This is a genomic window from Streptomyces sp. GS7 (genome assembly GCF_009834125.1).
Taxonomy (GTDB): domain Bacteria; phylum Actinomycetota; class Actinomycetes; order Streptomycetales; family Streptomycetaceae; genus Streptomyces.
Genome location: NZ_CP047146.1, coordinates 8,744,561 through 8,798,271, shown reverse-complemented (window position 1 = coordinate 8,798,271; position 53,711 = coordinate 8,744,561). Strand labels below are relative to the sequence as shown.

Below are 53,711 nucleotides of genomic sequence, written 5' to 3'. Positions count from 1 at the left end.
CAGCAGCCACAGGAGCAGCCGGACCGGCCGCCGCCACACCGGCCCCGGTACCGGAAGCCGCAGTCTTGGCGCTTGCCGTACCGGCCCGTCCGACCGCCGAAGAGGCGGCGCCTTTGCCGCCAGCCGCTGAAACAGAGCCTGCGGATCCGGCGGATTTCCCGCTAACCAACGAGTCCTGGATGTGTGTGCTCATGGCGCGATTGGCGTGCTGAGCCGGGCCGTCAACGGCAGCCGCCGGCCCAGAGGACTGCGCGGCCTTTCGATCGTGGTGCAGCGCCGCCATGTCATCACCGAAGGCCGGCAGCCACTTGTAGAGGGTGGCGCTGGCGAAGACGGCGAGGAACAGGATCAGCGCGCCGACCAGTGTCCTGGAAACCGAGTCGGACAAGTTGCCCGTCGTGTCGCTGAAGATCGCTCCACCCAGGCCGAGCAGGGCGAATAGGACAGGTTTGCTCAAGCCCAAGGCGAAAAGTGCTGCGAACCACTTCTTGCTCTTGCTCCACAAGTCCCGGTCCACGAGAGCGCTGTTGACGATCGGGCCGAGCGCCACAGCGACATAGATGGCGGCGCTGCGGATTAGCAGCTCCACCCACATCAGCAGGACGGAGAGCAGCATGAGCGAGTTGACGGTCAGGAGCTGGCCCACGCCCTGGCTTGGGTTCGCCGCCAGGACCTTGAGCACGGTCTCCAGGAACGGTCGGAAGTTCTTGATGGCATACGGCTCGAAGATGCCCGTGACGTCATCAATCACCTTTAGCAGCAGGGCAATAGCGCCAGGTGTGATGGCGTTGACGACGAACTGGAGCATCAGGAAGCCGATGGCCTCACCGACGGCTTGGGCAAGAGACACCCCGCGCACCGCACGCTTGGCCACTGCAATGAGCCACAGTGCCACCGTCATGATCGAGCTTGCGGCGAAGATGATGGCGTACTGCTGCAAAAAGCCAGGCGACGTCAGGTCGATTTTCGACGTGTTCTGCATCAGCTCAACCAACTTGGTCAGGAACCACAAGTTGGCTTCTGTGAGCTTTTGCAGCAGGAAGCCCAACGGGTCCGAAGCGAAGTCGATCGCCGCTTTCGCCTCGCAGACCATGGGGATGTAGCAGTACCAGGGGCTGGCCACCGCTGACGGCACGAGGATGAATCCGAGGGTGATGTTGACTACCGCGACCGTCTGAAGACGACGGGCCCAGCTACGGCCTGGCCCCGTCCGCTCGACTGAGACGAGGCCCGGTGCGTCCTCACGCAGTCGAAGGCGCATCGCTGACACCCCCAACCTCGGTGAAGCTGCTGGCCGGGGGGGCTTGCTCGGCCGCCGGTGGCGAGGGCACCAGGGGCTCCGACGGCGTGACGGCCGTTGTCTTCCAGGTCTTGCCCGTCCAGGTGAGATCGACCGTCATCCGCAGAAAGGCAATCTGCGGGCGCTGCGTTTCGTCTTTACCGGCGACGCCGCCCACAGACGCGGTCCACAGCTCGATGCTCGCGGCCTGGTCCGAGTACGCCACAGCCCGGGTGGCAAGAACCGCGGTCCTTGTCACCAGCAGACCACCATCCACGGTCTTGCCGTCGTCGCCGAGCGCCCGGTTCTGCGCGACCAGGTGAGCCATCGAGTCAGCGTCGGAGGTGACCGTGCCGAGCACGTTCGGCGCCGCTGTAGCTGCGAGCATCCGGTGCCGCCAGCCGGGGTTCGTGAAGAACCGCGGATCGCCGTACAGCATGGTGGCGTTCGTCGCGGCGGCACGGGCCCCTTGTTTCGTACGCGTGTACGAAACAGGAAAGTCGTCCGTGCCGGTGGCACCGGTGGCGATGGCGTCGGCGGCCTGGCTCGGTATGTAGTCGGCGAAGTCACGAGGACCATTCGTCGCTTGCCGGATATCGATGGGAGCCATCAAGCCCTTGCTGGCCGAACTGTCCGACAACTTCCAGTCGTTGTTCTCCCAGACCAGGTTGACGGTCACGGAGCGGAAGGCTGCCTTCGGCGTCGCATGCCCCGTGGCGCTACCTCGAACAGTGGTTGTCCACAGCCGGATTGTGGCCTTGTGGATATCGAACCCAAGGGTGTGGGCAGAAAGGACTCCGGTCCGGGCGATGGCTTGCTTCGGGTCGAGCTTGGCGTTGTCTCCCTTCAGCTCAGCTTCCGCCCGCCCCGCCACATGATCAGCCTCCTGGACGGCTGTTGGCGCCGCACTGCGCGCGGCCATGACCGCTACGGCCCGGTGCCGGGCCTGCGCGTTGGTCAAAAATGCAGAACTTGAACTGATCGTCGTGTAGTTGGCAGCAGCCGCCTTGGCGCCGGCCTCGGTCCGCGGGTAGCCGACGGGGACACCGTTCGTGACCCGGCCGCGGGTCTCCGGGGCCTTCGGTCTCGCGCTGGCAGTGGCCGAACCAGCCGGGGCGGGCATCGAGTCGTGGCCCGTGATCAGGGTCAGGGCAAGTCCGGCAACCGTGACTGCCGCGACGATCCCGGCGCCGATGCCCCAGAGTCGCGCCCCTGACCGTTGTGTCTCGCGGCTGGTGGTGGAGGAATCTCTCCTCCGGTGGGTTCGGGCAGCCATGGGTCACACACCCATGCCGTAGACGATGGCGAGGATCGTCCCGAGAGAGGCGACAAGGAAGATGCAGGTCAAGCCCCCGACCATCATTCCCTTGCCACGAGAGCTGTCCATTGTGGAGTGGCCCTCGCCGAACCAGCCCTTACTCTTGCCGACGCCGACGAGGAATGCGGCGACCCCGGCCACCAGCACGACAGCCGCGATAACGCCGAGCAGGACCTTCGCCGTGCCGCCCAACTTGCCGAAGGGGCCCCAGTCCGGCTTGACCCCGGACACCGTGTCAATCCCGGCCGCAAGAATGGAGTGCAGCGACGGGTCAGTGGCAGCAGAAATCAGAGTGTGCATGTGAATTACCTTTGGTGCAGAGTGAATTGATGTTTGGGAATCGGGAGGGGTTAGCCAACGTGGCGCATCGCGATGATCTGCGGCGTCCAATAGCTCAAGGGCTTGATCCGCACCTGAGCCCCGGTGTGCGGCGCCTCGATGACCTCGCCATTGCCGATGTACATGCCGACGTGTTCCGGCCCGGAGGAGCCGGGCACGCTAAATAGCAGGTCACCCGGCTGGAGTTGGCTAACCGCGTGGACAGCGGTCCCGGAGTGGACCTGGTCGTACGTGACACGGGGGAGATTCACCCCGGCATGGCTCCAGGCCATCTTGGTCAGCGAAGAGCAGTCGCAGCCGCTCTGCCCCTTGTACGGCGATATGCAGTCGCCACCCCACTGGTACCAGGTCCCCAACGCCGTCCGCGCAGCGGCGATGGCAGTCGCAGCACCCTTGCCCGCGGGCACGTTGGGGTTCACCGCCGATCCCCACTTCGCGGCCAGGTCGCGGATCGCCTTTACGTAGCTGCGGGTCTCCGCGTAGGGCGGAATGCCGCGGTATTTGATCACGGCGCCGCCGCCGGCGTTGTACGCAGCAAGCATGAGGTCCGTGGAATCGCCAGGAACGGACTTCACTTCCCCGGCCAGGGCGCAGTCGTAGGCGGCCTGAGCGGCCACGGCGTCAGCCGGGTTGAAGACGTCTTTGACTCCATCATTGTCGCCATCGACTCCGTACTGAGCCCAGGTCGAGGGCATGAACTGAGCGATCCCCAGCGCCCCCACGGGGCTCTTGGCCCTCGGGTTGAAGTTGGATTCGGTGTACAACTGCGCAGCCAGAATCGAGGCCGTGACCTGCGGGCATTTGCCGGCGTTCTTATTGATGAGAGTCCGGAGCCACCCGGGCACCGGAGCGTCCGGCGCGATGCCGCCGCCGAAGCCTGTCTCTTGGGCCTTGGCGCTATCCGCACCGCCAAAAGTCATCATCAGCACGACGCCACTGATGGCCATGGCTGTAACCAGGCCGAGGACTAGACGTACGTTCTTCATCGGAACCCCGTCAGGCCCACGGCAGCGCAGCGACACGCCAGCCGCTGGCGGTGTGCTCCAGCCGGAGCGCGAGCTGCTCGTTGCTGCTTTGTACGGGCCCGGATGTCGGGGTCGTCGTGACGATGTAGCCGACCCGTACGAGCGCGGTGGAGGAGGTCACGGTGGGAGCGCCGTCCGGCACGACGACAGACGTAATCCGAGCCGACTGCCTGGCCTGTTGTGACCGAAGAGCCGTCCAAAGCACGTCCTGGCCGGGGCGCTTTTGGGCCAGGACGTCCGTCAGCTCACCAGTGGCGAAGCGGGCGGCTCGGGTACCGGCCTCGGCGTACGACAGGTCCTTACCGTCGCGTGCATCGTGCTGTGCGTAAGCCGTGGTGAAGGCCCGAGCCGTGCTCTCAACATCGGCCGGAAGAGCTGTGCTCGGGGCTGCGACGGGGTTCGCCGTGGTCGGCGTGGCCGACTCGCTGATGCCTGCGGAGACCGAGTGAGGGCGGGAACCTGTGGTCGGTGAGTGTTCGCCGGTCGAGCTGGAGCAGCCGGACGACAACACGGCAAGGGAAGCCGAAACACCTATTGTCGCAGATATAGGTATGAAGCGGATGGAGGGAGACATAAGGGAACCACGACCTTGGTGCAGTGAAGATCAGACGAGGGAGTGGGTGTTGCGGCCCAGGGCAGGAAAGGGCCGCAACACCCCTTCGCAGGAGAGCTGGGGGGACTACTCCTGCGGGCTGTTACCGGCGTTGGCCGGGGTCTGCTGGCGACGGCAGGGCGGCGTGCCCCTCAGAATCTGGGATCTGAAAGCCAGGACCATACTTGTCGGCCGCACCCGCAGCAGGGGCTCAGGGCAGGGTGCCCACCACCCCGGCGGCCACTATGGTGGCTGCCAGCCGGGATGGTGTGGTGCGTGAACGCATGAAGTCGTGCTCCCCTGTATTTCCGGGTATACGAAAACCGCACGGCCGTTAGAACGCCAAGGCGTTGGCCGTACGGAAATCGTGGCAGGGGCTCCGGAAAAACTCCCATCTGGATAAGTGGGAATTTTTTTCCGGGAATTGGCTTCCTGAATTCAGTTCTCCAGGTAGACGGGCGTCGCAGGGGAGAGGAACGGGAGGGCGACCGCGAGCCAGGGAACCGCTAGCCCCGACAGCAGGACCGGGGCGCATACGCTGTAGGACACGGTCAGTTCGTGTCGTGCGGGTGCCACCGTGATGCCGGTCAGGAGTGCGTGGTCGAACGGGAGCCAGGTCGATGTCTGGTCCGGCAAGATGCGGAAGCCATCAGACGTCAGCACGACACGCCCATGGCAGTGGTCACGCCAGCATGCTTGGGCCTCAGCCTCAGCCTGCTGTCGACGCCGGGCGTCCAGACGGGGGTTGGGTACCCACCGGCGCCCGAAGCTGGGGTGGTCCTCGTAGTACCCGGCCCTCGGCGGATGGATCACGTCCGCGGCATACCAGCGGGCAACCCCACAGGCCGCGTTCGCGTACGCCGTCTCACCGTCGTCCAGGGCCAGACCGGGAGCGGGCACCGGGTGCAAGGAGCCGCCGGCCTGGAGGTGCTGGTCGAGCAGCGTTGCCGCCTGCTCAGCCTCGTACCGGGCAGCCTCGATCGTCATGTTGTCTCGCCGTCGCCGCACGGCTTTCCCTTCCTTCTGGGCCCAGTACGGTCGCTGCGCTGGGACGTTCCGACGCAGCGACCGCCAGGGAGCCATTCGTCGATCAGATCACCAAAGCGCCCTGCCGGGGCTGGCGGGTACCAGCGTCCGCGCCTGCGCCTCCTCTTCCTCTTGCCTGAGCTGGGCGAGCAGTTCGCCGAGCCGATCGTTGCTGATGGGTTGCCGGGCACGTACCGCGTCCTGGACCGCGGATCGGCTGATGCGTCCCGCGACGCGTGACGCCTCCCGGGCGATCGGCAGAAGTTCCTTCATCCACTCGTCCACGGGCTCCCTGTCCCGAGGGGCATCGCTGCCGTCCGGGACGGACAAGTCTTGGTAAGCCGCGAGGTTGCTCCCGTCTTCCGAGCGCGCCGATTCCCTCCCGCCTGACGGGGTGGAAATCGGGTTGCTGTCCGGCGTGGTTTGAGGCTCGGGACGACCCGGTCCGTTCGGTCCGGACGGAGCACCGTTCCGGACGGTTGACGGTGCGCTTTCCTCTTCGCCATGGCAGGGTGCGGCGGGGGCAGAAGCCTTGCTGGCGGGTGGCTTCTGCTTGTCCGCAGGGGTCTCTTTCGGTCCGTCCGCAGCGGATGGACCAGGTTGCGGAGGCAGTTCGTGGCTCGCCCTGAGCGCGCTCTTCTCACTATCCGTTCGCACCACCTCATGGCGCGCGGTATCACTCCGGACCGGTCCCGGACGGCGCGTGCACTGGTCCGGGACGGACGAGTCGGCCGTCCGCGCCATGATGATCCAGAGGTGCACTGAGCCCGCCAGGGCGAGCGGCGCGAGAGTCGAAAGGACCCCAACGATGCTGTCCGCCAAGTGCAGAGCGGACGGTCCGGAGGGGAGCCTGCGGTTGAGCGTGATCGCGTGCAGAGCGTTCGCCCAAAGGCTCGCTCCGGTCGCGACGAAGAACAGGATCCAGGCGTAGAGCCGGGCCCCGAAAGGGCGGTCCCGCAGGAGAAGAATCGCCCTTACTCCATAGGCGATGAAGCCGTCGACCACGACCGGAAACAGGTAGGAGAGCAGCGGACGAACGTGGATGGCAACGGCGACCTGACGTAGCGCGTCGTAGGAGAGGATGAAGCCGACGCTGGCCAAGATGACCACCGCTCCGTAGTCCCACCCCGTCATCCGTGCCTCGGGGGCGACGGGACGTATCCGCTCGCGTGACATCAGACCTCACCGCCCGTCCGCGGGGCGATGACCTTCCAGGCCGGCGTCTGGGACAGCAACTGGCCCAGCCCCTCCAGCGAGGTCACCTCCTCCACCATCTGAGATGGGCAAGACGCGCACGACACACGCAGCATGAGCCGCTCCACGTCCCCCTCACCGCTGTAGTACAGCTCCATACGCTGACCGCCGACCGTGTCGAGCACCGCGACGGCTTGCAGGTGCCCTTCGAAAGGCAGGAGCCCCAGCACCTCCCATTCGAGCGTCGCAGCCTCAGCGCCGAGCACCACGCGGGCGTACGCAGCCCCCGCAGTCACGGACCTCGGCCCCCAGGACCGCCACCGGCTATCCCGTTCAGCGATCCGCCGTCCCTCGGCGGTGGTGAGCTCATCGGCCGCAGCGAGCATGATCGGGTGGGTCATCGGGGTGGTCCTTCCAATGAGCAGGTGGAGCCGCGTGCATCGCGACGACTGACGGAACCGTTGGCGAGACAAAGAAGCACGTCGGCGTGGCACGGCGTGTTCAAGGGGCAGGTGCACACCAGGTCGAGTCCGCGCAGGACGGTGGCGAACCGGGCGGCGTAGTAGCGTCCGATCGGCCCTCGGAGCATGGCTGCGAAGAGGTTCACAGCCTCCTCTGCCGTCATCTGCTGACCAGGTGAACTCGGGCTCGGATCGCCCGGCGTGAACGGGTTCTCGTACCGGGTCCCGTGGCCCACGTAGACGCAGCGTCGCGGAGCGGAGGCGGCCGTGCGGGCGGAACCGCGAAGGCGGGTCGGGATCACGCCGCCCCCCGCCCTCGCCGACGATCAACACCGACCATCGGTACGAGTGTGCTCACCATCTCCGCCAGCCTGCTGGCGACCCGGTCTCCTACGAAGTCCGTGAGGTCCGGGCCGTTAGCGTCACGGGCCGGCAGATTCGAGGTGATGATGGTCGGGAGACAGTGGTTGTACCTGTGATTGATCAAGCGGTACGTGATCTCCTCAGTCCATTCGCTGACCTTGGTTGTCCCAAGGTCGTCGAGGAGGAGGTACTGAACCTGGGAAAGGCGACGCAACCGATCCTCCATAGCGCCAACCTCCTTGGTCGGCCGCAGATGGCCGTACATGTCCGCGCTGTTCATGGCAACCAGCTCGTAGCGGTCGGGGCCACCAGCGGCGATGCGCCGAAGTGCCCCATACGCCTCGTGCGTCTTGCCCGTTCCGGTCAACCCCGTCAGCAACAGGGCTCCGGCGGAGCCGGGTTCGGCGAGCGTCGTGTCCGCCCATGCCGCAACCTCCGGGATCGTGGTCTGGGCGTCCTGAAAGCGGGGCGGCGTAGCCGCCCTCCAGCGGTTCAGCGCGTAGGAAGCGCGTGCTTCGTGGCGCCAAGCCTGGGCACCTGAGTGGCTGTGATCCTCTTCGTCCAGGGGCGGAGCGAGCCGGATGCCCTTTGAGGCGATGATGCGCTCCAGCGCCTGCATGGTCCGGGCGTGGCCCGCAAGTTCAGGCTTTGCCATGATCAAAAACCGTTCTGGTAGGCGCTCGTGTCCGGACTCCGGAAGGGCTTCCAGCCGTCGCGCCGGAGCGGGACGACGTTGCCTGTCCCATCGACGGGGGCCTGTGAGGGGAGATCCGCCCAGATGCGCAGCAGGTAGCGGGCAGACTTGGGCGGCCGGGAAGGATCCCACCGCCGCGCGATGAACTCGACAAGCTGATCCACGCCCCAGCGGGCCGAGAGAGCTGTTACCCGAGCCCATTCGGCCTCAGTGAGCCGCCAACCGACGAGCATCCCCGCCTTCGTCATGGCCGTGACGACCGCCTTAGCGGAATCCGGCACAGCAACCGACTCAGAACAGGAACTAGGCGAGCTAGCTTGCTTGGAGGTGTTAATACTCCCTACGGGAGTATTAACACCCGCACGCGAGGACGGGACTTCCCCCTTTCTCGGAAGAGACTTCCCGCTTTCACGCTCCGACTTCCCACTTACGGAAGGGGATTCCATGAAATCGCTTCCCGCTTCAGAGCGGGAATCCGTCTCGGTGCAGGGGCCAAGGAGTATGCGGTAGCAGTTGCGGTTGCCCCGGCCCCCACCGGGCGTGTGCGTCAACTCGCGCAGCTTGTAAAGCTCATCAAGGCAGTGTTTTACCGTCCGAGAAGTCAGGCCCGTGAGTTCTGCAATGTCCTCCAGGGACAGAGACGCACTGCCCTGAGTGTCTGCCTCACGCGCCAATGCCAGCATCACGAGACGTGCACCTCTCTTGGATTGAGAGGAGGTCCAAACCGCATCCGTCGCAATCGTGCTCACTGAGCACCACCAGCCACGGCGACGAGCCGCTGAGGGTCCGTTCCAAAAGTTCCATCGTCCTCTGGCACATAACCGCGCTGGTAAGGCTCAGGCGTCAGGTAGAGGCGCCCTGTTGAGACGTGAAAATCGTGAGCGTGTCGCCAGTCCGCAATGCCGGTGAAGTGCTTTTTGATGCGGCGAGTGACCTCACGTTCGACATCCGGTCGCACCCAGACTCGGAGGAATTCGTCGCAATAGAAGTGGGTAACAGCTCGGGCGGGAGGAAAGATGCGGACAAGCGCCGTGGTGGGAACCAAAGCTCCTATCGTGCCGACGAGCATAGGAAAGGGCGCCGCCGGTGGAGTGTCGTAAGTCATGGGGAACTCCGGGATGCGCAAGGAACTCCTTGCGAAAGAATGGTTCTCTGGTGAGAGAGGGGGTTTCGGGAACCGACCTACGCAGCCCGTAGCTTGTTTGTGTCGGTTTGCTGGTGCCGCTGCTTCCAGGCGTGGTGGAGTGCGGATCGATCCGAGGCCAGAAGCCCGCCACGGATTCCGTACCTGGCGTCCTGTCGCAGTGCCTCCACAAGGCATCGTGCTGCCACAGCCAGTGGGCAGTCAGCGCACAGGTTCAAGGGGCGATTCAGCAGCAGTCCGTACGTGTGCCGCACTTCGTCTGGGGAAATCCAGGGCGTATCCGAACCCGGGAAGAACAGGTTGATATCCCGTCCTGCGCATCGGGCGTCCTCGGCCCAGTGTTTACCCGGAGCCTCTCTTGCTGCATCGAGGAGCGGAGCCCAGTTCCCGTGGAGTGCGGATTCTGCGGCCTCTTCTATTTCCGGCGCCATCAGATATGGTCCGATTCCGGATCGAGGAGGGTGTTCGTAGCGGGTCCGACATAGCGCGCGTACACGCAGAACGTATCGTTCACTGTCCTGGATTTAGCCTCAAAATGGCCAGCCGGACGAAAGGCGGAGAGAATGCCCTTTCGTATCTGATAAGCGACCCCGGCGGCGTCTCCCGGCTTATCGCGTTCTTGAATTCGGGCCCACTCATTGGGTCGGGCCTTGAGCTGCTTAACGATTTCCGTGTGCCGGGGGTTCGCGGTTGGCGTGATGCGGGGAGACGGGGGAAGCTCTTCAAAGACGACGTCAGGTGTCATCGGATTGCTCCTGGAGGGTCACAGAGGAGCGCACAGAGGCGCGGCTATTCCTGGGCTTGCTCTACGCGCGGGATCGCGGCCGGGAACGCTGCGAAGGCGTCAGCGTCGCAATCGCCGTGCCGTGCGCGGCATTGGCCGAATTAGCTCTTTCTCCAGGCCGCACGGCGTGCATTGCGGAAATAGCCCTGAGATCATCGTCTGCGAAAACGACGTGCTTCCCCATCTTTCGATGAGGGAGCGAGTTGATGCGCTTTCGCAACCAGAATTCTGGTATCTGAAGCCGGCGCGCGGCCTCCTCATAGCCCACGTGCAAAGTGGTGTCGAGCTTGCGCAGCAGAGTGTCAAGCTCCCCGCCGTTCGTGATCAGCCGAAGAACTACGGCGAGCTTTTCGAGGTCGCCGTAGTTGGCTGTTCCCGCGATAGGTGCCCCTGCGGGGTGTCCCATGAGACAATCACTCCTTGAGCAAGCAGGCTGATGTCCGCTTGCCGATCGGGTGACGACGGAGCGATGCTCCGCCGCCACCGGCCCGGTGCGCGACCGCGAGGTTTCCTATGCCCGCTGCGGTCTGCACTGATTTCCTGGGAGGTTCCTCCCAAGTCCGGCCCGCTGGCACGAAGTTCCCGCTTCAGCCAGCGGGCCGGACTCTTCTCGGCGTCGCCGAGAACACGCCACTCTGACGAGAATCCTCGCCAGCGCAGCAACATCATCGTAGCATCATTTGCGACCCATCATTTCCTTCTCTTGATCTTTGTCGGGAGAGTAACCGAGCGTTTGGCACACTGTGACGGTGAAGAGCGTTGAGGACTTCGACCCCGCCAAGCTCAAAGAGGTCCGGCTCGCCGCCGGGCTGTCAGCGGCCGACGTCGCCAAGGCCATCGGCTCCACTCCCGGCACCGTTGGGCGCTGGGAGAACGGGCGAGGGGCGCCAAGCCCCAGGCTGTTTGCCGCCCTGGCGGACGTCCTCGCAGTCCCGAAGAAGCGCCTCCTCGTCCCGCTCGCGGACGAGGCCGACCTGGCCACCCTCCGGACGCGAGCTGGGCTCCGGCAGGAGGACGTGGCTGATGCGCTGGAGGTCCAATCCTCCGACGTCTCAGAGATGGAGCAGGGCACCGGGGCCCTGCGCGATGAGTGGGGAGTCGTCCTCTCCGCGCTCTACGAGGTGCCCCTCGAACGGCTCGCGCGAGCCCGAGCGGTGACAGAGGTCCGCTGGCGCGAGCGGTTCGAGGGCAAGCGAGGGAAGTAGACCGGAGGGGCTCAGTGCCCCATGCCGACGCCGCCATCGACGGGAAGCACCGCGCCGGTGATGTAGCCGGCCTCATCGGAGGCCAGGAACGCCACAGCCGCTGCGATCTCCTCCGGTCGAGCCATGCGCTTGAGAGGGGCGTGCTGGACCATCGCGTCGATCTGCTCGGGGGTGAGAGCGGCGACCATGTCGGTCTCCGTCGTCCCGGGGGAGACCACGTTGCTCGTGATCCCGCGGCTTCCCAGTTCGCGGGCAAGGGAACGGGCGAAGCCGATGAGTCCGGCCTTGCTCGCTGCGTAGTTCGCCTGGCCGGCCTGACCGAGCATGCTGACGGCGCTGGCGACGAAGATCAGGCGCCCGCGCCGCATGCGCAGCATGCCGCGGCTGGCGCGCTTTGCCACGCGGTAGGCCGCGGTCAGGTTGGTGTCCAGGACCGCGCTGAAGTCCTCCTCGGACATCCGCATCAGCAGCTGGTCACGGGTGATGCCGGCGTTGGACACCAACACCTCGACCGGACCGTGCTTCTCCTCGATCTCCTTGTACGCCTGCTCGACCTGCTCGGCGTCCGTGATGTCGCACTTCACGGCCAAGAACCCCGCCGGCGGCTCGCCCGACCGGTAGGTGATGGCGACCTTGTCACCTGCTTCAGCGAAGACGCGAGCAATGGCCAGGCCGATGCCGCGGTTTCCTCCGGTGACGAGGACGGAACGGGACATAGATGATCAACCTCCGCAGGTCGTGAGCAAACTCATGAACCAGATATGACTCTCAGTTCGACGTTCCACATCATGTGCGCCTACTGTCGTCAGTCGGAGTGATGACAGTCGTAGCGACGAAGGTTGAAGGCTGGAAGAACTCTGGCGGCGCCGCCTGGAGGTCTAGACCTCCAAACATCCACCCCATGGGTCGGATATCGCGTGTGACCTGCCCATACGTGAGGTGGCTGCCCGGCATCGACTGTTAGATCGCGGGAGATCGGGGCTTCGCGGTCAACCGGCAGATGACGGAAATACTGAGGAACGCAGTGCAAGAGTGTGAGCAACGTCCCAATGTCGTTGACGGTGGACCGGACGAACTGGGCAAATTGCTGGTTTTCTGGCGGGAGCGCCTCGATCCCCGCCGCATCGCCGGTGTCGACACGCAACGTCGGCGTCTCAAGCCGGGACTAACCCAAGCCGAGGTGGCTCACCTAACGGGTGTCGGCCTCACCTGGTACAGGGCGTTGGAGAAGGGAACCAGACACGATTTTTCGGATCGGTTCCTCCTGCGTCTGGCGATGACGCTGAGGCTCTCGGAGACCGAGCAGGCCGTCTTGTTCCAGCTGGCGAAAGGGCAGGCTCCGCCGCAGCGTCCGCAGCTGTCCGAGGCCGACAAGGTCGAACCGGATATGCAGCTCATGCTGGACCAGATGGCGCCGTACCCGGCCTACCTGTCCAACCTCTGCTGGGACATCGTCGCCAACAATCCGGCGCTTGACGACTGGTTCCCGTGGCTGCCCTACGAGCGCAACATGATGCGCCTCGCTTTCCTCTACCCCGAGGCTCAGCAGCAGTTGGTGCCCTGGAAGGAGGGCTGGGCCAGGCCCTTCCTCGCTCAGGTGCGCGTCGCCTTGGCGATGTATCCGGACCACGAGGGACTCCACGTCCTCAAGGACGATCTGCTGTCGGGAAACCCAGTGGCACGTGAGCTCTGGGCGGAGAACGAGGCGATCCACCATCCCGACGGCCACGTGCGGGGCATCCGCCTGCCCAACTCGAATCGGGTCATGCCGGTGAAGATCATGGCGCTGGCTCCGATGGGCAACATGACGATGCGTTTCATCACGCTCCTGCCCCAAGAAACGGGTCAGGAGTGAGAGAGCTTCTCGGCGAGCTGAGCCACCGGGCCCAGCAGTTCGAGGGGAGTTGCCGGGGCGGGGAGCCCGCGCTCGCGGTAGACCGCCGCGACCGCGGTTAGGACTCGCTCCGGCAGCCCGAGAGCGCCGTAGGCATCCAGCGACAGCTGAGCTGCTGCTTCCTCCACAGGAAGTCCCGCATCCGCCGCCTCGGATGCCTGTCCGTGAAGGTCGCGCAGGTACTCGCCGAATCGCGCGACCTCTTCGCGGCCCACAACCGGGCCGTGCCCGGGGACGAAGGCGGTGGCCGCAGTTGCCAGGAGAGCATCGCAGGCGTCCGCCCAGCCCAGAAGAGGCCCCGACCACACCACCGGATGATCTCCCTGGAAGAGGAGATCGCCGCAGAACACGACCCCTGCCTCCGGGATGTGCACCGCCACGTCCCCGTCGGTGTGAGCCGGCCCGAGTTCCATGAGGTTGACGGTGATCCGGCCCACCTGAAGTGTGAGTCGATCGCTGAACGTCGTGGTCGGTGGCGACAGCTCGATGCCGGAGAAGTCGAACCCGGCGAAATGCCGTGTCATGTACCGACCAGCGACTCCTTCTGGCGGGTGGTTCTGAAGCCACTGGTAAGTGGCTGGCGAGAGTTCGTGCTCGATCTCGGATGCTGCGCACGCCGAGGTGATCGTCCGCGCTCCGTCTACCAGCTGGTTCCCATGGCAGTGATCACCGTTGAGATGCGTGTTCACGATGGTCGTTACTCGCGCTCCAGGCGCGGCGGCGGAGACCGCAGCCAAGAGGCGTCGGGTCTGAGAGAGGGTGAAGAAGGTATCGACAAGCAGTGCGTCCCCTGCGTCGGCGACCAAGCCAGCGTTGGACCACCCCCAGGACCCATCTGCCTGGATGAAGGCAAATACTCCCGGAGCGAGTTCCTGCGTCCGCAGGTCACCGGGAACCATGCGAGTCTGGCTGCGACCATTCATGGGCCCGATCATCGTTCAGCCAGCGGGGAAAGTGAAACTCACTTGGACTTCGCCGTAAACCGCTTCATGAGCTTTCCAGCGTGCCGCCAGAACTCGGCGACGTCCCGCACTTTCTGAGCTGAACCGCGGTAGCGGTCTCCGTCGCCGGGTGTGTACTGGACGTACCAGGCTGTGTTGCCTGCGACTTCCGGCCGTTCCTTGCCCAGTCCGACACGTAGGCAAGACCAAGCGGGCATCCTCGCGCGTTTGCCCTCTCTACACGTACAGGGAAGGCAAACGCGCGAAGGCTGAGTCAAGCGGCGAGCGATGCAGCCGGGGTCATGCTCCACTCGACAGCCGCGATGATGTCGGCATCCAGCTCGGCGAGAAGATGTCCGTACCGATCTACCGTGGTGGTGATCGACTCATGGCCCAAACGCGCCTGAATTGCAGGCAGCGGAACCTTGCGCGCTATGAGCCATGACGCGTGCGAGTGACGCAAGTCGTGGATGCGGGGGCGCTTGGTCAGACCTGCTTTGGCTGCTGTGTCCAGGGCCGGCTTCCATCGGGCGTGATAGAACCCTCCCGAGTCCCAGGGGCCACCCTCGGGAGCGGTGAATACGTGATCCTGGGGGTCCTTCCCCTTACACCTGCGCTTGAACAGTTCCACCAGGTACGGCGACAGCACTATGGTTCGCCGACTCTTCTTCGTCTTCGGCGGCCCCATCTCCTTGCCGCCGTCAATCCGCTTCCACGCGCGCTGTACGCGCAAGGTGGGACGAGCCCCATGCAGGGTCAAGTCCCTTGGCTGGAGCGCGGTTAGCTCGCTCCACCGCAACCCCGTGCCGGCCAAGGCGTCGATGAGGTCCACGGAGTCACTGTCCATGCAGGAACGGAGGATGACGTACTCCTCACGCTCTAGAAACACCTGCTCGTCCGCAATGCTGCTGTCCTCGGGAAGCCGAGTATGCACGCAGGGGTTCGTGGAACGAAGCGGGGGCTCAGCGGTCACGGTCGCTTGAAGGATGCCGTACAGCAGGCCGTGAAGGTTTCTGATTGTCTTGGCTGCGAAGGGCTTTCGCTTGATCGTGGGTGGGTGATGCGGACCCGGCCTGCCGGCCTCAAGGTCGTTCACCCACTGCTTGATCTCGTCTTGCCCGATACCACCGGGGCCCTGGCGCACTGACAGCCCCGCGAACCAGGGCTCCAGGTGCCGTTCGAGCATCTTCCGGTAGTTGGACCGGGTGCCCGACTGAATGCCGGTCAGGAGGTCGATGTAGCGGCTCGCGTACGCCTCGAACAACTCTGTTGGGGCCACCTCCGGTTCGGGCTCCTCTACGAAGCCAACGCCCTTCACCCAACCGGGCGGAGTTCGCTGTCCGTGACCGTTGACGAGGTCGCAGAATCGTTTCGCTGACGTCTCGTCGTCGAAGGTCTCACCCCGCTCGGGGTCGTCGCGCTTGCCGCCTTCTCGCCAGACGACGGTGTAGCTGAACTCGCCGTTGGCGCGTGCTCGGGTCTTGATTGATGCCATGGCGAAAGAGCGTAGAAGGAGGTCCCGTGTGGACGGCGTGTGGACAAAAGGCCAACGCAAAACCGCCCCCGACCTGTTTTCGCAGGTCAGAGGCGGTTTTCGTGAGCGGTAGCGGAGGGATTTGAACCCTCGGTGACTTGCGCCACACTCGCTTTCGAGGCGAGCTCCTTCGGCCGCTCGGACACGCTACCGAGAGAGAGCTTAGCCCACGGGGGGCCATGTGCCGAAATCGGATTGCGGGGAGCGGGCCGGAGCGGGGTCGGCGGAGCGGGGGTCAGCGGTCGCGGAAGAACGCGGTGAGGAGCGCGGCGCAGTCGGGTTCGAGGACGCCGGTGATGACCTCGGGGCGGTGGTTGAGGCGGCGGTCGCGGACGACGTCCCAGAGGGAGCCGACGGCGCCGGCCTTGGCGTCGCGGGCGCCGTAGACGACGCGGTCGACGCGGGAGAGGACGATCGCGCCGGCGCACATCGTGCACGGTTCGAGGGTGACGACGAGGGTGCAGCCGGTCAGCCGCCACTCTCCGACGGCCTCCGCGGCGGCCCGCAGGGCGAGGACTTCGGCGTGGGCGGTGGGGTCGCCGGTGGCCTCGCGTTCGTTGTGGCCGGTGCCCAGGACCGTGCCGTCGGCGGACAGCACGACGGCGCCCACCGGGACGTCACCGGTCCCGGGGGCGCGGGTGGCCTCCGCGAGCGCCTGGCGCATCGGCGCGATCCAGGGGTCGCGCAGCGGGTCGGGCGTGGCGGAGGGCAGAGGGGCGGATGGGGGGACGGTCATGTCCCCAGTGTCGTGGACGTGGCCGGGGGCCGGGCCCAGGGGCGGAGCGTGGGCCCGGCGGGGGCTTCCCCCAGCGGTGGCTGGGGGAGGGGCTCAGCGCACGGCTTCCAGGAGGTCCGTGCAGCCCAGGGCGTCGGCGATCTCGCCGAGCGCGTCGCCGTCGAGGGCGAGCAGTTCCTTCTCGGAGACGCCGAGGTCGCTCAGCAGCCCGGTGTCGCCGAGTGGGCCGCGCACCGCCGCGACCTCGTCGTCGTCATCAACGTCGTTGTTCGCTTCGGGTTCGCCGTCCTCCGTACCGTCCAGGTCGAGGCTGTCGAGTTCGTCGGCCGCGTCGTCCTCGCGGCCGAGGAGTTCGTCGGTCAGCATCGCACCGTATGAGCTTCTGCTGGCGATGGCGGCGTTGGAGACGAAGACCCGCGGGTCCTCCTCGCCGTCCACCCGGACGACGCCGAACCAGGCGTCCTCCTGCTCGATGAGGGCCACCACCGTGTTGTCGTCGATCGCCGCCTCTCGGGCCAGGTCGGCCAGATCGGTCAGCGTTTCCACATTGTCGAGCTCCGTATCGCTCGCTTCCCACCCGTCTTCGGTGCGCGCGAGCAGTGCGGCGAAGTACACCGTGACTCTCCCACTGGTCATAGGCGTGCCGGGCTGGGCGGGGCGGCGCTGCACGCCATGGTCCCGCCCCTTCGGAATCGTGGCAGAAACATCGCCTTCGCGCGCCGTCTTCAGCGCTGCGTCGTGCGGACGTTGTGAGAGATGTCGCTCACGTGCCGGATTCCCGCGGGCGCACGGCGGGCGCTGGGGCCTTCCGGCTCGGTTACTGTCGATGTCATGCGGATCCACGTCGTCGACCACCCGCTGGTGGCGCACAAACTCACCACTCTGCGCGACAAGCGCACCGACTCCCCGACCTTCCGGCGGCTCGCCGACGAGCTGGTCACCCTGCTCGCCTACGAGGCCACCCGTGATGTGCGCACCGAGCAGGTCGACATCGAGACCCCGGTGACGGCGACCACCGGCGTGCGGCTGTCCCACCCGCGGCCCATGGTCGTCCCGATCCTGCGGGCCGGTCTGGGCATGCTGGACGGCATGGTCCGGCTGCTGCCCACCGCCGAGGTCGGCTTCATGGGCATGGTCCGCAACGAGGAGACGTACGAGGCCCACACGTACGCGACGCGGATGCCCGACGACCTGTCGGGGCGGCAGGTGTACGTCGTCGACCCGATGCTGGCCACCGGCGGCACGCTGGTCGCGGCGATCCGGGAGCTGATCAAGCGCGGTGCGGACGATGTCACCGCGATCTGCCTGCTGGCCGCGCCGGAGGGCGTCGAGGTCATGGAGCGGGAGCTGGCCGGGGCGCCGGTGACGGTGGTCACCGCCGCCGTCGACGAGCGGCTGAACGCCGACCGCTACATCGTCCCGGGCCTGGGCGACGCGGGTGACCGGATGTACGGCACGGCCGACTGAGCACCCCGTTTCAAGGGCCCCGCACCGGGTGTGGTGCGGGGCCCTTGCGGTGCGCGGTCAGCACTTGGCGGCGGGCTGCTGCGCGGGGTGGGCCAGCTGGGCCAGGGCCTTCGCGGCGTCCTGCTCGGCGGCGAGCTGGGTGAAGGTGCCGCCGATGATCAGGTCGAGGTCGGCGGTCTTGCGGTCGTCGGTCTGCTGCTGCGCTCCGGCGAGCTGGGTGGCCAGGACCTTCAGCGGTCCCTCGGCCGCGGCCTTGGGGCCGAGCAGTATCCCGGTGCCGCCCACCTTCTTGTCGTAGGGGGCCGGGGCGTTGCCCACCTTCCCGATCTTGAAGCCGCGCTTCTTGAGCTCGTCGGCGGTGTGCTTGGCGAGTCCCGGCCGCGCGGTGGCGTTGTAGACGTTGACGGTCAGCGCGGCGGGCGCGGGGAGCCTGCCGGCTGCGGGCTGCATGGCGTTGGCCCGGCCCGCCGTACCGTTCTGCGGGCAGTGTCTCCGGTCCTGGGCGGCCTGGGCAGTGTTGCCCTTCCCGCCGAAGACGTCGATGAGCTGCAGGGTCCCCCAACCGGCCAGTCCGAGGACGCAGGCCCCGGCCACGATGCTGAGGACGATGCGGCGACGGTGGCGGGGGCGGCGCATCCGCGGATACCTGTCGCCTGTGATGCGGTACCTCTTACCGCCCATTCCTGGAGGCGTCAGCATGCTCATGGCCGCAGCGTAGTGCGGGCCGTCGGCCGTGCCTACTAAACGATCAACGCGTTGCGTACGGGAGAACCCGAGTGGTCGAATCCGGCCATGGCAAGGCCGCGAGGCGCCGGGGGATATCGGCGGAACGCCGGGAGAAACCGCTGGAAACCGGGCGGTCAGTTGTCGAGTTCGAGCACCCGGGCGTGCAGGACCTGGCGCTGCTGGAGGGCCGCGCGGACGGCGCGGTGCAGCCCGTCCTCCAGGTAGAGGTCGCCCTCCCACTTGACGACATGGGCGAAGAGATCGCCGTAGAACGTCGAGTCCTCGGCGAGCAGCGTTTCGAGGTCGAGCTGCTGCTTGGTGGTCACCAATTGGTCGAGGCGTACCGGGCGCGGGGCGACGTCCGCCCACTGGCGGGTGCTCTCCCGGCCGTGGTCGGGGTACGGCCGCCCATTTCCGATGCGCTTGAAGATCACACGGAAAGCCTACCGGGCCTGCGGCACCGGGCGCAGCCAAGCGGCACCAGTGCAAAGCAAATCAATAGCGGCAAAATTGGATCATTGGTGGGTGATGAGCCGGCCGATACGGCACGAACGGGCTATCGCTCGCTCGCTCGCCCGCCCGTGGCGCCGCCCGGTGCCCGGTCACCACTTCTCGGCGTCCGCCAGGCTCCGCTGCCAGTACGTGACCCGGGCGGTGTCCGGGTCCACCGGGACGGGGGCGCGGCCGTCCACGCCGACCTGCGCCGGGTCGCTCCGGGCGGTCAGGGTGACGCCGAACTGGGAGATCTTTTCGGCCTTGCCGCCCGGGGCGCTCCGGCCGCCGAGCCGATCGGGGCCGGCGATGGTGACCGTGGCGTACGCGGTCGCGTCGGGGGCCAGCGCGACCGGGGCGCGGGGCCTGCTGCGGGCGATGGGCGGGGCGGCGGCCGGGTGGCGGTCGCTGAGGCGCAGCAGGGGGTAGGGCTGGCCGGCGAAGGTGCAGGTCCGGTCGGAGATGTTGGTGACGGTCAGCAGCATGTGCCGGGCCGGGTGCTGCTCCGCGCCGGCGTGGAACCGCAGCATGTCGGGCGTGCAGGCGACCCGGGCGCGGGCTCCGGGGGCGCCCGGCGCGGCCCGGGGGCCGGGGTCGGCGGACGGTGAGCCGGCGGGTGAGACGTCGGAGGAGACCCGTTCGGCCTGCACGGCGCCGCCGGTCTGGCAGGCGGCCAGCGGCAGCAGGGCCGCCGCGGCCAGCAGCAGGGCCGCGAGCGGGCGGCTGCGGCGAGGGGCGGCGGTGTTCGGGGACGGCATGTACACGATTCTCGACCAGGTGGTTGCCGTGTCGCTAATGCTCGGTTAACGCGGAGCGGGCGTCACGTGCCGAATGGGGCGCGGGCGGTGCGGTGCGGGGCCTGCTCGGCGGGGGGGGGGTGGGCGTCAAGTGGGGGTGGGGCTCGGGGAGTTGTCCGAAAAGCGTGGGGAGGGGGTGGCGGAGGGTGGCGTGGTGGCGGGGCGGGACGGGGTGGGAGAGGGGGTGCGGTGCGGCGGGCGGTGGGACGGGGTGCCGGTGCGGGGCGGGAGGTGGGAGGGGCTGCTCGGGCCGGGGCTCGTCGGGTCGGGGCTCGGGGCCGGGGTGGTGGGGGACGGGGTGGGGATGACCGGGCTCGGGGGTGTCGCGGGGGTGGGGCGGGCCGGCGGGGTGCCGGGGGTGGTGGCCAGGTAGGCGAGGGCCAGGGCGGCGGTCGCGGTGGCGGCGGCCAGCGGCAGCGCGAAGCGGCGCAGCCAGGCGCGGGTGAGCGCGGTGCGGCGGCGGTGGCGGAGCGGGGGGCCCGGTGGTGCGGCGGGACGCAGGTCGCGTACGCCGACGGCTCGGGCGCGGGCCTCGAAGGCGCGGCGCAGACGGTCCTCGACGGGGCGTTCGGGGCCGTGGGGGGCGGTGTCATGCGGGGTCATGACCGGGCCTCCAGGATCTTTTCCAGGGCGTCCAGGGCACGGCTGGCCAGGGACTTCACCGCACCGCGGCTGATGCCCAGCGTCGTCGCGATCTCGGCTTCGGACAGGTCGCCCCAGTAGCGGAGGACCAGGACCTCGCGGCGGCGGGCGGTCAGGCCGCCGAGCGCGGCGAAGACCTCGCGGTGCTCCTCGTCGAGGACGATGCGCTCTTCGGCGGAGGGGGCGTCGGCCTCGTGGGGCGGGGTGTAGCCGCGGGCGGTGCGGCGGCGGCGCAGCACCGAGCGGGCCGCGTTGACGACGGCGGTCCGGAGGTAGGCCAGGGCGTTGTCGACCTCGTCGAGGTGTTCGCCGTGCCGCTTGTACAGCGCGGCGAACGCGTCCTGGACGACGTCCTCGGCGGTGGCGCGGTCGTCGACGAGGAGGACGGCCAGGCGGACCATGGCCAGCCGGTGGGCGTGGTAGAGGTCGGTGATGGTGGGCGGCGGCGGTTCGGCGTCCCCGCCGTATGCCAACGGGCCGTCGCGGTGGGGGAGTCGGGGGTGCTGCGGCGATGTCTCGCGGCGGACGGCGCGCAGCAGGCGCAACCGGCGGACGGGCCGGAGGAGCCCCGGCAGGGCGAACCGTACCGGGGCGGTGTGCGGGGTGACGGAGTGGACCATCGTTTCCTCGGGGCGGGCGGGCCTGAGTGGCGGGCTGTCTCAGGCGCGGCGCCGGCGGACGGCGTAGACCGTACCGCCGCCCGCGGCGATGAGGGCCGCCGCGCCGCCGCCGAGCGCGAGGGTGGCCGCGGAGGAGGCGCCGGTGTGCGCCAGTTCCCGCTCGCCCTGGCGGCCGTTGGCGGCGCCCGGCTTGCCGGGGTGGGTGGGGACGGGGCTCGGCCGGGAGCTGCCGGGGGCGGAGGGCGAGGCGGTCGGCCGGTGGCCCGGGGGCTGGGTGGGCAAGGGGGAGGGGGTGCCGTGGCCCGGGGGCCGGGTCGGGGCCGGGCTGGGCGTGCCGTGGCCCGGGGCGTGGGTGGGGGCCGGGGTCGGGGAGGCGTGCGTAGGCCGCGGCGAGGGGGTCGGGGTCTCGGCGGCGTACGCGGTACCGGCGGTCGATACGGCGGCGAGCGCCATCGCCGCGAGCAGGCCGGCGCCGGCCGCGCGGCGCAGGCGGGGGTGGCGGGGGGCGGTACGGGAGGGGGTCACGGTCGGCTGCTCCTGGTTCGTCGACGGGCGGCGCCTGATGGCGCCCTCACCCGTGACGACGTGCGGCCGGGGCCGGGGTTGCCGATGCGGCGGACGGAAATTCCGCGGGGTGGGGGCGGCGGCCGGTCAGCGGCGGTGCCGCCGACGCGCGCGGATCCCCGCCGCGACAGCCGCCACCGCACCGCCGACGACCAGGAGGGCGAGTACGGGGACGAGGAAGAGGAAGCCGGGCCCGGTGCGGTACATGGGAACGGTCCCCCTGGTCGTTCGCGTGGTCGTCCGATCGGCTCCCCGAGGACGCCGCCGGGCAGCGCACGTTTCCGCAACCGGGGGCGGGTCGTCAAGCGGCCTTTCCCGTCAACGCCCCGTGGGTCGACACCCCTTGTGGCAGCGGCAGTTGGGCGGCCCGGGCTTCGTGTCGGGGGAGCCGGCGGCGAGGTGCGGCCCGGTCAGTCCTTCGGGTCGATCAGGCCCAGCCGGTACGCCTTCACCAGGTGCTGCGGGACCCGGTACACGGAGCCGTCGACGGTGATCGGCACCAGTCGGGGCGCGGTGGCCTTCCACTGGGCGCGGCGGTGCCGGGTGTTGCTGCGGGAGAGCTTGCGCTTGGGTACGGCCATGGGGCGGGACCTCCGTCGGTGGGGTGGGTGTCGGGCAGGAGGTCAGAGGCTATATGGAAATGGGAGTCGTTTCCAAGTAGAGTCGTCGCCGTGCCGGGGTCACGGCGCGCAAACGCCCGGGGCGGCCTGTGGGGGCGGCCCCGGGCGGACGGCGCGCGCCGGCGGTCCCGGGGAGGGCCGCCGCGCCATGGCTCAGATCGTCGAGGTGTCGATCACGAAGCGGTAGCGGACGTCGCTCGCCAGCACCCGCTCGTACGCGTCGTTGATCTGGTCAGCGCTGATCACCTCGATCTCCGCGGCCAGCCCGTGCGCACCGCAGAAGTCGAGCATCTCCTGGGTCTCGCGGATGCCGCCGATCAGCGATCCGGCGAACGACCGGCGGCGCGTGATCAGCGCGAACGGCGCGATCGGCAGCGGGTTCTCCGGGGCGCCGAGCTGGACCAGGGTGCCGTCGGTGCGCAGCAGGCCGAGGTAGGCGTTGAGGTCCAGATCGGCCGAGACGGTGTTGACGATCAGGTCGAAGGTGCCGGCCAGCGCCTCGAAGGTGGCCGGGTCGCTCGTCGCGTAGTAGTGGTCCGCGCCCAGCCGCAGGCCGTCGTCCTTCTTGCGCAGGGACTGGCTGAGGACGGTGACCTCCGCGCCCATCGCGTGCGCGATCTTGACGCCCATGTGGCCGAGGCCGCCGAGGCCGACGACGGCGACCTTCTTGCCGGGTCCGGCCTTCCAGTGGGCGAGCGGGGAGTAGAGGGTGATGCCGGCGCACAGCAGCGGGGCCGCGGCGTCCAGCGGGATGGTGTCGGGGATGCGCAGGGCGTAGTTCTCGTCGACGACGAGGTGGGTGGAGTAGCCGCCGTAGGTGGGCGCCCCGTCCCGCCCGGTGGCGTTGTACGTGCCGACGTTGCCGAGCTCGCCGGTGCAGTACTGCTCCTCGCCCGCCCGGCAGTTCTCGCACTCGCGGCAGGAGTCGACGAAGCAGCCGACGCCGACCCGGTCGCCCGCCTTGTAGCGGGTGACCTCGGCGCCGACCTCGGCGACCACACCGGCTATCTCGTGGCCGGGGACGATCGGGAAGTTCCCGCCGTCGCCCCATTCAGCGCGCACGGTGTGGATGTCGGAGTGGCAGATGCCGGCGAACTTGATGTCGATCAGGATGTCGTGGGCACCCAGCTCGCGGCGCGGAATCGTGGTCCGCTCCAGCGGTGCTTTGGGGGCGGGTGCGGCGTACGCGGCGACAGAGGTGTGGGTCATGCCACCGAGACTGCGTCATCGCTCCGGGGGTAACCAGTGCACTCTTGAACATATGCATGGCGTGCCTACTACTGACGGAATCACCCAGCGGCCCGGGGAGCCCGGCGGCCCCGCGGCACGGCCGCGGATCGCGGCGGTGGACCAGCGCACCGAGCTGAGCGAGTTCCTGCGCTCGCGGCGGGCCCGGCTGCGGCCCGGGGACGTCGGGCTGCCGGAGCACGGGCGGCGCCGGGTGCCGGGGCTGCGCCGCGAGGAGCTGGCGCAGCTGGCCGGGGTCAGCGTCGCGTACTACATCCGCCTGGAACAAGGCCGTGGCCGTAACGTGTCCGCCGCCGTCCTGGAGGCCATCGCCGACGCGCTGCGGCTGAACCCGGCCGAGCGCGACCACCTGCGGCACCTCCTCCGCCCGGTCTCCCGCCGGAGCCGTCCGGCCGACCGGCCGCAGCGGATACGGCCCGCCCTCCAGGAGCTGCTGGACACCATGGAGCACATCCCCGCCTTCGTCGTGGGCCGGCGGCTGGACATCATCGGCTGGAACCGGCTGGGCTGCGCCGTGTTCGGCGACTTCCCGGCCATGCCCGCCGAGCGGCGCAACATGGCCTGGCAGGTCTTCCTGGACCCGGCGACGCGCGAGCTGTACGTGAACTGGGAGGGCAAGGCGTGTGTGCTGGTCGCCCTGCTGCGGCGGCAGGTGGGGCGCTGGCCGGACGATCCGGCGCTGGCCGCGCTGATCGCCGAACTGGCCGACCGCAGCGAGGAGTTCCGACGGTTCTGGGCCCGGCACGACGTCAAGGACAAGGGCTTCGGCGTGAAGCAGCTGAACCATCCGCTGGTGGGCCCGCTGACCCTCGCCTACGAGTCGCTGGGGGTGCCGGACGACCCCGAGCAGATCCTGGTCACCCACCACGCCGCACCGGGCTCGCCGTCCGCGGAGGCGCTGCGCGCACTGGCGGCGGAGCCACCGGACGCGGCGGGGCCGGGAGTGTAGGGGCGGTCCGGCTGGGCGGGCAGGACTGTCGCCAGACGGGTCAGGAGAACACCACGGAACGGAGCTTGAGCCGCTCCGAGGCGTGGCCGCCGTTCGGCCGCAGCGTGAAGTGGTCACCGGTGCAGTCGAGGCCGGTGAAGACCGTGGCGGTGGACGCGGTGTGGTTGCGTGGCGTGTGCGCGGGTGGCAGATATTCCTGGATCGCCCCCGGGAGGTTGAGGCACGTCCGGCTCGGCGGGTCGGTGAGGCGGCCGGGTAGCGGCCCCAGGTACGGGTCGTTGTAGACGTAGGTGAAGTCGCCGGTGGCGGCGTGAGCCGATGCGGCGGGCAGGGCCAGGGCCAGGATCAGCGAACCGGCGGCTGCGGCCAGCGCGCGGCGGAGCTGACGCATGCGGAACGTCCTTTCGTAACACGGCGGTTGGCATGGTGCTGTGCTTCGCTGCCCGTGCGGACGTCCGGTGATGTGCCCCGTCACCCGAAGGAGGGGCGCGGTATCGATACGGCGGTGGGGCGGGGTTTCGGCGGTCGCGTACGGGCCCCGCGGGGTGTGCGGGGCCCGTACGGGGTGTCAGTCGGACACCGAGATCGCGGCGGCCGGGCAGATGGCCGCCGCCTCGCGGACCGCGTCGTGCAGTGCGGCGGGCGGCTCCGCGTCGAGGACGACGACGATGCCGTCCTCCTCGCGCTGGTCGAAGACGTCCGGCGCGGCCAGCACGCAGCTTCCGGCGCCGCAGCACTTCTCCTGGTCGGCGTGAATGCGCATGGTTCTCCCCAAGGGTGCGGAACGAAGGGTGCGGAACGAAGGGTGGGTCGGGTACGGGGCTGCCGCGGGCCGCTACCAGGCGACCGGCAGCGAGTGCACCCCGTAGATGGCCATATCGCTGCGGAACGCGACGTCCTCGAAGGGGATGTCCAGCCGCAGGCCGGGCAGCCGTCGGATCAGGGTCTCGACGGCGATCTGGAGTTCCACCCGGGCGAGCGGCTGCCCCAGGCACTGGTGGACGCCGAAACCGAAGGCGACATGGCGGCGGGCGTCGCGGGTGACGTCGAGGGCTTCGCCGCCGGGGAAGACGTCCTCGTCGCGGTTGGCGGTGTTGATCGTGCACAGCACGCCCTCGCCGGCGCGGATGGTGCGCCCGCCGACCTCGACGTCCTCGGTGGCGACGCGCGGGACGCCGTTGTGGACGATCGTCAGATAGCGCAGCAGCTCCTCGACGGCGCCCTTGACGAGCGACGGCTCCGCGCGCAGCCGCGCCAGCTGGTCGGGGTTGCGCAGCAGGGCGAGGGTGGACAGGGCCGTCATGTTCGCCGTCGTCTCATGGCCGGCCACCAGCAACAGCCGCCCCATGGTGGCGATTTCGGCGAAGCTCAGCTCGCCGCGGGCGACCAGGCGGCTGACGATGCCGTCGTCGGGCCGCTCCCGCTTGGACTCGGCGAGCCGGGTCAGATAGGCGACCAGTTCCAGCTGGGCGGTACGGACCTCCTCGGCGGTCGAGCGGAGGCTGAGCAGGATCCGGCTGCGCTCCTGGAAGTACCCGTGGTCCTCGTAGGGGACGCCGAGCAGCAGGCAGATCACCAGGGACGGCAGCGGCAGCGCGAAGTCGGTGACCAGGTCGGCGGAGGTGCGGCCGTCGGTCATCCGGTCGATCAACTCGTCGGCGAGGCGCTGCACCTCCGGGCGCATCGCCTCGACCTTCTTGACCATGAAGTCGGCGGTGAGCATCCGGCGCAGCCGGGCGTGCTCCGGGTCGTCCTGGCGGATGAACGTGGTGCCGCCGGAGAGGATTTCGCGTCCGCCGGCGGTGAGGAACGGGAATCCCGGGAGGTGCGCGTCGGCGCTGAAGCGCTGGTCGCCGAGCACCTGGCGGACGTCCTGATGCCGGGTCACCAGCCAGCAGGCGGAGCCGTCCCAGAGGGTGGCCCGGGTGACGGGTTCCTCGTGGACCGCGCGGGCGACACCGGGTGCGGGATCGAAGGGGCAGCCCGGGGCGCGGGCGGCCGGGACGGCGAGGGCGTCGGGGGCGTCGGGGGCGTCGAGGGGAGCGGTACGTTCTGCGGTCGTCATGCGGGTGGTCCTTCCGCGTTCGCACACGGCACTGCGGTGGCTTGCCGAACTGCCGTGGATTGGCAACTCCCGTGCTGGTGACGTAGCCGGGGCGCTGAGCCGCAAGCTAGTTACCTAACTTAAGCAATTAAGTCGTCGTCACGCTAACTCACGCCCGGCAGGGGAGGGAAGGGTTGATCGCGGGCCGCCCGAGGTTGGCTCAAACCGGGTTGAATCCGGGTTGGATCCGGGTTGGACCGGGCTGAATCCGGGCTCAAGCCAGGCTCATACCGGGCCCGTACGTCGCGGGGCGCCAACAGGCGGGAGTGGTGCCGACCCTTGCCGTGCTGCCCGCAGGCGGTAGGGCGGGATCCGGCCAGATCCTGGTACGGAGGGCCGCGGATCCGGGGACCGGTGCCCGCTACAGTGCCCCCATGCCGGACCCCGCACGAGACCAGGACTCCCTCGCCGCACTGCAAAAGGTGCTGGCCACGCTGTCCTATCTGCTCACCCGCTCCCGGGCGCACGAGCGCCAGGCGCTGCAGGCGGGTGTCCAGGCCGGGCGCTCCGACCTCTATCTGCTGATGGCCCTGGAGAGCAGCGGCGGTGTCAGCCGGGTCGGCGACCTGGCGGCGCAACTGATGGTCGAACCGCCGCATGTCACCCGGCAGATCGGCCAGTTGGAGTCCCAGGACCTGGTGGAACGCACCCAGGACTCCCTCGACCGCCGCGCCCGCCAGGTCGCCATCACGCCCCACGGCACGGAGGTCCTGCGCAGCTTCCAGCAGGCCAGTCTGGCCGGATTGCGGCAGGCCCTGAGCGACTTCGACGACGCCGAACTCGCCACCACGATGGCCGTGCTGAACCGCCTGGTGGTCTACGTCCGCGAAAAGCACGCCGAGGAGCCGCGCCAGCGGGGGCGGGGGGCGTAGGACCGGCCCGATGGGCTGGTCTGATGTGCCGGTCCGATGGCCCGGTCCGATGGCTCGGTCCGGTGGGGTCAGGGTCGGGAAGGCCCTGAGGGCGGTCCTGCCCCCGCCTGCGGCTCCGCTGTTCGCTTGCTGTTCGCTCGCTACTCGATCTCTACGCGACCGCTGTGGCCGGTGCCGTTGCCCACGCTGTTGCCCGGGGCGCGGTTCTTGTCGGGGGTGTGGCCGGAGGCGTCGGGGGTGCCGAGGTTGCGGCGTACCGAGTCGAGGATGGTGAGGCCCTGGCCGACCAGGCCGGCGGCGATCTCGCCGAGGCCGTCGGTGCCGTTGAGGACGTTGACGTTGGCGCCTGCGAGGCCGGCGGAGGCTTCCTTGACGATCTGCGGGAGCTGGTCGATGAGCATCCGGTCCAGTGCGACCCGGTCGTGTGAGGCGGCGGCCTCGGCCTGGATCTTCATGCGCTCGGCTTCGGCCAGGGCCAGTAGCCGGATGCGCTCGGCCTCCGCCTCGGCGGGCTTGACGACCTCGGCGACCAGTTCCTGCTGGCGCAGTTTGGCGGCGCGCTCGGCGAGTTCGGTCTGCGCGGCCAGTACTTCCTGCTGGGCGTGTGCCTGGGCGAGTGGGCCGGCCTGGGCGGCTCGGGCCTGGGCGCGGTCGACCTCGGCGTTGTACTCGGCCTGCACGACGGCGGTCTGCCGCTGGTACTCGGCCTGGTTGCGTGCCGCCTCCTGCTGGGCCTCGACCGACGCCTGGGTGGCCTGGGCCTGGGCGACCTGGGCCTGCTGCTGGATGGCGGCCTTGTGCGGCGCGGACATCGCCTCGATGTAGCCGGTGTTGCCGTCGTCGATGGACTGGATCTGGAGCGAGTCGACGATCAGGCCGATCTTGGCCATCTCGGTCTTGGAGGTCTCCAGGACCTCGGTGGCCAGCTTCTGCCGCTCGGTGACGATCTCCTCGACCGTCATCGAGCCGATGATGGACCGCAGATGACCGGCGAAGATCCGGCCGGTGAGCACCGCCATCTGGTCCTGGTCGGACAGGAACCGCTGACCGGCGTTGACGATGCTCTCGGTGTCGTTGCCGACCTTGAACGCGATCACGGCGCGAACCGTGAGCGCGATGCCCTGCCGGGTCACACACTTCTCCGCGACCTCGGCCTCACACATGGCCAGGGTCAGGAAGCGCACCTTGCGGAAGACCGGCAGCACGAACTTGCCATGGCCGGTGACCACTCGAAACGGAGCGCCGCCCTGGCCACGCTTGCCTCCTGAGATCAGCATGGCTTGATCAGGGGCGGGAACGCGGTAACCGAACATCGTTTGTCTCCTCAACCGGCGTCGCCGGCACTGCCGGGCAACGCGTCCAACGGATCAGCCCACTCCATGACGTCGACCTGGCGATTGCCACGGGACTCGATCACGAGCACGGTCGCCCCTACCGGAAGGGGCTCGGCGGACCACGCGAGAAAAGCTTCGGAACCCCCGCGGACCCGCACCAGAACCTCACCGGGTCCGGCAGCCCCACGAGTGCCGATCAGCAGCACTCCGGTACAGCCGATCACGGCATCGTCCTGCGACATCGACGGCTGCCCTCCCCCCGTTGCGTTCCTGGAATCCGACGATAGCGCTCCGGTGAACGGGGGCCTATGGCGGGACGGCGGCGAGTTGATGGGCCGTTGAGGTGGCGTGGATCCGCGGTGGGCGGGGGAGTGGGGTCAGGGCGAAACCTCCAGGGTGTCGAGGGCGGCCAGGATGTCGGCGGGCTCGGCGCGGGCGGTGTAGTCGGTGTCGACGAAGGCCCAGCGGATGATGCCGCCGCGGTCGATGACATAGGTGGCGGGCAGCGGCAGGGTGCGCGGATGGCCGCCGTTGACGCGCTGGAGATCGAAGCCGAAGGATTCGTACAGGGCGGCCAGGTCGTCGGGCAGGTCGAAGCTGAGGCCGTACCGCGTGGCCGTATCGGAGCCCACATCGCTGAGGACGTCGAAGGCGAGCCCGTGCTTCTCGGTGAGGGAGAGCGACTCGTCCGGTATCTGCGGGGACACGGCCACCAGGCGGGCGCCCCGGGCGGTGATCTCGGCGTGCCGCTCCTGGAGGGCGCGCAGGGCGATGTTGCAGTACGGGCACCAGGCGCCGCGGTAGAAGGTGAGGACGACGGGCCCGGCGGCGAGCAGGGCGTCGAGGGAGACGGTGGTGCCGGTCGCCGACGGGAGTCCGAACGAGGGGGCCCGCTCGCCTACTTGGCGGGCGCGCCCGGCCTGCCCCGAGGCGGCGAGATCGCGGCCGGCGCGCTCCATCACCTCGCGGGCGGCGTCCGGGATCTCGGGGTAGAGGGTGCGGAAGAAGGCGGTCAGTTCGTCCTGGAGGCTCATGGGCCGGTCACTCCTGTGGGGGTGGTGTGAGCTGTGGATTCGGCGCGCAGGGGCGCGAGGGCGGCGGTGACGGTGTCGGTCAGTGCCCCGGCGTCGGCACCCGCGCGGGAGCGCAGATTCACGCCGTACGCGAGGGTCGACAGCACGGCCGCGGCGGCGTCGAGGTCGGTACCGGGCTGGAGTTGGCCGAGACCGGCGGCCGTGGTGAGTGCGGCGCGCAGGGCCGACTGGAGCGTGCCGTGGTGCGTCTCCAGCAGGGTGCGTATGTCGGGGGCGGCGCATTCGGGACCGGCGTAGGCGTTGGTGACCATGCAGCCCCAGCCGGCGACCGCGCCGGAGCAGCGGATGCCGATGAGCGTGCCGAAGAACTCCTCGATGGCGGTCAGTCCCGTCTCCGTCGCGGCGAGATGGGCGAAGGCCGGTGCGGAGTGCTGCTCTATGTACCGGCTGAGGGCGGCGGCGTAGAGGTCGTCCTTGTTACCGAACGTGGCGTAGAGGCTGGAGCGGCTCACGCCGGTCGCGGTCACCAGTGCCTGGATCCCGGTGGTGGCCATGCCCTGGTGCCAGAAGACCTGGACGATGTCGTCCAGCACCACATCGGGGTTGAAGTGCTTGATGTCGGGCATGAGTTGCTCCCTTCTTCGTGTGCCATGTCATGCCATGTAGTGCGGTGTCACGCCACGCGGTGCCGCGGCTTCGCCGTCTCGGTGCTCCGGGAGGCGGGCTTGCTCCGCGATCACGGAACGACCATTCCAAGATAGCCTCAAGTCGACCGCGTGCCAAGGGTTTTCGAAAAATTCCTCACGGAGAGTGACTGGTGTGGGTCGACTACCCGCGGTGCCGGGCGGTGTCCGGGAGGAAGGGCAGCAGCACCGAGATCAGCACGGCCAGCGCGGCGTTGAACGCGACGGCGAGTGCCAGCGCATGGCCGTAGGCGGCGGTGTCGTGGTGCGGGGCGGTGCCGAGAGTGCCGTAGAAGAGCACGCCGATGAGCGCGACCCCGACCGCGCCGCCGACCTGCTGCCCGGTGGACAGCACCCCGGAGGCCATGCCCACCTCCTGCGGAAGGACGTTGGCGAGCACCGCGTTGAGCAGCGGGGTGACCAGCAGGCCGTTGCCGGCACCGACCAGGAGCAGCGAGGGGGTCAGTTCCGCGGACGTGAGCGTGGGGCCGGCGGCGGAGGCCACGACGATGGTGGCGAGGAAGCCCAGGCCGCCGATCAGGGCGCCGGCCTGGAGGACGCGGCGGCCGAAGCGGGCGAGTCGCCCGGCGAGCAGGCTGGCGGCGAAGAAGACCACGGCGAACGGCGTATAGGCCAGGCCGGCGCCGAGCGGGCCCTTCCCCAGGCCGTCCTGGAGGGTGAGGGACAGGATGAGGAAGAAGGAGTTGATGCCCGCGTAGACGAGCAGGACCAGCGTCATGCCGATCGCGAAGGGGCGCTCGCGAAGCAGCCGCAGCCGCACGAGCGGGTCGCCGCCCGAGGCGTCCACCCGCCGTTCCACCAGCGCGAACACGGCGAACGCCAGCACGCTCGCGGCCAGGCTGAGCCAGGTCCACAGCGGCCAGCCGGACGAGCGCCCCTCCACCAGCGGGACGACGAGGAGCACCAGGGCGAGCGTGAGCACGGCGGCGCCGCGCAGGTCCAGGCGGCGGGCCTCCGGGGCGCGCGACTCGGGGACGTAGCGCGCGGCGAGCAGCAGGGTGACCACGCCGACGGGCACGTTGACCCAGAAGACCGGTCGCCAGGAGGAGCCGAAGAGGTCGGCGGAGATCAGGACGCCGCCGAGCAACTGCCCGGCGATGGTGGCCATTCCGATGACCGCGCCTAGCGCGCCGAACGCCTTGGGGCGCCGCTCCGCCGGGAGCAGCACCTGGATCATCGCGAAAACCTGCGGGAACATCGCCGCCGCGCTCAATCCCTGGACGAGCCGGGCGGCGATCAGGGTGCCCGAGTCGGGGGCCAGGGCGCAGCCCACGGAGGACACGGTGAAGAGCCCCATACCGAGCAGGAACACGCGCTTGCGGCCGAACCGGTCGCCGAGGCGGGCCACGGTGATCAGGGCGACGGCGTAGGTGAGTTGGTAGCCGGCGAGGATCAGCTGGATGTCGGCGGCGGTGGAGTGCAGGTCCGCCTGGATGGCCGGCGCGGCGACCAGCACGATGAAGGTGTCGAGGACCGCCATGAAGGCGCCGGCGAGGACGATGGCGAGGGCCCGTCCGGGGGCCGCAGGGGCCCGCCGCCCGGCGTGCCGGCCCCACTTCGCCCCTGAGGGCTGCGCCGCCGTACCCGACGGGCGAGTTGTCTGTGTCATGCCGCAACGATCAAACAGCCCCGAACAGACATACAGAGACCGATTATGCTGGTGTTTCCGCTACCCCCACCGGTAGCCGCCGCACCGGGAGAGCCGATGACCGACCAGGACCGGCGGCGCGTCCTCGCGGATTTCCTGCGCTCGCGCCGGGAGCGGATCACGCCCCAGGACGCGGGCATCGTGGCCGGACCCCGGCGCCGTACGCCAGGGCTGCGGCGCGAGGAGGTCGCCCAGCTCTCCGGTGTCAGTGTGACCTGGTACACCTGGCTGGAGCAGGCGCGCGACATCAGCGTGAGCAGACAGGTCCTGACGAGCCTGGCGCGAGCCATGATGCTCAGCTCGGTCGAACGGCGGCATCTGTTCGCGCTGGCCGGGGAGCGGCCCCCGGAGCAGCCGCCGGTCCGCAGCCCCGGTCCCGCGTTGCAGCGGCTGGTGGACGCGCTCGCTCCGCATCCGGCGTATCTGCTCGACGCCAACTGGGACCTCGTGGGCTGGAACAGCGCCGAGGCCGGGCTGATCGGCGACCCCGGGGAACTGGCGCCGGACGAACGCAATCTGCTGTGGCTGGTCTTCACGGACCCGGCGATGCGGACGCTGCTGGCCGACTGGGAGGGGCAGGCGCGGGATCTGGTCGCCCAGTTCCGGGCCGATGCGCGCGAGCGGTTCGACGATCCGCGATTCGACCGGCTCACCCGGGAACTCCGGCGGGTGAGCCGGGAGTTCAGTGAGTGGTGGCAGGCACACGACCTCGCGGACTTCGGCACCAGCCGCCGGGTGTTCCGGCATCCGCGGGTCGGGTCGCTGACATTCGACTATGTGAAGCTGGCGGCACTGGACGCGCCGGGCGTGAAGTTGTTCGTGTGCATGCCGACGGACGAGGAGACGCGGGGCAAGCTGCCCGCCCTCGCCACGGCCTTGAAGAACGTGTAGTGGAAGCTGCCGCCCGGCTCCGCGGCGCGCCGCAGGTCGGTGATGCCGCGGTCCCAGTCGGCGGGCGTGGTGAGACCGGCGGCGAGTGCCTCGTCCCGGACGGACTCGACCATGGCGACAAAGGTCTTGCGGGTGAAGCCGTCGGCGAGCGCGGGGCGTTGGGCGTCGGCGTAGACGGTACGGGGGCCGACGACGACATCGGCGAAGCCGGCGGCCGAGAGGAGGGGGTGCAACTGGCGGCCTATCAGGGCGTTTCCGCCGGCCGCGGACTGGAGCGCTGTCTGGTGGTCGATCACCCGGCGGGCGTACGGGCTGTCCGGGTGGAAGACGACCGAACCGTGGTCGCCCTCGATGGCAGTGAGGGTGCCACCGGGCCGCAGGACACGGCGGAGTTCGGTCAGGGCGCGTAGGGGGTCGGTCAGATGCTCCAGTACGAAGCAGAGGAAGAGGTGGTCGAAGGAGGCGTCGGAGAACGGGAGTCGGTGCAGGTCGGCCCGGTGCCAGCGCACGTCCGCGACGGCTTCCGGAGCGTGCGCGGCCAAGTGCGCACGGGCCTGGGCGAGGGACGCCGCGGAGCGGTCGATCGCGACGATCCGGGCGCCCGGACTGCTGCTGACCAGGTGGACGGTCTGCGCGCCGACGCCACAGCCGACCTCCAGGACGCGGCTGCCCGCCGGATACGCCGTACCGGCGTGCAGCAGCGCGGCCAACGTGTCGGCCTGATCGCCGAGGCGCCGGGCTTCCCGGGGGGAGTAGCCGTGGACGTAGGCGGGGGTGGGGGGAGGGGCGGAGACAGAGGCGGAGGCGGAGGCGGAGGCGTAGGCAGGAGGTTGGGGCGCGGAGTGGGGTGGGGTGAGAGGCCGGGTTTCGCCTCCGGTGTGTGCCGGTGTCCGGGCGAGGGGGCGGGAGCGGGGGCCGGTCTCGCCGAGGGCGGGACGGAAGGTGTCCTGGGAGGCGTTGCTGTGGGCTTCGGCTCGGGCGTTCATGGGATAACGGTGACGGGGGAATGGTTCGGTGGAAAGGTCCAATGAAGGAGCAGTTGAGGGGTCCATTAGCTCGTCGAGCTCGTCGAGCTCGTCCGCCGCTGGCGCGGGGAGCGCGGCGGACCCTGGGGCGGACGTCTCGTCGGCTTCCGGGGCGGATGTCTCGTCGGACCCCGGGGCGGGAGCCTCCTCGGCTGCTAGGCCGGGCAGGGCGTCTGGCAGGCCGTCGGACAGGGCGTCGGTTCGCGGTGCGGCTGTGTCGTCCGCTCCCGGGTCGGACTTTCTTCAGCTGAGGGTGGCGGATGCGCCCGCGGGCGGGCTGTCCGACTGGCTGGCCGGGGAGTTGCGGCGGGCGATATCAGACGGCCGTCTGCCGGTGGGGAGCAGGCTGCCCGCCACCCGCGTGCTGGCTGCCGAGCTGCGGGTGTCGCGCGGGGTGGTCACCGAGGCGTATCAGCGGATCCGGGAGGACGGGCAGGTCGCCGGGCGCGGGCGGGGCGGAACGGTCGTGGTGGCGGCGCCGGTGACGGGTGCGGGTGCGGGGGCGGTACAGAGGACGGGGACGGTGACGGGGACGGTGACGGGGATGCCTTCTCCGTATGGCCCCGGCACCGGTTGCGGCCCCGGTCGCGCCGACGGCCCCGATTGTGCCGACGGACGTGACCGCGCTCCTGACCACGATGGCGTTCACGGCCGCGATGGCGTTCACGGCCGCGATGGCGCTCCCGGCCGCGATGGTGCTCCCCGCCCCGCCCCGGTTCCCGCAACGAGTTCCGCCCGCCGTCCCGTTCGCTCCCCCAGGGCGCTCTTCTCCTCCCCGCCCGGTGCCGACGTCTTCGACGCGCTGCGGGCGGCGCCCGCGCGGATCGACCTCTCGCCCGGGGTGCCGGACCTGGCATCGTTCCCGCGCGCGTCCTGGCTGCGCGCCGAACGCGCCGTGCTCGGCGACCTCCCGTCGGCGGGCTTCGGCTACGGGGATCCCCGGGGCGCCCCGGAGCTGCGAGTGGCCGTCGCCACCTGGCTGGCCCGTAACCGCGGTATCCGGGTGGATCCCCGCGAGGTGCTGATCGTCGCCGGTACCGCGCAGGCGCTCGGCCTGGTCGCCCAGGTGCTGCACCGCGACGGTATCGAGGAGGTCGCGGTGGAGGACCCTGGTTCGCTCGGCGCCCGCCAGCATCTCCGGTACTGGGGGATGGCGACCCCGCCCGTCCCGGTGGACGAGGACGGCATACGGGTCGAGGCCCTGCGGGCGAGCGGCGCGCGGGCCGTACTGCTCACTCCGGCGCACCAGTTCCCGACCGGGGTGGTGCTCGGCGGCCGGCGCCGCCGCGACCTGATGCGCTGGGCGACGGCCGGCGGCCTGGTCATCGAGGACGACTACGACGCCGAGCACCGCTACGACCGCCCGCCGGTTCCCGCGCTGCGCTCCCTGCTGCCCGAGCAGGTCTGCTACACCGGGAGCGTGTCCAAGCTGCTCGCGCCCGCCCTACGGGTGGGCTGGGTGCTGGCGCCGCCGGCGTACCGGGAGGCGCTGGTGGACGCCAAGCGGTTCGCGGACCTCGGCAACGCGGTGCTGCCGCAGCTGGTGCTGGCCCAGTTGATGGAGTCGGGTGAACTGGAGCGCCGGTTGCGACAGTTGAGGCGACGGCATCGGCTCCGGCGGGACGCGCTGATCGACGCCCTCCGCGACCGTCTGCCGGGCGCGACCGTGCACGGTGCCGCGGCCGGTCTCCATCTGACGATCACCTTCCCGCCCGATGCCCCACCGGACACCGAGCTGGCCGCCGCCGCCCTCGCCCGCGGCGTCAAGGTCCAGCCGCTGTCCTGGCACACCCAACGCCCCTACGGGCGCCCCGGTTTGGTCCTCGGTTACGCGGCGCGTACGCCGGGGGAGCTGACGGAGGGCGTCGCCCTACTGGGCGCTGCGCTGCGCGAGACCCAGGGCGGGCCGGCGCGCGACGCGTGCGTACGTGGTGGTGGGGGCGACGGGCGGCGCGACCGCTGACCTGCCACTGCCCGACGCCCGTCAGTGGACTGGGAGCGACGGCCGGTCGGGCCCCCGCTCCGCTTCCGGGCGCGGGCCCAGGACGCGCCGTTCCGCTTCCGTGATCGGGACGTCGTGGATCCCCGCCTCCCGGCGGCGCATCAGCCCCGCCTCGTCGAACTCCCACAGCTCGTTGCCGTAACTCCGCCACCACTGCCCGCTCGCGTCCCGGCACTCGTACTGGAACCGCACCGCGATCCGGTTCCCCGAGTACGACCAGAGCTCCTTGCGCAGTGCGTAGTCCAGCTCGCGGGCCCACTTCCGGCGCAGGAACTCCACGATCTCGGTGCGGCCGACGAGGAAGGTGTCCCGGTTCCGCCAGACCGAGTCCTCGGTGTAGGCGAGGGCGACACGCTCGGGATCGCGGGTGTTCCAGGCGTCCTCGGCGGCCTGGACCTTATGGCGCGCGGACTCCTCGTCGAACGGCGGGAAGGGGGGACGCGGCTGTGTCACAGCTGTCATCGGGGCCTCCTGTCGGTGTGCATGCTGCTGCCGCCACCGGAGATCACACTGGCGAGAACGACCGTTCTCCGGCGCGTCGGCTAGTGTAGAGAACGAACGTTCTCCCGGGAAGGCGGGCCACCGTGACGGACCACGACGACGTACGGACGCGGATACTCGGCGCCGCGGAGAAGCTCTTCTACGCACGCGGCATCCAGGCCGTCGGTATGGACGAACTCCGCACCGCCGCCGGTGTCTCCCTCAAGCGCCTCTACGGCACCTTCCCCGCCAAGCACGACCTCGTCGAGGCGTATCTGCGCCGTCGCGACGAACGCTGGCGCGCCTCCCTCGCCGCCTACGTGGACGCGCACTCCGGCACCGGCGCCCCTGGGGCCGCACCCCTCGCGGTCTTCGACTGGCTGGAGACGTGGTTCGCCGCACCGGACTTCCGCGGCTGCGCCTTCGTCAACGCGTACGGCGAACTGGGCGCCACGTCGGAGGGCATCGGCCGGGCCGCCCGCGAGCACAAGCTGGCCCTGCGCGCCTATCTGGCCGACCTGGTGCGGCCGTTGACCGCCGCTACCGCTACCGCTACCGCTACCGCTACCGCTACCGCTACCGCTACCGCTGCCTCCGACGACGGCGACGCCGGGTCCGCCGTGCTCGCCGGCCAGTTGGCGCTGCTGATCGATGGCGCGATCGCCGCCGCCGCGGTCACGGGCGACCCGGCCGCCGCCCGTACCGCTCGCGCGGCGGCCGAGGCGCTGCTGCGGGGAGCTGAGGGCGAGCACACGGGCGCCTGAATTCCCGGGTCCGTGTGCGACGCAACAGCCTTCTCCCATTGCGATGTTGTCCCTCCCGTCCTGATCGTCGCGCAATGATTGAAAATAAAATTGAAAATAAAAAGGCTCTCCAGTCGGTTTGTTCGGGTCGACTCCCATCGGCGTTGTCAGTGCCGTGTGTCAAAGTGGGTCCGGTAGCGAGCTGAACGAACAACGGGGGAGGGGTCTCGCCATGCCGTTGGCGGACGAGGTAGCGGCGTTCCATGAGGGGGAGCCGAATCCAGCCGCGCTGGTCGGTGAATTCCGCCGTGCGCAGGTGATACTCCCGGTCGCCAATGACTCCTTCCTCTCAGCGGAGTTGGACGGAATCCGCTGGCTCTATGCCTTCACGGACGAGGGCGCGTTGTCCCGTTTTGCTGCAGCCCGCGGAAGTGAGCCGGGGGCGGAGTGGCAGTACGTCACCACGGCCGGCGCGCGCGTCCTCGACGTGCTGATACCTGCCGTCGGCGGGCCGGCGGGGGTGGCGCTCGACGCGGGCAGCGAGCAGGGAATGCTCTTCCCGCCGGTATCCGGAATCGTCCCCGACGGCGTGGCTGTGGACGTGGACGCGGACGTAGACGAGGCCGTGGACGTGACGCCGGGGGCAGGTGTCGTCATGTCCACGGATATTTCTGGCGCAACGCCCAGAGGGGTGGCGTAAATGGGGCTCATAGGGGGCGACGGATACAACGTCGAACCGGAGGCATTCGAGGAGCTCACCAAGGGCATAAAAGCCGCGACGAGCGAGCTGAAGGAACTGGGCTTCGATATCGAGGCCCAACTGGGACGCGGTTTCGGCACGTTGTCCATGGATGCCATGGAATGCGGTGACGACGGCCTGGCATCGGTCTTCTCGTCGTTCTGCGACCGCTGGGGCTGGGGCGTCTACAACCTGATGCAGGACGCCAACCAATTCTCCAAGAAGCTGGGCATCACGGCCGGTCTCTACTACGAGCAGGAGCAGTACGCCTCGGATGTCCTCAAGGAGGGTGTGAACGCCGCATGGGGCGACCCGACGATGACGGCCGAGCAGCTGCACAAGACCTCCTGGAGCGATGTGGCCGATCCGCGTAAGCAGTTCGAGGGCGCGGACTGGGACCCGACATCCAAGGAGTCTGTGAAGAAGCAACAGCAGGTGGCGGAGCAGGCCAAGTCGTTTGCCCACGACGTGACATCGATCCCCGATCGTCTCACCAACGGCGGCAAGGACCCGTCCGAGACCACGGCGAAGATGCAGGGGCCGGATCAGGCAGGCGGGGGTGGCGGCAAGTGAGCATGTTCGGTGATGCCGTCAACGCGATCGGCGACGGGGCGAGCAAGCTCACGGACGCCGTCGAACGCGGCGCGGGCGAGGTCGTCGAGTTCGGCGCGGACAAACTGGGTGACGGACTGCAGGCGGTGGGCGCGGACGGCGCGGCTGACGCCGTCCGCTCGGCCGGCGACAAGGCCGCCGGGGCGCTGGGCGCCCATGTCGGCGAGCGGCAGCTGGGCGAGACCGACGACCCCAAGGAGCTGATCCACGGCAATGTCGAGAAGCTCAACGAGACCGCGTCGCACCTTAAGGACTTCGCCGCGGCGTTCAACCGCGTCGCCGACGGGATGCGCAAGCTGGGCTCCGGCCAGCACTGGAGCGGCAAGGCGGCCGACGCGTTCCGTGAGGCGTTCGACATGCATCCCAAGCAGTGGATGTACGCCGCCGATGCCTGCGACGACGCGTACAAGGCGATGCACGCGTACGCGGAGACGGTGACCTGGGCGCAGAGCAAGGCCGTCGACGCGATCGAGAAGTACGCGCAGGCCAAGCGGGATTCCGAGCATGCGCTCAGCGCGTGGAAGGCGAAGGTCGAGGCGTACGTAGCGGCGGGCGAGAGCTACAACGCCGCGGTGAGGCAGGGCGCGGATCCCGGCCCGCAGCCCACCCCGCCCGCCGACTACGTGGATCCGGGTACCGAGGGCCGTGAGGCGGCCCAGGACATGCTCAAGAACGCCCGCAGCCAGCGCGACGAAGCCGCCGAGCGGGCCCGCAACGCCATCAAGGGCACCCTGGCCCATGCCCCGGACAAGCCGCAGCTGACCGACCTGGCGAGCGCGGGCCTGAAGGACGCCGGCAAGGCGTTCGTCATCGAGAACATGCATCTGGCCGGCGGGGCGGTGAAAGCAGCCGCCGACACCGTCAAACTGGCCCGCACCGTCAACCCCATGGACCCCTACAACATCGCCCACCCTTGGCAGTTCGCCGGCAACGTCTCCACCACCCTCCTCGGACTGGCACAGATGCCGCTCCACCCCGCCGAACTCGCCAAGGGCATGCTCGGCTCTGGCTGGGGCAGCGACCCGATCGACGCGACCGGCGCCCTGATCCTCAATGCCATCGGTGGCAAAGGGGCGGGCGGGCTGGCCAAGGGGGCGGCGAGGGCCGGGGCCAAGGACGCTGCCGAGAGCGCGGCGCGCACTGCCGCCAAGGAGGGCGGCAAGCGGACGATTCGAGACCGGTTGCGCACCGGGTGGTGCAAGACCTTTGGCAGCGACCCCATCGACATGGCCACCGGCCGCATGATCCTGCCGCAGACCGACATCACCCTCCCCGGCAACCTCCCGCTCTCCTTCACCCGCACCTTCGAGTCCTCGTACCGCACCGGCCGCTGGTTCGGCCGTACGTGGATGAGCACCCTCGACCAGCGCCTGGAGATCGACGCCGAGGGCGTCATCGTCATCGGTGAGGAGGGCAACTTCCTCCTCTACCCGCACCCCGCGGTCGGCGTCCCCACCTTCCCCCTCGAAGGCGAGGGCGCCCCGCTAGCCCGCACCCCGGACGGCGACTACTTCCTCGTCGACCCGGCCACCGGCACCCGCCGCTACTTCACCACCCACACCGAGAACCTCGCCCTCCTCGACGAGATCTCCGACCGCCACGGCAACCACCAGACCTTCGACTACACCGAAGACGGCACCCCCACCGCCATCACCCACAGCGCCGGCTACCGCCTCCTGCTGACCACCGAGGGCGATCGCGTCACCGCCCTCCACCTGGCCGGCGCCGCCCCCGACGGCAGCGACCAACTCCTGGCCACCTACGGCTACGACGCCTTTGGCAACCTCACCACCGTCACCAAGCCGTCCTCCGACCGCCCGCTCCGCTTCACCTACGACGACGCCGGCCGCATCACCTCCTGGACAGACACCAACCACAGCAGCTACACCTACGCCTACGACGAGGCGGACCGCTGCACCTCACAGGGCGGTATCGCGGGCCACCTCCGCGCCCGCTACACCTGGGGCGACCCGGACCCCGAAACGGGCCTGCGCACCAACCGCTTCCTCAACTCCCAGGATCAGCTCACCACCTACCAGGTCAACGACCACCACCAGATCGTCGCGACCACCGACCCGACTGGTGCCACCACCCGCACCACCCGCGACGCCAAGCACAGCATCCTCTCCACCACCGACCCCCTGGGCCGCACCACCCACTTCACCTACGACGACCAGGGCCGCCCCACCACCGTCACCCTCCCCGACGGCTCCACGTCCACCACGGTCTACGACTCTCACGGCAACCCGCTCAACGTCACCGGGCCAGACGGCGCCACCTGGACCCACCGCTACGACGCCCGCGGCCATCGCGTAGCCACCACCGACCCCGCGGGTGCGACCACCACCTACACCCACGACGCCCGCGGCAACCTCGCCTCGGTCACCGACGCCCTCGGCAACACCACTCGCGTCTCCTGCGACGGGAGCGGCCTGCCTGTCTCGGTCACCGACCCCCTCGGCCACACCACTCACTACCGCCGCGACGCCTTCGGCCGCACCACCTCGGTGACGGATCCCCTCGGCGCGACCACCCACATGCTGTGGACCGTCGAAGGGAAGCTGGCCGCCCGAATAGACCCCACCGGCGCGAGGGAGGAGTGGACCTACGACGGCGAGGGAAACCGCCTCACCCACACCGACGCCGTAGGCCAGACCACTCGTTTCGAATACACCCACTTCGACCTCCTGGCCGCCCGCACCGACCCGGACGGCGTCCGCCACGAGTTCACCCACGACACCGAACTCCGCCTCACTCAGGTCACCAATCCCCAGGGCCTGACCTGGAACTACGCTTACGACGGCGCCGGGCGACTGGTCTCGGAGTCAGACTTCGACGACCGTGTCCTGAGCTACGTCCATGACGCGGCGGGCCAACTCGTCAACCGAACCAACGCACTCGGCGAGGTGACGACCTACACCCGCGACACCCTCGGACGCATCACGACCAAGGACGCCGCGGGCCTGGTCACCACCTACGCCCACGCCCCATCCGGGCACCTGCAACAGGCCGCCAACCCGGACGCGACTGTCGACTACACCCGCGATGCCCTGGGCAGGGTGCTGGCTGAGTCAATCAACGGCCGCACCATGACGTTCACTTACGACGTGCTGGGCCGTCGCATCTCCCGCACGACCCCCACCGGCCATACCACCACCTACACCTACGACGCGGCCGGCAACCGCACCGGTATGGACATCGCCGGCCACCCCCTGCAATTCCAGTACGACGCCGCGGGCCAGGAACTCACCCGCATCATCGGCGGCAGCCTGCAGCTCACCCACACCTGGGACCCCACCGGCCGCCTGGCGAGCCAGTCCCTCACCGCCGCGGCAACGGACCCCACCGGAACCGCACAAGCCGAGGTATCGCAACTCCTCCAACGGGCCTACGCCTACCGCCCGGACGGCCACCTCACGGCGATCGACGACTCCCACACCGGCCGCCGCACCTTCGACCTCGACCGCGCCGGCCGCGTAACCGCCGTCCACGCCACCGACTGGACGGAGACATACGCTTACGACGAGGCGGGCAACCAAACCCACGCCACCTGGCCCGACCGCCACCCCAACCCATCGGCAAGTGGCGAGCGTTCGTACGAGGGCACGCGCATCACTCGCGCGGGGCGTATTCGGTACGAGCATGACGGGCTGGGGCGGGTTGTCCTCCGGCAGAAGACCCGACTGTCCCGGAAACCGGGCAGCTGGCGCTACACCTGGAATGCTGAGGGCCGCCTTGCCTATGTAGCCACTCCCGATGGGGCTGCATGGCGGTATGTATATGACCCCTTCGCTCGCCGCATAGCCAAACAACGCCTAGCGGCCGACGGTCAAAAGGTTGCCGAGCAAACGGATTTCAGCTGGGACGGTCACACACTCGCAGAACAAACCACTCAAGTCATCGGCACACCAAGGGCCATCACGCTCACGTGGGACCATGGTCGACATAACCCTCTAACGCAAACTGAATGTAAATCCGCTTGGAATCCGGACTCCGCGTCCCGGGAAGTAATCGACCAACGATTCTTCGCCGTCGTTACTGACCTTGTGGGCGCGCCCTCGGAACTGGTTTCAGTTGATCGGGGTGTTGTCTCCTGGCGTAGAAAATCCACATTGTGGGGGTCGACGTCCTGGGATACAAGCGCAAGCGCGTACACGCCCATTCGCTTTCCTGGTCAGTATTTCGACCCGGAAACTGGCCTTCACTACAATTATCACCGGTACTACGATCCTCAGTCGGCCCGTTACGCCTCACCGGACCCACTCGGCCTGATCCCATCTCGCAATCCGAGCGCGTATGTTCGCAACCCTCTTGCGCGAATTGACCCGCTAGGGCTTTTCTCATGCTCGAAGAATCACACTATTTCGGAAGACCGGGTGGGGCACGTAGAGTATCGCCATGGCGAGGGGGCGCAAGAGAGGGCCATCGGGAACGGGGATGTGAACATACCCGGTGAATTTCATGACGACTTCATTTGGGATGGAGACGAGCATGCTCTCGGAGATAGGCTCGCGCATGGCGCCAATAATTCTCCTGGTGAGCGAAACCCGAACGGTCAGGGGCACATACATAGATTTGACTATGGCCGCATCGTGGGGAAAAATGGAAGGGGTGAATTGTCATCCCTGGTTGAAATTGTAATTCATGGGGACGGGGTGCATACGGCATACCCCATATGAGAGGTAAGTGGCTGGCGAATGGTGCGTACGATGCAATTTGCGTGGGCGGAAATCCGTCATGGCTGGGTCACCTTTGTCGTTTCTGGTGAGTCGGGGCGGCTTCGCGCCTCCGTGGGCGACGGAATCGATGCGCCACGACTGTTGCTGAACGCCATGAGTGCGCTGCTCAACGGTGCCGCCGCGGTCACCTTTTCCTTCGACGGTGAACCAACTGAGATTCGCTGGAATATGCAGATGATTCGAGGTGAATTGAAAGTCTCAATCTCATTGCATCCACAATGGGGGGAGGAGGAGAACGTGAAGACTCCATGGGTGGAGGAAGGTCTTCCGCTCCTGGCGCTAGCCGAAGTAATACATCGAGAGACTGAATTTCTGATTAATTCTCTCGGAGAGGAAGGGTACAGGGAGGCTTGGGCCTTGCACGGTACGCCGACTGACGCGCTAAAAGAACTCAAGTCTTCTATAGAGCGAGTTCGTGCGAACTCTGGCTGAGAGTCGCGATTCATCTTGGGTGAGCTGCCTGAACGGTACCTGGAGTGGCAGAAAGCGTCGGCGTCGCGTGTGGCGTCAGCGTGTGTGAGTGTCCGGTGACGTGACGTGTCGGCCAGCGGACTGGCGGATCAATCAGAAACGATAAATGGGGGATTTGTTGTCTGCGCACGCGCCGCCTCCGAGCGGCCCTCAGTCCTACGGTCAGTCTGGACCTGGGCCCTATGGCCCGCCCCATCATGGCTCGTACGGTCAGCCCGGCCAGGGGCCTTATGGGCCGCCGGCTCCGGTTCCCCACGGGGCGCCGCACTATCCGATGCAGCAGGCGAACGGTCAAGTGCTGTCTCAGCAGGGCGGTTTCGTCTCGACGCCGGGTGTCCCGCCGTCGGGCGGTCGGCCCGGCAATACCACGAGGGCGCGCATCATCGCTCTCATTGCGGTCGTCGTTCTCGTGGGCGGCGGGTGGCTTTTGAGCCGTGGAGAGAAGGGGCATTCCGATAAGTTCGCTGATGAAGCGAAGGTCGGTGACTGTGTGGAGAAAACGGGATCGGGTGACGCCGTGGTGCTGAAGGTCGTGAGCTGCTCCAGCAGCAAAGCGGCATACAAGGTCGCGATCCGAGCTCCCGTAGATCGTAGGTGCCCCGACGGCCTTAGCGAATATGAAGAGACACGAAGGAGCGTTGTGACGACCCGGCTGTGTCTGATGCCGGCCGGTCATTAGGGGCAGCTCCCAGGGGACTTACTGCCGCGTCGTGCTCGGCGGGTTCAGTGTGCGGACTGTCCTGCGGGGCGCACGGTTACGTCAGTCGCCTAGTTCTTCTTGTTTCCCACCGTACGGTGCGGGCAGGCGGCCGGCTCGGCTGTCGGCGATGCGGAGGACGTTGTTGAGGGCGGCCGTGGTGCGGATGAGGGTGAGGCGGAGGAGGAGGGGGCCGGCGGATTCGTTGCGGAGGGTTGTCTCGGCGTCGGTGTAGGCGCGGGAGGCGTTCCGCATCTGTTGGGCTTCCATGCGGTCGGCCTTGCGGGAGAGGTAGCCCTGGCCGTTGTCGGCGGGGTGGAGGTAGCAGGGGCGGCCGTTCCAGGTTTCCCAGGGGAGGAGGCGGAGACGCGAGCCGGGCTGTTGGGGGTTGTCGGGGTCGTAGGGCATGGCCAGGTCGCCTCCGTCGTGGGGTGCTTTGTGCGTACAGTCATGAGTGTCGGTGACGGCAAGTAGCCTCGGAAGTACGGAGGGTGTGCCTTCGCGTACGTCACGAGGGGGTTTGCGCACATGGGCAGTACCTATGGGGACTGGCTGCGGCAGCAACGGGAGCTGGCGGGGCTTACACAGCAGCAGTTGGCAGATACGGCGATCATGACGCGTTCGCATATCGCGCACATCGAGGCGGGGCGACGGATTCCGTCCAGGGAGGATGCGCGGCGGCTGGACAACGCGCTGAACACGGGAGATGTGCTCAGCCGTTTTCGGCCGGGGGATGAGCCGACGGTCGCCGAGCGGTTCGCGGACGCGTTGGAGCTGGAGCAACAGGCCCAGATGATCTGGGAGTTCGCCAGTGCCCTGGTGCCCGGCCTGCTTCAGACGGAGCGGTACGCGCGAGCGGTGATGCGTACGGCCTTCCCGCCGTGGAGTGAGGAGGAGTGTGACAGGCTCGTTGGCACACGACTGGGACGGGCCCGGATTTTCGATGACCCGAGGACGCCGGTGGTCTGCGCGTTGCTGGACGAGGCCGTGTTACGCCGTCCGGTAGGCGGCCCGGAGGTCATGGCGGACCAGATCATGCACATCGTCCACATGGTCGAGGACGGGCGGGTGCGGGTGCACGTGTTGCCGTTCGGAGCGTGTGCGCAGCCGCTCATGCAGGGGGAGGTGAAGCTGATGTGGTTCGAGGATCAGCCGCCAGCCGCCTATTGCGTGGGAGTGTCCACCAGCCAACTCCACGACTCCGCAGCTGTCGTCACTGCGTTGCAGACCAAATACGCTCTCACGTTGGGCGACGCGCTGCCGATGCAGCAGTCCCTGGCTCTGATGAGGGCAACAGCGGAGGAGTACAGACATCATGACTGAGCGCACCATCGCGAATGCCGCCCTGCTGAGCGGTTGGCGTAAGTCGTCGTACAGCGACAGTGAGGGGGACAACTGCGTAGAGGTCCTCGACGGCCACCCCCACGCCATCCCCGTCCGGGACTCCAAGGCTCCGCGCGGGCCGGTGGTTGTCGTCCCGGCGGAGGCTTGGGTGGCGTTCGTGGGGGCCGTCAGGGGCGGCGGGTTCGCCGGCTGAGGGTCAGATGCCGTTCACCGTGGCCACCGTGAAGGGGGTCTGCGGGGTGCCCTGGCCCATGGGGCCGCCCTTGGTGAACTGGGAGCGGGTGACGTAGGTCCGGCCGCGGCTGTGGACGATGCTGGTCGGGGTCTGGAGGGACTCGTCGGTGAGGCGGCGTTCCAGGTGGGCGGTGGTGCCGTCGTCGGAGAGCCGCCAGCGGGTGAGGGTGTTGGAGCGGTTGTGGGTTGCCCAGAGGGTGCTGCCGTGGATTTCGAGGCCGTCGCCGTCGCGTAGGTCGCCGCCGCGCAGGGTGACTTGGCGTATCGCGCCCGAGGCGATGTCGACGCGGTAGAGGGTGCCGGCGGTCATGTCGACGGTGAGGAGATAGCGGCCTGAGGGGGCGGCTGCGATGCCGTTGAGGGTGTACACGGCGGTCGGGTCCTTGGGGAGGGCGCTGGACAGGTCGTAGGCCGGGGCCAGCGCGCCGCGGTGGTCGTGGGTGGTGGCGGCGCGGGCCAGTTGGTGGGGCGTGACGCGGTAGATGATGCCGCGGGAGCTGTCGGTGAGATAGGCGGTGCCGTCCGGGGTGATGGCCAGGTCGTTGATGAAGAATTTTGTCGTGCCCGTGGCGTCGAAGCGGGCTATGAGGTGGCGGGTGTGGAGGTCGTAGACGGCCACGCCGGTGGTGGAGTTGATGACCCAGAGGCGGCCGGAGCGGTCGACCTTGACGCCGTTGGCGGTGGTGCGGCCGTCGGTACCTGAGGGCAGGAATACCTGGGCGGTGTGGTGGCCGGGGGTTGCCTTGTAGATCGCGCCGGTGACGTAGGAGCTGATGTAGAGGTCGCCGGTGCGCGAGTCGGCGGTGATGCTCTCGGGGTAGGCGCGGTCGCCGGGGAGGGCGAAGGCGGTGGAGATCGGGGGGTGGGGGTGGAGGGGGTGGAGGGGTGCCAGTGCCGTGTTCCTGGTCGCTGAGGAGGTTGTGGCCGGCGTCGCGTGGGCGGTTGCCGTGAGGGGGACGGTGATGGCGGCCACGGCCAGGGCGGCCGTTGCCAGGGTGCGGTGCCGGAGCGAGGGAATGTGTCGGGACATGGGTGGGTGCCTCCCCGTTGTCGGATGCCTGAGGGCGGTGTGGCCCGTGGGCGATCTCATGCCTGCGAACGTAGGTTAGAGTTCTAATTGTCGTCAAGGTGTTAATGAGTGTTTGGGTTCGCATGGATGGGTGAGAGGCTTGTCTGGTATACGGCCGTTACGATGCGGAGATGACGACGTCGATGCCCGCGTCCGAGCGGCTTGGTTCCCACATCAAGCGCGCCGAGCAGGCCCTGAACAGTGCCAAGCACGCGGCGTTGAAGCCTGCCGGGCTGACCGTCCCGCAGTACGCGGCGCTGCTCTACAGCTCCGAGCAGCCCGGCATTTCGGCCGCCGCGCTGGCGCGCGCGTGCCGGGTGACGCCGCCGACCATGAACACGGTGCTGAAGAACCTCCAGGAGCGCGGTCTCATCGAGCGCACCCCGCACGAGTGGCACAAGAACGTGCTGGAGATCCGGCTCACGGACGAGGGCCGGGCCGTGATGGCGAAGGCGGACGCGCGGGCGGTGCGGGTGGAGCGGGCGCTGGCCGCGGAGTTCACGGACGAGGAAAGGGCGGCGCTGGTCGACCTGCTCGGTCGCTGCGCCGCCCTGCTGGACTCCGTGCGTGAGGGCTAGCTCACGGGCTCTGGCTCACGGGCTCTGGCTCAAGGGCTCTGGCTCAAGGGTTGGGTCAAGGGCTAGCTCAGCTGGTGCAGTGTGCGCTTGAGGGCTGCCAGTGCGGTGCCGAGTTCGTCCACGGTGATGGTGAGGGGCGGGGCGAGGCGGATCGTGGAGCCGTGGGTGTCCTTGACGAGGACGCCCTGGTCCATGAGGCGTTCGCTGATGGTGCGGCCGGTGCCGAGGGCAGGGTCGATGTCGACGCCGGCCCACAGGCCGCGGGTGCGGAAGTCGGTGACGCCGTGGCCGAGGAGCTCGGAGAGGCCCGCGTTCAGGACCTTGCCGAGGTCGGCGGCGCGGGTCTGGAACTCGCCGGTGGCGAGGAGGTCGACGACGGCCGAACCGACCGCGGCGGCGAGGGGGTTGCCGCCGAAGGTGGAGCCGTGCTGGCCGGGGCCGAGGACGGTCATGACGTCGCGGCGGCCGACGACGGCGGAGACCGGGACGATGCCGCCGCCGAGGGCCTTGCCGAGGAGGACGATGTCCGGGACGACGTTCTCGTGCTCGACGGCCAGGGTGGTGCCGGTGCGGCCGAGGCCGGACTGGATCTCGTCGGCGATGAAGAGGCAGCCGGCTCGGGTGGTCAGCTCGCGGACACCGGTGAGGTAGCCGTCGTCGGGGATGAGGACGCCCGCCTCGCCCTGGATGGGTTCGAGGAGGACGGCTGCGGTGGTGTCGTCGATGGCGGCTTCGAGGGCGGCGAGGTCGTTGTAGGGGACGGTGCGGAAGCCGGGGGTGTAGGGGCCGAAGCCGGCGCGGGCCGTCTCGTCGTCGGAGAAGCTGATGACGGTGGTCGTGCGGCCGTGGAAGTTGCCGCTCGCGACGACGATGGTGGCCTGGTCGGCGGGGACGCCCTTGACCTCGTACGCCCATTTGCGGGCGACCTTGATGCCGCTCTCGACCGCTTCGGCGCCGGTGTTCATCGGGAGGACCATGTCCTGGCCGGTGAGCTCGGCGAGGTCCTCGGCGAAGGCGGCGAGGCGGTTGTGGTGGAAGGCGCGGGAGGTGAGCGTGAGCTGGTCGAGCTGGCGGTGCGCGGCCTCGATGAGGGCGGGGTGGCGGTGGCCGAAGTTGAGTGCCGAGTAGCCCGCCAGCATGTCGAGGTAGCGGCGGCCCTCGACGTCCTCGACCCAGACGCCCTCGGCGCGGGCGAGGACGACGGGGAGCGGGTGGTAGTTGTGCGCGAGGACCGGGGCCTCGGCCTGGATGAGGTCGTCCGAGGTGCGTCGGGTGCGGGTGGGCGCAGTGGTCATCGGATCTCCTGGGTGCAGCACTTGATGCCGCCGCCGGCCTTGTGGAACTCGGTGAGGTCGACGGGGACGGGGACATAGCCACGGGCGGTGAGCTGGTCGATGAGGCCGGTCGCCTGCGGGGCGACGAAGACATGGCGGCCGTCGGAGACGGAGTTGAGGCCGAAGGCCAGGGCGTCGTCGCGGGTGGCGAGGACGGCGTCGGGGAACAGGCGGCGCAGCACCTCGCGGCTGCCGGTGGAGAAGGCGCCGGGGTAGTAGGCGATGGTGGCGGGTCCGGGGTCGGACCCGTCGGGTTCCCCGCTCGCTTGGGTGCCGGCCCCGGTCGTGCCGTCGTCGAGGACGAAGAGGGCCGTGTCGAGGTGGTAGAAGTACGGGTCGGTCAGCTGGAGGCTGATGACCGGGATGCCGAAGTGCTCCTGGACCTCGGCGTGGGCGTCGCGGGTGGTGCGGAAGCCGGTGCCGGCGAGGAGGTAGCGGCCGGCCGGTACGAGGTCGCCCTCGCCCTCGCAGCAGGACTCCGGCTGGTAGACGTCGTAGCCGGCCGCCTTGAACCAGATCTCGTACTCCCGTGATTCCGGGCGGCGTTGCGGCGCGTGGAAGAGGGAGCCGAAGACCCGGCCGTCGACGACGAGTGCCGAGTTCGCGGCGAAGACCATGTCCGGGAGGCCGGCGGTGGGCTCCACGGTCTCGACCGTGTGGCCGTGGTCGCGGTAGGCGCGGACCAGGTTCTCCCACTGGCGGGCCGCGAGTGCGGTGTCCACCTGGGCGTCCTCGTGCATCCAGGGGTTGATGGCGTACTGGACGGCGAAGTGCGTGGGCCGGCAGAGCAGATAGCGCCGGGGGACGGCGGTGCGCGGTGCACCGGCCGGAGGGGGTGTGGGCACGGAACGGGTCCTCCGCTTCCTGTGGTGACGGACCGTGAGGGATCGTCACTGGGGCACTACACGGTAAGGATCGGTGGATTCCGGCCACAAGCGCCAAGAGCTGCGTCATGGCGCAGGATTGCTGCGCATGAGCGGCGGTTACTGCCGGTTCGCTGCGTGGTCAGGGGTGGCGGGGCGGGGTGCGCCGGCCTCCGGGCTGTCCGGGATGAGGTGGGAGAGGACCATGTAGCTGATGGTCTTGCGGATGAACGGTTCGGTCCGGATGCGTTCCAGGACCTCCTCGAAGTGCTCGACGTCGGTGGCGCGGACGTGCAGCAGGGCGTCGGCGGCGCCGGTGACGGTCATCGCGGCGGCGATCTCCGGGTGGTTGCGGACGACCTCGGCCAGCCGCCGGGGCGGGGCGGCGCTGTCGCAGTAGACCTCCACGTACGCCTCGGTGAGCCAGCCCAGTGCGGCCGGCCGGACGGTGGCGGAGAAGCCGGTGATGACGTTGTTCTCCCGCATCCGGTCGACGCGGCGTTTGACGGCGGTGGCCGACAGCCCGATGGCGGTACCGATCTCCGCGAAGCTCGCCCGGCCGTTCTCGATGAGCGCGGCGACGATCTTGCGGTCCAGTTCGTCGAACGGTGCGGCCTTGGTGCTCATGCGGCGGCCCTCCCCATCACTGTTGGTGCTCGTGGTGCTCGTGGTGCTCGTGGTGCTCGTGGTGCTCGTGGTGCTTGTAGTGCTTGTGGTGCTCATGTTGCCTGAACTGCGGTGTTGTGGGTATTGCCTGAACTGCGGTGTTGTGGGTATTACCTGTGTTGCCTGTACTGCCTGTGTTGCCCGCGTTGTCTGTGTTATCTGCGTTGCTGGGACCGGCCGTGTTGTCGGGGTGGCTTCGGTGCGTTGCCGCGTCCGCGGCCGTGACCCCGTAGCAGTGACCCCGCAGCCGTGACCCGTAGCAGCGTCCGGGAGCGGTGATCCGTAGCGGTGATCCGTGGGGTGATCTGCAGCAGTGGTCCGTAGCGGTGATCGGGCGGCTTCACGGTAGCCGCCTGTCCGGCGACGACCGATCGCAGGCACCCCTGATCACGAGCGTCCGCGATCACGAGCGCCGTGATCCAAACGCCGAAACCCCCAACTCAACCCGAACGGGTGCCAGTTCGGCGGAGGGCGACCGGAGGAGCCTAGGGCGGCGCCGCCCGGGGTAGTGCTGCCGCCGTCAAGGGGCGTGCTTCGGCGCGCCCTCGCGCCCTCCTTCCGTACATCCCGTCCGTACGGAGGGGCATCGGTATCGGGAGAGGCCACCAACGGTGACGCAGTCACAGTCACAGTCCCAGCCCACAGGGCAGCCCTTTGAACTGCCGCGGTTCTACATGCCGCACCCGGCCCGGCTGAACCCCCACCTGGAGGCGGCGCGGGCGCACTCCAAGCAGTGGGCCCGGCGGATGGAGATGCTGGAAGGCTCCGGGATCTGGGAGGAGCGGGACCTGGACTCCCATGACTACGCGCTGCTGTGCGCCTACACCCACCCGGAGTGCTCCGAGGCAGCGCTCTCCCTCGTCACCGACTGGTACGTCTGGGTCTTCTTCTTCGACGACCACTTCCTGGAGAAGTTCAAGCGCACGCTCGACCGGGAGGGCGGCAAGGCGTATCTCGACCGGCTGCCGATGTTCATGCCGATGGACCTGGCCACGCCGGTGCCCGAACCGACCAACCCGGTCGAGGCGGGGCTCGCCGACCTGTGGGCGCGCACCGTGCCGAGCATGTCGCCGGAGTGGCGGGCCCGGTTCGCCGAGAGCACCGAGCACCTGCTGAACGAATCGCTCTGGGAACTCTCCAACATCGACATCAACCGGATCCCCAACCCCGTCGAGTACATCGAGATGCGGCGGAAGGTGGGCGGTGCGCCCTGGTCGGCCGGGCTGGTCGAGTACGCGACCGGCGCCGAGATCCCGGCGGCCGTCGCCGGCACGCGGGCGCTGCGGGTGCTCAAGGACACCTTCTCCGACGCGGTGCACCTCCGCAACGACCTGTTCTCCTACCAGCGGGAGACGGAGGAGGAAGGCGAGCTGAGCAACGGCGTCCTCGTCCTGGAGACGTTCCTGGACTGCACCACGCAGGAGGCCGCGGACTCGGTCAACGAACTGATCACCTCCCGGCTCCAGCAGTTCGAGAGCACCGTCTTCACCGAACTGCCCACGCTCTTCGCGGACAAGGGCCTGGACGCGGCGTCCTGCGCCGCGGTGCTGGCGTACGCCAAGGGGCTCCAGGACTGGCAGTCCGGCGGGCACGAGTGGCACATGCGGTCCAGCCGGTACATGAACGGGGGCGGGGCGGGGGCGGCCGACCCCTGCGCGCCCTGGTCGCCGTTCGCCCTCGGAGGTCTGGGCACCTCCGCCGCCGACCTGAAGGCCGCCCTGACGACGGCTGCGGCTCTGACGACGGCCGCCGGTCGGCGCGTGCGCCGCCACACCCACACCCCCCACCAGAAGGTCGGGCCCTCCCGACTCCCCGACTTCCACATGCCGTTCAGCGCCACCTGCAGCCCGCACCTGGAGGCGTCCCGGCGCAACGTCGTCACCTGGGCGCACGCCATGGGGCTGCTGCGACCGCAGCCCGGCGTGCCGCACTCCCACATCTGGGACGAGGACGCGCTGGTCCGCTTCGACTTCGCGCTGTACGCGGCCGGCCTGCACCCGGACGCCACCCCGGAACAGCTCGACCTCGGCACCCAGTGGCTGACCTGGGGCACGTACGCGGACGACTACTACCCGGCGGTCTTCGGCCGTACCCGGGACGTCGCAGGCGCTCTCGCCACCACCAGGCGCCTCTCCGCCTTCATGCCCGTCGACGCCTCCGATCCGACCCCCGAACCGGCCAACGCCCTCGAACGCGGTCTCGCTGACCTCTGGGCCCGTACGGCGGGGCCGATGACCCCCGACGCGCGCGCCACGTTCAAGGCGACCGTCGACGAGATGACCGCGAGCTGGCTCTGGGAACTCGACAACCAGGTGCTGCACCGCATCCCGGACCCGGTCGACTACATCGAGATGCGCCGGGCCACCTCCGGCTCCGGCCTCACCATGGCCCTCGGCCGCCTCGGCCACGGCCGGACCGTTCCGCCGGAGATCTACCGCACCGGCCCGATGCGCGCCCTGGAGAACGCCGCCGCCGACTACGCCGGCCTGCTCAACGACGTCTTCTCGTACCAGAAGGAGATCGAGTACGAGGGCGAGGTGCACAACGGCATCCTCGTCGTCCAGAACTTCTTCGACGTCGACTACCCCACCGCGCTGGCCATCGTCCACGACCTGATGACCTCCCGCCTGCGCGAGTTCCAGCACGTCGCCGCCAACCAACTCCCCGTCGTCTACGACGACTTCAACCTCTCCGTCGAGGCCCGCACCGCCCTCGACGGCTACGTCACCGAACTGCAGAACCGGCTCGCCGGCACCCTCACCTGGCACCAGGACTGCCGCCGCTACCGCGAGGAGCACCTGCGGCACCGGCCCGGCACCCCGGGTTGGCGCGCCGAGCCCACGGGGCTGGGGACGTCGGCGGTGCGGCTGGCGC

60 protein-coding genes and 1 tRNA gene (2 of these 61 running past the window's edge) are annotated in these 53,711 nt (G+C 68.9%); 17 read left to right on the top strand and 44 right to left on the bottom strand.

Annotation, left to right across the window (positions count from 1 at the left end; genetic code table 11):
• From GR130_RS38360 to GR130_RS38290, 15 genes are all read right to left on the bottom strand, one after another.
• Positions 1-1,261: the 5' portion of a hypothetical protein gene (locus GR130_RS38360; protein ID WP_236573859.1), read on the bottom strand. The gene continues 386 nt to the left of window position 1, outside the view; 1,261 of the gene's 1,647 nt are visible here — the first part of the coding sequence; it begins with the start codon at positions 1,259-1,261; its stop codon lies beyond the left edge, outside the window.
• Positions 1,242-2,555, bottom strand: coding sequence for a hypothetical protein (locus GR130_RS38355; protein WP_201305119.1), 1,314 nt, complete (start codon positions 2,553-2,555; stop codon positions 1,242-1,244). Before GR130_RS38355 ends, GR130_RS38360 begins: the two co-directional genes overlap by 20 nt.
• A 3-nt stretch (positions 2,556-2,558) precedes the next feature.
• Positions 2,559-2,897, bottom strand: coding sequence for a hypothetical protein (locus GR130_RS38350; RefSeq protein ID WP_159509140.1), 339 nt, complete (start codon positions 2,895-2,897; stop codon positions 2,559-2,561).
• A 50-nt stretch (positions 2,898-2,947) separates the two neighbouring features.
• The gene (locus GR130_RS38345; protein ID WP_159509138.1) at positions 2,948-3,922 is read right to left on the bottom strand and encodes a C40 family peptidase; all 975 of its coding nucleotides are present in this window, start codon (positions 3,920-3,922) and stop codon (positions 2,948-2,950) included.
• Positions 3,923-3,932: 10 nt separating this feature from the next.
• Positions 3,933-4,082 (bottom strand): hypothetical protein, encoded by a 150-nt coding sequence (locus tag GR130_RS41220; RefSeq protein WP_236573858.1) that lies wholly within the window; start codon positions 4,080-4,082, stop codon positions 3,933-3,935.
• Positions 4,083-4,991: 909 nt separating this feature from the next.
• Positions 4,992-5,561, bottom strand: coding sequence for a hypothetical protein (locus GR130_RS38335; RefSeq protein ID WP_236573857.1), 570 nt, complete (start codon positions 5,559-5,561; stop codon positions 4,992-4,994).
• Between the two features lie 87 nt (positions 5,562-5,648).
• Positions 5,649-6,689 carry a DUF2637 domain-containing protein gene (locus tag GR130_RS38330; protein WP_443043792.1) on the bottom strand — a complete coding sequence of 347 codons (1,041 nt, stop codon included), beginning with the start codon at positions 6,687-6,689 and terminating at the stop codon, positions 5,649-5,651.
• Positions 6,690-6,754: 65 nt separating this feature from the next.
• Positions 6,755-7,174 carry a DUF6195 family protein gene (locus GR130_RS38325; protein WP_159509132.1) on the bottom strand — a complete coding sequence of 140 codons (420 nt, stop codon included), beginning with the start codon at positions 7,172-7,174 and terminating at the stop codon, positions 6,755-6,757.
• Positions 7,171-7,536: a DUF4326 domain-containing protein gene (locus tag GR130_RS38320; RefSeq protein WP_268977952.1), complete on the bottom strand. Its 366-nt coding sequence runs from the start codon at positions 7,534-7,536 to the stop codon at positions 7,171-7,173. Before GR130_RS38320 ends, GR130_RS38325 begins: the two co-directional genes overlap by 4 nt.
• A complete protein-coding gene (locus GR130_RS38315; RefSeq protein ID WP_159509130.1) occupies positions 7,533-8,252 on the bottom strand; it encodes an ATP-binding protein in 720 nt (239 codons plus the stop codon). The genes GR130_RS38320 and GR130_RS38315 overlap by 4 nt, the downstream gene beginning before the upstream one ends.
• A 2-nt stretch (positions 8,253-8,254) precedes the next feature.
• Positions 8,255-8,539, bottom strand: coding sequence for a hypothetical protein (locus GR130_RS38310; protein WP_159509128.1), 285 nt, complete (start codon positions 8,537-8,539; stop codon positions 8,255-8,257).
• A gap of 497 nt (positions 8,540-9,036) precedes the next feature.
• Entirely contained in the window at positions 9,037-9,396 is a 360-nt protein-coding gene (locus GR130_RS38305) for a hypothetical protein (protein ID WP_159509126.1), read from the bottom strand.
• A 77-nt stretch (positions 9,397-9,473) separates the two neighbouring features.
• Complete coding sequence (locus GR130_RS42155) at positions 9,474-9,866, bottom strand: WhiB family transcriptional regulator (protein ID WP_159509124.1); 393 nt, start codon at positions 9,864-9,866, stop codon at positions 9,474-9,476.
• The gene (locus GR130_RS38295; RefSeq protein WP_159509122.1) at positions 9,866-10,180 is read right to left on the bottom strand and encodes a hypothetical protein; all 315 of its coding nucleotides are present in this window, start codon (positions 10,178-10,180) and stop codon (positions 9,866-9,868) included. The genes GR130_RS42155 and GR130_RS38295 overlap by 1 nt, the downstream gene beginning before the upstream one ends.
• Positions 10,181-10,241: 61 nt before the next feature.
• The gene (locus tag GR130_RS38290) at positions 10,242-10,625 is read right to left on the bottom strand and encodes a hypothetical protein (protein ID WP_159509120.1); all 384 of its coding nucleotides are present in this window, start codon (positions 10,623-10,625) and stop codon (positions 10,242-10,244) included.
• Between the two features lie 343 nt (positions 10,626-10,968).
• Between GR130_RS38290 and GR130_RS38285 the strand changes: the two genes are divergently transcribed.
• Positions 10,969-11,424: a helix-turn-helix transcriptional regulator gene (locus tag GR130_RS38285; RefSeq protein WP_159509118.1), complete on the top strand. Its 456-nt coding sequence runs from the start codon at positions 10,969-10,971 to the stop codon at positions 11,422-11,424.
• Between the two features lie 11 nt (positions 11,425-11,435).
• Here the strand turns inward: GR130_RS38285 and fabG are convergent, their stop codons facing one another.
• Positions 11,436-12,140, bottom strand: coding sequence for a 3-oxoacyl-ACP reductase FabG (fabG, locus tag GR130_RS38280; protein ID WP_159509116.1), 705 nt, complete (start codon positions 12,138-12,140; stop codon positions 11,436-11,438).
• A 284-nt stretch (positions 12,141-12,424) separates the two neighbouring features.
• Here fabG and GR130_RS38275 point away from each other — a divergent pair, with 284 nt between their 5' ends.
• Positions 12,425-13,279 carry an MmyB family transcriptional regulator gene (locus tag GR130_RS38275; RefSeq protein ID WP_159509114.1) on the top strand — a complete coding sequence of 285 codons (855 nt, stop codon included), beginning with the start codon at positions 12,425-12,427 and terminating at the stop codon, positions 13,277-13,279.
• On the opposite strand, the gene GR130_RS38270 is transcribed toward GR130_RS38275, so the two are convergent.
• The 5 genes from GR130_RS38270 to GR130_RS38250 all read right to left on the bottom strand — a co-directional run bounded on the left by GR130_RS38270 (position 13,270) and on the right by GR130_RS38250 (position 17,144).
• Positions 13,270-14,241 (bottom strand): MBL fold metallo-hydrolase, encoded by a 972-nt coding sequence (locus GR130_RS38270; RefSeq protein WP_159509112.1) that lies wholly within the window; start codon positions 14,239-14,241, stop codon positions 13,270-13,272. The two genes, GR130_RS38275 and GR130_RS38270, sit on opposite strands and share 10 nt — an antisense overlap.
• A 292-nt stretch (positions 14,242-14,533) precedes the next feature.
• Positions 14,534-15,754 carry a tyrosine-type recombinase/integrase gene (locus GR130_RS38265; protein ID WP_159509110.1) on the bottom strand — a complete coding sequence of 407 codons (1,221 nt, stop codon included), beginning with the start codon at positions 15,752-15,754 and terminating at the stop codon, positions 14,534-14,536.
• Positions 15,755-15,860: 106 nt separating this feature from the next.
• Positions 15,861-15,945: transfer RNA gene (locus GR130_RS38260), tRNA-Ser, on the bottom strand.
• Positions 15,946-16,028: 83 nt separating this feature from the next.
• Positions 16,029-16,529, bottom strand: a complete 501-nt coding sequence (gene tadA, locus GR130_RS38255; protein WP_159509108.1) for a tRNA adenosine(34) deaminase TadA — start codon at positions 16,527-16,529, stop codon at positions 16,029-16,031.
• Positions 16,530-16,622: 93 nt separating this feature from the next.
• Positions 16,623-17,144 carry a tRNA adenosine deaminase-associated protein gene (locus tag GR130_RS38250; RefSeq protein ID WP_159510501.1) on the bottom strand — a complete coding sequence of 174 codons (522 nt, stop codon included), beginning with the start codon at positions 17,142-17,144 and terminating at the stop codon, positions 16,623-16,625.
• 216 nt (positions 17,145-17,360) lie between these two features.
• On the opposite strand from GR130_RS38250, the gene upp reads away from it, so the two are divergent.
• Positions 17,361-17,996, top strand: coding sequence for a uracil phosphoribosyltransferase (gene upp, locus GR130_RS38245; RefSeq protein ID WP_159509106.1), 636 nt, complete (start codon positions 17,361-17,363; stop codon positions 17,994-17,996).
• Positions 17,997-18,053: 57 nt separating this feature from the next.
• Here upp and GR130_RS38240 read toward each other — a convergent pair whose 3' ends face one another.
• The 8 genes from GR130_RS38240 to GR130_RS38205 all read right to left on the bottom strand — a co-directional run bounded on the left by GR130_RS38240 (position 18,054) and on the right by GR130_RS38205 (position 23,666).
• Positions 18,054-18,701, bottom strand: coding sequence for a LytR C-terminal domain-containing protein (locus GR130_RS38240; RefSeq protein WP_159509104.1), 648 nt, complete (start codon positions 18,699-18,701; stop codon positions 18,054-18,056).
• A gap of 155 nt (positions 18,702-18,856) precedes the next feature.
• Positions 18,857-19,156 (bottom strand): type II toxin-antitoxin system VapB family antitoxin, encoded by a 300-nt coding sequence (locus tag GR130_RS38235; protein WP_016572550.1) that lies wholly within the window; start codon positions 19,154-19,156, stop codon positions 18,857-18,859.
• Between the two features lie 168 nt (positions 19,157-19,324).
• A complete protein-coding gene (locus tag GR130_RS38230) occupies positions 19,325-19,972 on the bottom strand; it encodes a DUF4232 domain-containing protein (protein WP_159509102.1) in 648 nt (215 codons plus the stop codon).
• Between the two features lie 126 nt (positions 19,973-20,098).
• Positions 20,099-20,614 carry a hypothetical protein gene (locus GR130_RS38225; RefSeq protein ID WP_159509100.1) on the bottom strand — a complete coding sequence of 172 codons (516 nt, stop codon included), beginning with the start codon at positions 20,612-20,614 and terminating at the stop codon, positions 20,099-20,101.
• Positions 20,611-21,273 carry an RNA polymerase sigma factor gene (locus GR130_RS38220; RefSeq protein ID WP_159509098.1) on the bottom strand — a complete coding sequence of 221 codons (663 nt, stop codon included), beginning with the start codon at positions 21,271-21,273 and terminating at the stop codon, positions 20,611-20,613. The genes GR130_RS38225 and GR130_RS38220 overlap by 4 nt, the downstream gene beginning before the upstream one ends.
• Positions 21,274-21,312: 39 nt before the next feature.
• On the bottom strand, positions 21,313-21,798 hold the full coding sequence (locus tag GR130_RS38215; protein ID WP_159509096.1) for an LPXTG cell wall anchor domain-containing protein: 486 nt from the start codon (positions 21,796-21,798) through the stop codon (positions 21,313-21,315).
• Positions 21,799-22,247: 449 nt separating this feature from the next.
• Positions 22,248-22,418, bottom strand: a complete 171-nt coding sequence (gene rpmF, locus GR130_RS38210; RefSeq protein WP_159509094.1) for a 50S ribosomal protein L32 — start codon at positions 22,416-22,418, stop codon at positions 22,248-22,250.
• Positions 22,419-22,610: 192 nt separating this feature from the next.
• Positions 22,611-23,666 carry an NAD(P)-dependent alcohol dehydrogenase gene (locus GR130_RS38205; protein WP_159509092.1) on the bottom strand — a complete coding sequence of 352 codons (1,056 nt, stop codon included), beginning with the start codon at positions 23,664-23,666 and terminating at the stop codon, positions 22,611-22,613.
• A 79-nt stretch (positions 23,667-23,745) separates the two neighbouring features.
• Between GR130_RS38205 and GR130_RS38200 the strand changes: the two genes are divergently transcribed.
• Positions 23,746-24,654: a helix-turn-helix domain-containing protein gene (locus tag GR130_RS38200; RefSeq protein ID WP_443043791.1), complete on the top strand. Its 909-nt coding sequence runs from the start codon at positions 23,746-23,748 to the stop codon at positions 24,652-24,654.
• 40 nt (positions 24,655-24,694) lie between these two features.
• Here the strand turns inward: GR130_RS38200 and GR130_RS38195 are convergent, their stop codons facing one another.
• From GR130_RS38195 to GR130_RS38185, 3 genes are all read right to left on the bottom strand, one after another.
• Entirely contained in the window at positions 24,695-25,045 is a 351-nt protein-coding gene (locus GR130_RS38195) for a hypothetical protein (protein WP_159509088.1), read from the bottom strand.
• Between the two features lie 177 nt (positions 25,046-25,222).
• Complete coding sequence (locus GR130_RS38190; RefSeq protein ID WP_043265339.1) at positions 25,223-25,417, bottom strand: ferredoxin; 195 nt, start codon at positions 25,415-25,417, stop codon at positions 25,223-25,225.
• Between the two features lie 72 nt (positions 25,418-25,489).
• On the bottom strand, positions 25,490-26,719 hold the full coding sequence (locus tag GR130_RS38185; protein WP_159509086.1) for a cytochrome P450: 1,230 nt from the start codon (positions 26,717-26,719) through the stop codon (positions 25,490-25,492).
• A 413-nt stretch (positions 26,720-27,132) separates the two neighbouring features.
• On the opposite strand from GR130_RS38185, the gene GR130_RS38180 reads away from it, so the two are divergent.
• Positions 27,133-27,630 carry a MarR family winged helix-turn-helix transcriptional regulator gene (locus GR130_RS38180; protein WP_159509084.1) on the top strand — a complete coding sequence of 166 codons (498 nt, stop codon included), beginning with the start codon at positions 27,133-27,135 and terminating at the stop codon, positions 27,628-27,630.
• A gap of 140 nt (positions 27,631-27,770) precedes the next feature.
• On the opposite strand, the gene GR130_RS38175 is transcribed toward GR130_RS38180, so the two are convergent.
• From GR130_RS38175 to GR130_RS38155, 5 genes are all read right to left on the bottom strand, one after another.
• Positions 27,771-28,943, bottom strand: coding sequence for a flotillin family protein (locus GR130_RS38175; protein ID WP_159509083.1), 1,173 nt, complete (start codon positions 28,941-28,943; stop codon positions 27,771-27,773).
• Positions 28,944-28,954: 11 nt separating this feature from the next.
• Positions 28,955-29,206, bottom strand: a complete 252-nt coding sequence (locus tag GR130_RS38170; RefSeq protein ID WP_159509081.1) for a hypothetical protein — start codon at positions 29,204-29,206, stop codon at positions 28,955-28,957.
• Between the two features lie 135 nt (positions 29,207-29,341).
• Positions 29,342-29,998: a peroxiredoxin-like family protein gene (locus tag GR130_RS38165; RefSeq protein ID WP_159509079.1), complete on the bottom strand. Its 657-nt coding sequence runs from the start codon at positions 29,996-29,998 to the stop codon at positions 29,342-29,344.
• Complete coding sequence (locus GR130_RS38160; protein WP_159509077.1) at positions 29,995-30,624, bottom strand: TetR/AcrR family transcriptional regulator; 630 nt, start codon at positions 30,622-30,624, stop codon at positions 29,995-29,997. The genes GR130_RS38165 and GR130_RS38160 overlap by 4 nt, the downstream gene beginning before the upstream one ends.
• A gap of 202 nt (positions 30,625-30,826) precedes the next feature.
• Positions 30,827-32,311: an MFS transporter gene (locus GR130_RS38155; RefSeq protein ID WP_159509075.1), complete on the bottom strand. Its 1,485-nt coding sequence runs from the start codon at positions 32,309-32,311 to the stop codon at positions 30,827-30,829.
• 96 nt (positions 32,312-32,407) lie between these two features.
• Here GR130_RS38155 and GR130_RS38150 point away from each other — a divergent pair, with 96 nt between their 5' ends.
• Positions 32,408-33,241: a helix-turn-helix transcriptional regulator gene (locus GR130_RS38150; RefSeq protein WP_159509073.1), complete on the top strand. Its 834-nt coding sequence runs from the start codon at positions 32,408-32,410 to the stop codon at positions 33,239-33,241.
• Here the strand turns inward: GR130_RS38150 and GR130_RS38145 are convergent.
• A complete protein-coding gene (locus GR130_RS38145; protein WP_268977951.1) occupies positions 33,124-34,227 on the bottom strand; it encodes a methyltransferase domain-containing protein in 1,104 nt (367 codons plus the stop codon). The genes GR130_RS38150 and GR130_RS38145 overlap by 118 nt on opposite strands.
• Positions 34,228-34,519: 292 nt before the next feature.
• Here GR130_RS38145 and GR130_RS38140 point away from each other — a divergent pair, with 292 nt between their 5' ends.
• A complete protein-coding gene (locus GR130_RS38140) occupies positions 34,520-36,229 on the top strand; it encodes an aminotransferase-like domain-containing protein (protein WP_236573855.1) in 1,710 nt (569 codons plus the stop codon).
• A 21-nt stretch (positions 36,230-36,250) separates the two neighbouring features.
• Here the strand turns inward: GR130_RS38140 and GR130_RS38135 are convergent, their stop codons facing one another.
• Positions 36,251-36,730 (bottom strand): nuclear transport factor 2 family protein, encoded by a 480-nt coding sequence (locus GR130_RS38135; protein ID WP_159509071.1) that lies wholly within the window; start codon positions 36,728-36,730, stop codon positions 36,251-36,253.
• A gap of 122 nt (positions 36,731-36,852) precedes the next feature.
• On the opposite strand from GR130_RS38135, the gene GR130_RS38130 reads away from it, so the two are divergent.
• The 6 genes from GR130_RS38130 to GR130_RS42150 all read left to right on the top strand — a co-directional run bounded on the left by GR130_RS38130 (position 36,853) and on the right by GR130_RS42150 (position 44,731).
• Positions 36,853-37,512 carry a TetR/AcrR family transcriptional regulator gene (locus GR130_RS38130; RefSeq protein ID WP_159509069.1) on the top strand — a complete coding sequence of 220 codons (660 nt, stop codon included), beginning with the start codon at positions 36,853-36,855 and terminating at the stop codon, positions 37,510-37,512.
• A 211-nt stretch (positions 37,513-37,723) separates the two neighbouring features.
• On the top strand, positions 37,724-38,191 hold the full coding sequence (locus GR130_RS38125) for an SseB family protein (RefSeq protein WP_159509067.1): 468 nt from the start codon (positions 37,724-37,726) through the stop codon (positions 38,189-38,191).
• Positions 38,192-38,803 carry a hypothetical protein gene (locus GR130_RS38120; protein ID WP_201305117.1) on the top strand — a complete coding sequence of 204 codons (612 nt, stop codon included), beginning with the start codon at positions 38,192-38,194 and terminating at the stop codon, positions 38,801-38,803.
• Between the two features lie 2 nt (positions 38,804-38,805).
• Entirely contained in the window at positions 38,806-43,521 is a 4,716-nt protein-coding gene (locus GR130_RS41485; protein ID WP_268977988.1) for a putative T7SS-secreted protein, read from the top strand.
• An 18-nt stretch (positions 43,522-43,539) separates the two neighbouring features.
• Positions 43,540-44,013, top strand: coding sequence for a hypothetical protein (locus tag GR130_RS38110; RefSeq protein ID WP_159509065.1), 474 nt, complete (start codon positions 43,540-43,542; stop codon positions 44,011-44,013).
• 145 nt (positions 44,014-44,158) lie between these two features.
• Positions 44,159-44,731 carry an LppU/SCO3897 family protein gene (locus GR130_RS42150; RefSeq protein ID WP_443043741.1) on the top strand — a complete coding sequence of 191 codons (573 nt, stop codon included), beginning with the start codon at positions 44,159-44,161 and terminating at the stop codon, positions 44,729-44,731.
• An 81-nt stretch (positions 44,732-44,812) separates the two neighbouring features.
• Here the strand turns inward: GR130_RS42150 and GR130_RS38105 are convergent, their stop codons facing one another.
• Positions 44,813-45,157, bottom strand: a complete 345-nt coding sequence (locus GR130_RS38105) for a hypothetical protein (protein ID WP_159509063.1) — start codon at positions 45,155-45,157, stop codon at positions 44,813-44,815.
• Between the two features lie 120 nt (positions 45,158-45,277).
• On the opposite strand from GR130_RS38105, the gene GR130_RS38100 reads away from it, so the two are divergent.
• Positions 45,278-46,072, top strand: coding sequence for a helix-turn-helix domain-containing protein (locus tag GR130_RS38100; RefSeq protein WP_159509061.1), 795 nt, complete (start codon positions 45,278-45,280; stop codon positions 46,070-46,072).
• A complete protein-coding gene (locus GR130_RS38095) occupies positions 46,065-46,286 on the top strand; it encodes a DUF397 domain-containing protein (RefSeq protein WP_159509059.1) in 222 nt (73 codons plus the stop codon). Before GR130_RS38100 ends, GR130_RS38095 begins: the two co-directional genes overlap by 8 nt.
• A 3-nt stretch (positions 46,287-46,289) precedes the next feature.
• On the opposite strand, the gene GR130_RS38090 is transcribed toward GR130_RS38095, so the two are convergent.
• Entirely contained in the window at positions 46,290-47,357 is a 1,068-nt protein-coding gene (locus tag GR130_RS38090) for an SMP-30/gluconolactonase/LRE family protein (protein ID WP_159509057.1), read from the bottom strand.
• Between the two features lie 170 nt (positions 47,358-47,527).
• Here GR130_RS38090 and GR130_RS38085 point away from each other — a divergent pair, with 170 nt between their 5' ends.
• A complete protein-coding gene (locus GR130_RS38085) occupies positions 47,528-47,974 on the top strand; it encodes a MarR family winged helix-turn-helix transcriptional regulator (protein ID WP_236573854.1) in 447 nt (148 codons plus the stop codon).
• A 62-nt stretch (positions 47,975-48,036) separates the two neighbouring features.
• On the opposite strand, the gene rocD is transcribed toward GR130_RS38085, so the two are convergent.
• From rocD to GR130_RS38070, 3 genes are all read right to left on the bottom strand, one after another.
• Positions 48,037-49,269 carry an ornithine--oxo-acid transaminase gene (rocD, locus tag GR130_RS38080; protein ID WP_159509055.1) on the bottom strand — a complete coding sequence of 411 codons (1,233 nt, stop codon included), beginning with the start codon at positions 49,267-49,269 and terminating at the stop codon, positions 48,037-48,039.
• On the bottom strand, positions 49,266-50,153 hold the full coding sequence (ddaH, locus tag GR130_RS38075) for a dimethylargininase (RefSeq protein ID WP_159509053.1): 888 nt from the start codon (positions 50,151-50,153) through the stop codon (positions 49,266-49,268). The genes rocD and ddaH overlap by 4 nt, the downstream gene beginning before the upstream one ends.
• Before the next feature lie 138 nt (positions 50,154-50,291).
• Complete coding sequence (locus tag GR130_RS38070; protein WP_159509051.1) at positions 50,292-50,798, bottom strand: Lrp/AsnC family transcriptional regulator; 507 nt, start codon at positions 50,796-50,798, stop codon at positions 50,292-50,294.
• A gap of 713 nt (positions 50,799-51,511) precedes the next feature.
• Here GR130_RS38070 and GR130_RS38065 point away from each other — a divergent pair.
• Positions 51,512-53,711 carry the 5' portion of a terpene synthase family protein gene (locus GR130_RS38065; RefSeq protein ID WP_159510497.1) on the top strand. Its footprint extends 77 nt past the window's final position, so 2,200 of the gene's 2,277 nt are visible here — the first part of the coding sequence; the start codon lies at positions 51,512-51,514; its stop codon lies off the right edge, out of view.

Excerpts from the sequence above, each read along its gene's own strand:
- GR130_RS42150 (WP_443043741.1), top strand. The coding sequence starts at position 44,159 with ATGGGGGATTTGTTGTCTGCGCACGCGCCGCCTCCGAGCGGCCCTCAG.
- GR130_RS38180 (WP_159509084.1), top strand. The coding sequence starts at position 27,133 with ATGCCGGACCCCGCACGAGACCAGGACTCCCTCGCCGCACTGCAAAAG.
- GR130_RS38225 (WP_159509100.1), bottom strand. The coding sequence starts at position 20,614 with ATGACCCCGCATGACACCGCCCCCCACGGCCCCGAACGCCCCGTCGAG.
- GR130_RS38315 (WP_159509130.1), bottom strand. The coding sequence starts at position 8,252 with ATGGCAAAGCCTGAACTTGCGGGCCACGCCCGGACCATGCAGGCGCTG.
- GR130_RS38120 (WP_201305117.1), top strand. The coding sequence starts at position 38,192 with ATGGGGCTCATAGGGGGCGACGGATACAACGTCGAACCGGAGGCATTC.
- GR130_RS38170 (WP_159509081.1), bottom strand. The coding sequence starts at position 29,206 with ATGTCGCAGGACGATGCCGTGATCGGCTGTACCGGAGTGCTGCTGATC.
- GR130_RS38070 (WP_159509051.1), bottom strand. The coding sequence starts at position 50,798 with ATGAGCACCAAGGCCGCACCGTTCGACGAACTGGACCGCAAGATCGTC.
- GR130_RS41485 (WP_268977988.1), top strand. The coding sequence starts at position 38,806 with ATGTTCGGTGATGCCGTCAACGCGATCGGCGACGGGGCGAGCAAGCTC.
- GR130_RS38150 (WP_159509073.1), top strand. The coding sequence starts at position 32,408 with ATGACCGACCAGGACCGGCGGCGCGTCCTCGCGGATTTCCTGCGCTCG.
- GR130_RS42155 (WP_159509124.1), bottom strand. The coding sequence starts at position 9,866 with ATGGCGCCGGAAATAGAAGAGGCCGCAGAATCCGCACTCCACGGGAAC.
- GR130_RS38355 (WP_201305119.1), bottom strand. The coding sequence starts at position 2,555 with ATGGCTGCCCGAACCCACCGGAGGAGAGATTCCTCCACCACCAGCCGC.
- GR130_RS38125 (WP_159509067.1), top strand. The coding sequence starts at position 37,724 with ATGCCGTTGGCGGACGAGGTAGCGGCGTTCCATGAGGGGGAGCCGAAT.
- GR130_RS38275 (WP_159509114.1), top strand. The coding sequence starts at position 12,425 with ATGACGGAAATACTGAGGAACGCAGTGCAAGAGTGTGAGCAACGTCCC.
- GR130_RS38290 (WP_159509120.1), bottom strand. The coding sequence starts at position 10,625 with ATGGGACACCCCGCAGGGGCACCTATCGCGGGAACAGCCAACTACGGC.
- GR130_RS38135 (WP_159509071.1), bottom strand. The coding sequence starts at position 36,730 with ATGACAGCTGTGACACAGCCGCGTCCCCCCTTCCCGCCGTTCGACGAG.
- GR130_RS38350 (WP_159509140.1), bottom strand. The coding sequence starts at position 2,897 with ATGCACACTCTGATTTCTGCTGCCACTGACCCGTCGCTGCACTCCATT.
- GR130_RS38195 (WP_159509088.1), bottom strand. The coding sequence starts at position 25,045 with ATGCGTCAGCTCCGCCGCGCGCTGGCCGCAGCCGCCGGTTCGCTGATC.
- GR130_RS38175 (WP_159509083.1), bottom strand. The coding sequence starts at position 28,943 with ATGTTCGGTTACCGCGTTCCCGCCCCTGATCAAGCCATGCTGATCTCA.
- fabG (WP_159509116.1), bottom strand. The coding sequence starts at position 12,140 with ATGTCCCGTTCCGTCCTCGTCACCGGAGGAAACCGCGGCATCGGCCTG.
- GR130_RS38085 (WP_236573854.1), top strand. The coding sequence starts at position 47,528 with ATGACGACGTCGATGCCCGCGTCCGAGCGGCTTGGTTCCCACATCAAG.
- tadA (WP_159509108.1), bottom strand. The coding sequence starts at position 16,529 with ATGACCGTCCCCCCATCCGCCCCTCTGCCCTCCGCCACGCCCGACCCG.
- GR130_RS38160 (WP_159509077.1), bottom strand. The coding sequence starts at position 30,624 with ATGCCCGACATCAAGCACTTCAACCCCGATGTGGTGCTGGACGACATC.
- GR130_RS38310 (WP_159509128.1), bottom strand. The coding sequence starts at position 8,539 with ATGACGAAGGCGGGGATGCTCGTCGGTTGGCGGCTCACTGAGGCCGAA.
- upp (WP_159509106.1), top strand. The coding sequence starts at position 17,361 with ATGCGGATCCACGTCGTCGACCACCCGCTGGTGGCGCACAAACTCACC.
- GR130_RS38155 (WP_159509075.1), bottom strand. The coding sequence starts at position 32,311 with ATGACACAGACAACTCGCCCGTCGGGTACGGCGGCGCAGCCCTCAGGG.
- GR130_RS38230 (WP_159509102.1), bottom strand. The coding sequence starts at position 19,972 with ATGCCGTCCCCGAACACCGCCGCCCCTCGCCGCAGCCGCCCGCTCGCG.
- GR130_RS38270 (WP_159509112.1), bottom strand. The coding sequence starts at position 14,241 with ATGAATGGTCGCAGCCAGACTCGCATGGTTCCCGGTGACCTGCGGACG.
- GR130_RS38205 (WP_159509092.1), bottom strand. The coding sequence starts at position 23,666 with ATGACCCACACCTCTGTCGCCGCGTACGCCGCACCCGCCCCCAAAGCA.
- GR130_RS38265 (WP_159509110.1), bottom strand. The coding sequence starts at position 15,754 with ATGGCATCAATCAAGACCCGAGCACGCGCCAACGGCGAGTTCAGCTAC.
- GR130_RS38165 (WP_159509079.1), bottom strand. The coding sequence starts at position 29,998 with ATGAGCCTCCAGGACGAACTGACCGCCTTCTTCCGCACCCTCTACCCC.
- rocD (WP_159509055.1), bottom strand. The coding sequence starts at position 49,269 with ATGACCACTGCGCCCACCCGCACCCGACGCACCTCGGACGACCTCATC.
- GR130_RS38090 (WP_159509057.1), bottom strand. The coding sequence starts at position 47,357 with ATGTCCCGACACATTCCCTCGCTCCGGCACCGCACCCTGGCAACGGCC.
- GR130_RS38305 (WP_159509126.1), bottom strand. The coding sequence starts at position 9,396 with ATGACTTACGACACTCCACCGGCGGCGCCCTTTCCTATGCTCGTCGGC.
- GR130_RS38345 (WP_159509138.1), bottom strand. The coding sequence starts at position 3,922 with ATGAAGAACGTACGTCTAGTCCTCGGCCTGGTTACAGCCATGGCCATC.
- GR130_RS38220 (WP_159509098.1), bottom strand. The coding sequence starts at position 21,273 with ATGGTCCACTCCGTCACCCCGCACACCGCCCCGGTACGGTTCGCCCTG.
- GR130_RS38295 (WP_159509122.1), bottom strand. The coding sequence starts at position 10,180 with ATGACACCTGACGTCGTCTTTGAAGAGCTTCCCCCGTCTCCCCGCATC.
- GR130_RS38190 (WP_043265339.1), bottom strand. The coding sequence starts at position 25,417 with ATGCGCATTCACGCCGACCAGGAGAAGTGCTGCGGCGCCGGAAGCTGC.
- GR130_RS38145 (WP_268977951.1), bottom strand. The coding sequence starts at position 34,227 with ATGAACGCCCGAGCCGAAGCCCACAGCAACGCCTCCCAGGACACCTTC.
- GR130_RS38325 (WP_159509132.1), bottom strand. The coding sequence starts at position 7,174 with ATGACCCACCCGATCATGCTCGCTGCGGCCGATGAGCTCACCACCGCC.
- GR130_RS38185 (WP_159509086.1), bottom strand. The coding sequence starts at position 26,719 with ATGACGACCGCAGAACGTACCGCTCCCCTCGACGCCCCCGACGCCCCC.
- GR130_RS38100 (WP_159509061.1), top strand. The coding sequence starts at position 45,278 with ATGGGCAGTACCTATGGGGACTGGCTGCGGCAGCAACGGGAGCTGGCG.
- GR130_RS38105 (WP_159509063.1), bottom strand. The coding sequence starts at position 45,157 with ATGCCCTACGACCCCGACAACCCCCAACAGCCCGGCTCGCGTCTCCGC.
- GR130_RS38110 (WP_159509065.1), top strand. The coding sequence starts at position 43,540 with ATGGTGCGTACGATGCAATTTGCGTGGGCGGAAATCCGTCATGGCTGG.
- GR130_RS38240 (WP_159509104.1), bottom strand. The coding sequence starts at position 18,701 with ATGAGCATGCTGACGCCTCCAGGAATGGGCGGTAAGAGGTACCGCATC.
- GR130_RS38095 (WP_159509059.1), top strand. The coding sequence starts at position 46,065 with ATGACTGAGCGCACCATCGCGAATGCCGCCCTGCTGAGCGGTTGGCGT.
- rpmF (WP_159509094.1), bottom strand. The coding sequence starts at position 22,418 with ATGGCCGTACCCAAGCGCAAGCTCTCCCGCAGCAACACCCGGCACCGC.